The 51,572-nt window shown below is 37.5% G+C and carries 52 protein-coding genes; 47 read left to right on the top strand and 5 right to left on the bottom strand.

Going from position 1 to position 51,572, the window contains the following annotated elements; genetic code table 11:
• The 3 genes from VIL26_04390 to VIL26_04380 form a co-directional block, all read right to left on the bottom strand.
• Positions 1 to 204 (bottom strand): hypothetical protein (locus VIL26_04390; protein ID HEY8390173.1); only part of this gene is annotated, 204 nt, incomplete at its 3' end.
• A gap of 33 nt (positions 205 to 237) precedes the next feature.
• Entirely contained in the window at positions 238 to 441 is a 204-nt protein-coding gene (locus tag VIL26_04385; GenBank protein HEY8390172.1) for a hypothetical protein, read from the bottom strand.
• 147 nt (positions 442 to 588) lie between these two features.
• Positions 589 to 1,017, bottom strand: coding sequence for a hypothetical protein (locus tag VIL26_04380; GenBank protein ID HEY8390171.1), 429 nt, complete (start codon positions 1,015 to 1,017; stop codon positions 589 to 591).
• A 212-nt stretch (positions 1,018 to 1,229) separates the two neighbouring features.
• Between VIL26_04380 and VIL26_04375 the strand changes: the two genes are divergently transcribed.
• On the top strand, positions 1,230 to 1,769 hold the full coding sequence (locus tag VIL26_04375) for a sigma-70 region 4 domain-containing protein (protein ID HEY8390170.1): 540 nt from the start codon (positions 1,230 to 1,232) through the stop codon (positions 1,767 to 1,769).
• A 48-nt stretch (positions 1,770 to 1,817) separates the two neighbouring features.
• On the opposite strand, the gene VIL26_04370 is transcribed toward VIL26_04375, so the two are convergent.
• Complete coding sequence (locus tag VIL26_04370) at positions 1,818 to 2,555, bottom strand: SH3 domain-containing protein (GenBank protein HEY8390169.1); 738 nt, start codon at positions 2,553 to 2,555, stop codon at positions 1,818 to 1,820.
• An 80-nt stretch (positions 2,556 to 2,635) separates the two neighbouring features.
• On the opposite strand from VIL26_04370, the gene VIL26_04365 reads away from it, so the two are divergent.
• From VIL26_04365 to VIL26_04170, 40 genes are all read left to right on the top strand, one after another.
• Complete coding sequence (locus VIL26_04365) at positions 2,636 to 4,072, top strand: phage terminase large subunit (protein HEY8390168.1); 1,437 nt, start codon at positions 2,636 to 2,638, stop codon at positions 4,070 to 4,072.
• The gene (locus VIL26_04360) at positions 4,069 to 4,428 is read left to right on the top strand and encodes a hypothetical protein (GenBank protein HEY8390167.1); all 360 of its coding nucleotides are present in this window, start codon (positions 4,069 to 4,071) and stop codon (positions 4,426 to 4,428) included. The genes VIL26_04365 and VIL26_04360 overlap by 4 nt, the downstream gene beginning before the upstream one ends.
• A 108-nt stretch (positions 4,429 to 4,536) precedes the next feature.
• Positions 4,537 to 6,396 (top strand): hypothetical protein, encoded by a 1,860-nt coding sequence (locus VIL26_04355; protein ID HEY8390166.1) that lies wholly within the window; start codon positions 4,537 to 4,539, stop codon positions 6,394 to 6,396.
• A complete protein-coding gene (locus VIL26_04350) occupies positions 6,389 to 7,045 on the top strand; it encodes a hypothetical protein (GenBank protein ID HEY8390165.1) in 657 nt (218 codons plus the stop codon). The genes VIL26_04355 and VIL26_04350 overlap by 8 nt, the downstream gene beginning before the upstream one ends.
• A complete protein-coding gene (locus VIL26_04345) occupies positions 7,046 to 8,200 on the top strand; it encodes a phage major capsid protein (protein HEY8390164.1) in 1,155 nt (384 codons plus the stop codon).
• Between the two features lie 74 nt (positions 8,201 to 8,274).
• Entirely contained in the window at positions 8,275 to 8,511 is a 237-nt protein-coding gene (locus tag VIL26_04340) for a hypothetical protein (protein ID HEY8390163.1), read from the top strand.
• A gap of 13 nt (positions 8,512 to 8,524) precedes the next feature.
• On the top strand, positions 8,525 to 9,091 hold the full coding sequence (locus tag VIL26_04335) for a hypothetical protein (GenBank protein ID HEY8390162.1): 567 nt from the start codon (positions 8,525 to 8,527) through the stop codon (positions 9,089 to 9,091).
• 1 nt (position 9,092) lies between these two features.
• Positions 9,093 to 10,571, top strand: a complete 1,479-nt coding sequence (locus VIL26_04330) for a hypothetical protein (protein ID HEY8390161.1) — start codon at positions 9,093 to 9,095, stop codon at positions 10,569 to 10,571.
• Between the two features lie 11 nt (positions 10,572 to 10,582).
• Positions 10,583 to 11,569: a hypothetical protein gene (locus tag VIL26_04325; protein HEY8390160.1), complete on the top strand. Its 987-nt coding sequence runs from the start codon at positions 10,583 to 10,585 to the stop codon at positions 11,567 to 11,569.
• Positions 11,570 to 11,582: 13 nt separating this feature from the next.
• Positions 11,583 to 13,463: a hypothetical protein gene (locus VIL26_04320; protein HEY8390159.1), complete on the top strand. Its 1,881-nt coding sequence runs from the start codon at positions 11,583 to 11,585 to the stop codon at positions 13,461 to 13,463.
• A gap of 9 nt (positions 13,464 to 13,472) precedes the next feature.
• Positions 13,473 to 13,718: a hypothetical protein gene (locus VIL26_04315; protein ID HEY8390158.1), complete on the top strand. Its 246-nt coding sequence runs from the start codon at positions 13,473 to 13,475 to the stop codon at positions 13,716 to 13,718.
• Entirely contained in the window at positions 13,715 to 13,882 is a 168-nt protein-coding gene (locus VIL26_04310) for a hypothetical protein (GenBank protein ID HEY8390157.1), read from the top strand. The genes VIL26_04315 and VIL26_04310 overlap by 4 nt, the downstream gene beginning before the upstream one ends.
• Complete coding sequence (locus VIL26_04305) at positions 13,806 to 14,795, top strand: hypothetical protein (GenBank protein ID HEY8390156.1); 990 nt, start codon at positions 13,806 to 13,808, stop codon at positions 14,793 to 14,795. Before VIL26_04310 ends, VIL26_04305 begins: the two co-directional genes overlap by 77 nt.
• Before the next feature lie 4 nt (positions 14,796 to 14,799).
• The gene (locus VIL26_04300) at positions 14,800 to 15,057 is read left to right on the top strand and encodes a BhlA/UviB family holin-like peptide (GenBank protein ID HEY8390155.1); all 258 of its coding nucleotides are present in this window, start codon (positions 14,800 to 14,802) and stop codon (positions 15,055 to 15,057) included.
• Complete coding sequence (locus tag VIL26_04295; protein ID HEY8390154.1) at positions 15,032 to 15,325, top strand: phage holin; 294 nt, start codon at positions 15,032 to 15,034, stop codon at positions 15,323 to 15,325. The genes VIL26_04300 and VIL26_04295 overlap by 26 nt, the downstream gene beginning before the upstream one ends.
• Positions 15,326 to 15,472: 147 nt before the next feature.
• Positions 15,473 to 18,043, top strand: coding sequence for a DNA polymerase I (polA, locus tag VIL26_04290; GenBank protein ID HEY8390153.1), 2,571 nt, complete (start codon positions 15,473 to 15,475; stop codon positions 18,041 to 18,043).
• 32 nt (positions 18,044 to 18,075) lie between these two features.
• Positions 18,076 to 18,678 (top strand): dephospho-CoA kinase, encoded by a 603-nt coding sequence (gene coaE, locus VIL26_04285; protein ID HEY8390152.1) that lies wholly within the window; start codon positions 18,076 to 18,078, stop codon positions 18,676 to 18,678.
• Positions 18,675 to 19,229: a lytic transglycosylase domain-containing protein gene (locus VIL26_04280; protein HEY8390151.1), complete on the top strand. Its 555-nt coding sequence runs from the start codon at positions 18,675 to 18,677 to the stop codon at positions 19,227 to 19,229. The genes coaE and VIL26_04280 overlap by 4 nt, the downstream gene beginning before the upstream one ends.
• A gap of 47 nt (positions 19,230 to 19,276) precedes the next feature.
• The gene (locus VIL26_04275; GenBank protein HEY8390150.1) at positions 19,277 to 21,094 is read left to right on the top strand and encodes a DUF6044 family protein; all 1,818 of its coding nucleotides are present in this window, start codon (positions 19,277 to 19,279) and stop codon (positions 21,092 to 21,094) included.
• A gap of 64 nt (positions 21,095 to 21,158) precedes the next feature.
• Positions 21,159 to 21,713, top strand: coding sequence for a GtrA family protein (locus tag VIL26_04270; protein ID HEY8390149.1), 555 nt, complete (start codon positions 21,159 to 21,161; stop codon positions 21,711 to 21,713).
• A gap of 22 nt (positions 21,714 to 21,735) precedes the next feature.
• Positions 21,736 to 22,665: a glycosyltransferase family 2 protein gene (locus VIL26_04265; GenBank protein HEY8390148.1), complete on the top strand. Its 930-nt coding sequence runs from the start codon at positions 21,736 to 21,738 to the stop codon at positions 22,663 to 22,665.
• Positions 22,666 to 22,870: 205 nt separating this feature from the next.
• Positions 22,871 to 23,908 (top strand): SIS domain-containing protein, encoded by a 1,038-nt coding sequence (locus VIL26_04260; GenBank protein HEY8390147.1) that lies wholly within the window; start codon positions 22,871 to 22,873, stop codon positions 23,906 to 23,908.
• A 16-nt stretch (positions 23,909 to 23,924) separates the two neighbouring features.
• Positions 23,925 to 24,752, top strand: coding sequence for a PIG-L family deacetylase (locus tag VIL26_04255; GenBank protein ID HEY8390146.1), 828 nt, complete (start codon positions 23,925 to 23,927; stop codon positions 24,750 to 24,752).
• 10 nt (positions 24,753 to 24,762) lie between these two features.
• Positions 24,763 to 26,112, top strand: coding sequence for an ROK family protein (locus tag VIL26_04250; GenBank protein HEY8390145.1), 1,350 nt, complete (start codon positions 24,763 to 24,765; stop codon positions 26,110 to 26,112).
• A gap of 1 nt (position 26,113) precedes the next feature.
• Positions 26,114 to 27,235: an ROK family protein gene (locus VIL26_04245; protein ID HEY8390144.1), complete on the top strand. Its 1,122-nt coding sequence runs from the start codon at positions 26,114 to 26,116 to the stop codon at positions 27,233 to 27,235.
• A gap of 117 nt (positions 27,236 to 27,352) precedes the next feature.
• Positions 27,353 to 29,533, top strand: coding sequence for a hypothetical protein (locus VIL26_04240; protein ID HEY8390143.1), 2,181 nt, complete (start codon positions 27,353 to 27,355; stop codon positions 29,531 to 29,533).
• Positions 29,534 to 29,864: 331 nt separating this feature from the next.
• Positions 29,865 to 30,794 carry a zinc ABC transporter substrate-binding protein gene (locus VIL26_04235; protein ID HEY8390142.1) on the top strand — a complete coding sequence of 310 codons (930 nt, stop codon included), beginning with the start codon at positions 29,865 to 29,867 and terminating at the stop codon, positions 30,792 to 30,794.
• Position 30,795: 1 nt separating this feature from the next.
• Positions 30,796 to 31,539, top strand: coding sequence for a metal ABC transporter ATP-binding protein (locus tag VIL26_04230; GenBank protein HEY8390141.1), 744 nt, complete (start codon positions 30,796 to 30,798; stop codon positions 31,537 to 31,539).
• Complete coding sequence (locus VIL26_04225) at positions 31,526 to 32,365, top strand: metal ABC transporter permease (GenBank protein HEY8390140.1); 840 nt, start codon at positions 31,526 to 31,528, stop codon at positions 32,363 to 32,365. The genes VIL26_04230 and VIL26_04225 overlap by 14 nt, the downstream gene beginning before the upstream one ends.
• Positions 32,362 to 32,793, top strand: a complete 432-nt coding sequence (locus VIL26_04220; protein HEY8390139.1) for a Fur family transcriptional regulator — start codon at positions 32,362 to 32,364, stop codon at positions 32,791 to 32,793. The genes VIL26_04225 and VIL26_04220 overlap by 4 nt, the downstream gene beginning before the upstream one ends.
• A gap of 286 nt (positions 32,794 to 33,079) precedes the next feature.
• Entirely contained in the window at positions 33,080 to 34,159 is a 1,080-nt protein-coding gene (gene hrcA / locus VIL26_04215) for a heat-inducible transcriptional repressor HrcA (GenBank protein HEY8390138.1), read from the top strand.
• A gap of 15 nt (positions 34,160 to 34,174) precedes the next feature.
• Positions 34,175 to 34,852 carry a nucleotide exchange factor GrpE gene (locus tag VIL26_04210; GenBank protein ID HEY8390137.1) on the top strand — a complete coding sequence of 226 codons (678 nt, stop codon included), beginning with the start codon at positions 34,175 to 34,177 and terminating at the stop codon, positions 34,850 to 34,852.
• A gap of 45 nt (positions 34,853 to 34,897) precedes the next feature.
• Positions 34,898 to 36,685 carry a molecular chaperone DnaK gene (gene dnaK, locus VIL26_04205; protein HEY8390136.1) on the top strand — a complete coding sequence of 596 codons (1,788 nt, stop codon included), beginning with the start codon at positions 34,898 to 34,900 and terminating at the stop codon, positions 36,683 to 36,685.
• 29 nt (positions 36,686 to 36,714) lie between these two features.
• Positions 36,715 to 37,830, top strand: coding sequence for a molecular chaperone DnaJ (dnaJ, locus tag VIL26_04200; GenBank protein HEY8390135.1), 1,116 nt, complete (start codon positions 36,715 to 36,717; stop codon positions 37,828 to 37,830).
• A 113-nt stretch (positions 37,831 to 37,943) separates the two neighbouring features.
• Positions 37,944 to 38,849, top strand: a complete 906-nt coding sequence (prmA, locus tag VIL26_04195; protein ID HEY8390134.1) for a 50S ribosomal protein L11 methyltransferase — start codon at positions 37,944 to 37,946, stop codon at positions 38,847 to 38,849.
• Between the two features lie 6 nt (positions 38,850 to 38,855).
• Entirely contained in the window at positions 38,856 to 39,590 is a 735-nt protein-coding gene (locus tag VIL26_04190; GenBank protein HEY8390133.1) for an RsmE family RNA methyltransferase, read from the top strand.
• Between the two features lies 1 nt (position 39,591).
• Complete coding sequence (mtaB, locus tag VIL26_04185; GenBank protein HEY8390132.1) at positions 39,592 to 40,830, top strand: tRNA (N(6)-L-threonylcarbamoyladenosine(37)-C(2))-methylthiotransferase MtaB; 1,239 nt, start codon at positions 39,592 to 39,594, stop codon at positions 40,828 to 40,830.
• Positions 40,831 to 40,854: 24 nt separating this feature from the next.
• The gene (locus tag VIL26_04180) at positions 40,855 to 41,199 is read left to right on the top strand and encodes a histidine triad nucleotide-binding protein (protein HEY8390131.1); all 345 of its coding nucleotides are present in this window, start codon (positions 40,855 to 40,857) and stop codon (positions 41,197 to 41,199) included.
• A gap of 147 nt (positions 41,200 to 41,346) precedes the next feature.
• A complete protein-coding gene (gene rpsU, locus VIL26_04175) occupies positions 41,347 to 41,529 on the top strand; it encodes a 30S ribosomal protein S21 (GenBank protein HEY8390130.1) in 183 nt (60 codons plus the stop codon).
• 89 nt (positions 41,530 to 41,618) lie between these two features.
• On the top strand, positions 41,619 to 42,044 hold the full coding sequence (locus VIL26_04170; GenBank protein HEY8390129.1) for a hypothetical protein: 426 nt from the start codon (positions 41,619 to 41,621) through the stop codon (positions 42,042 to 42,044).
• 357 nt (positions 42,045 to 42,401) lie between these two features.
• On the opposite strand, the gene VIL26_04165 is transcribed toward VIL26_04170, so the two are convergent.
• Entirely contained in the window at positions 42,402 to 43,592 is a 1,191-nt protein-coding gene (locus VIL26_04165) for a nucleotidyltransferase (protein ID HEY8390128.1), read from the bottom strand.
• A 215-nt stretch (positions 43,593 to 43,807) separates the two neighbouring features.
• Between VIL26_04165 and pta the strand changes: the two genes are divergently transcribed.
• From pta to VIL26_04135, 6 genes are all read left to right on the top strand, one after another.
• Positions 43,808 to 44,800, top strand: coding sequence for a phosphate acetyltransferase (pta, locus tag VIL26_04160; protein HEY8390127.1), 993 nt, complete (start codon positions 43,808 to 43,810; stop codon positions 44,798 to 44,800).
• A gap of 89 nt (positions 44,801 to 44,889) precedes the next feature.
• Positions 44,890 to 46,092 carry an acetate kinase gene (locus tag VIL26_04155; protein ID HEY8390126.1) on the top strand — a complete coding sequence of 401 codons (1,203 nt, stop codon included), beginning with the start codon at positions 44,890 to 44,892 and terminating at the stop codon, positions 46,090 to 46,092.
• 50 nt (positions 46,093 to 46,142) lie between these two features.
• A complete protein-coding gene (locus VIL26_04150) occupies positions 46,143 to 46,622 on the top strand; it encodes a DUF177 domain-containing protein (protein ID HEY8390125.1) in 480 nt (159 codons plus the stop codon).
• On the top strand, positions 46,622 to 46,813 hold the full coding sequence (gene rpmF, locus VIL26_04145; protein ID HEY8390124.1) for a 50S ribosomal protein L32: 192 nt from the start codon (positions 46,622 to 46,624) through the stop codon (positions 46,811 to 46,813). The genes VIL26_04150 and rpmF overlap by 1 nt, the downstream gene beginning before the upstream one ends.
• 764 nt (positions 46,814 to 47,577) lie before the next feature.
• Positions 47,578 to 50,139, top strand: a complete 2,562-nt coding sequence (locus VIL26_04140) for an alpha-L-arabinofuranosidase C-terminal domain-containing protein (GenBank protein ID HEY8390123.1) — start codon at positions 47,578 to 47,580, stop codon at positions 50,137 to 50,139.
• A gap of 66 nt (positions 50,140 to 50,205) precedes the next feature.
• A partial coding sequence (locus tag VIL26_04135; GenBank protein ID HEY8390122.1) for a hypothetical protein occupies positions 50,206 to 51,572 on the top strand: 1,367 nt, incomplete at its 3' end.

Genomic DNA, 51,572 nt, shown 5'->3' with positions numbered 1-51,572 from the left:
TCTTTTGGTTTTGTTACCGTCTTTATCTTTTTTTGCCAAATATATTCCATCAAAATATTCATACGAAATAGAGCTTATTTCGACGCCCGTTCTAGTCTTGCCATTTTCTGTAATGGAATATGTATAATAATGTGTCGTTTTTGTTGCGGACTTGACCTGTCCGTCTTTAGAAACATAATATCCGTTCGCCTGTGTTAAAATCACGTCTTTTATTGCGATCCATTCTTCCTGAACTGATTAGTCTATGGCTATAGAATCAGTATTAACAGCAGAACGAAATTCTTCTAGTGTTATATCTTCAAACTGTGCCTGAGTTACATCAAAAGATATATCCTTACTAAAATCAATTGTTGATTCTTCCTCTTTTTTGCAGGCAAATAAAAATGTAATCAAAAATAACGCAACAAGAAATAAGGCGAGTAATTTTTTTCTCGTACTCATCATTTTTCTCCTTAATAATTCTATGATAATATGAATATATAAAAATAAAGATAATATGTCAGTATTAAACAAAAAAGTTGTTAAAAAAAATCAAAATAACTCAATAAAAAATCACTCGTTTGTGAGTGATTTTTTTTTGGGAAGAGGTTATAAAAACTTCTTTAGCTGCTGAACATTGTTTTCTTCATGCTTGAGAAGTCTTTGCATCAGTTCTCTTATATCTTCTTCGGCTTCGGTTACTTTTTTTAGATTTTTAATAACTTTAATTATACCCATATTGCTTCCAATAAGCATCATTTCTGCTATCTTTGAATCGGTGTTGTTAAATATGGTTTCCACATTTAGCATAATGCAGGCGGACAGCCTTTTGCAAAAACCTGGCTCTTCTTCTTTAAAGTTGTGTTTGTTGAGAAGTTCTCTCGCTTTTTCTAAGATAGCTTTATATTCTTCAAGCTGGGATTCTAGCACCTTTTTAAATTCTTCACTTTTAACCATACCCACAGCTTGTTTTATGGTATAAACGCCCATAGACGTATTTTTGTAGATATAATTGAGTAAATCAGCTGTTTTATTCATATTTGTACACTCCTTTCATATAAAATTGTTCCCCAAAACTTATTTAAAAATTCATATTTATAATTCATTATGACAAAAACATCAAAAGAAAATTTTATAATAAATGCTTTCAATATAAATATTTTCTATCTCAAAAATACAATTATTTGTCATAATCCACTTGTAAACAAATGTTTAGATATGGTATTTTGGTAGTGAGGCGGAGGTGATATATGAATTACGAATTTATCAATGCTATGCTTCAAGGTTATGAACAACTTCAGATTTTGGCGGACATATCGGATAGAAAGGTAATGGACATCGCCATAAAATCATCAGGAATAGACGGACAACCGCATGAAATTTTTGGCGATATAAAGGCGATTACTGATTTGACCAATTACAAAATCGACCTTATCAATCTCAAGGTTTTGGTTATGGATATGATTAACAGTCTGCCGTATAAATATCGTCAGGTAGCAAGAAAAAGATACATAGAAAGAAAAAAAGTGCATGATATCGCTAAGATGCTTGGGCTAAGCATCCGAAGTATTTTTAGACTATTAGAAGATCTGCCTGAGGTTTGTAATGAGTATTTTATAAAAAACGGATTTGATGATGATTGGTTTTTGAAAACTTATGGAAATCAAAAATGGCTTATGAAATTGTGCGTTCAAAAAACTAAAAACACACAAAAGAAAGAAAAGCCTGACATAAAAATTATACCAAAAGCAGTTTATATGCAAAGACAGGGGATAATGTACGAAAAATAAGCAGCCTTAAGTTTTGGCTGCTTTTTATGACAAAAAACCTATTGAAATTTAGGCTGTTTTTCTAGGCTTGAAAATAAGATAGATTATAAACACTATCGGGATGCAAACAGCTAGAGCAATTATTATTTGAGTCCAGAAGGTGTATTTGTCATTGAGTATCTCGTCTGGATCTTTTTCGTTGCTTACGGGCATGGGAGAGATATCGTTTGGATATATTATTTCGCTGTTTAGCGTTATATAGTCCGAATACACATATCCGTACAAGGTCTGCGTGCCGGTGTTGATTTTGACATAATACCAATATGCCGAACCGCTGTTTAGTTCTTGTCCGGATGTTTTGTTGTAATATTCAACGCTTGTGCCTGAAGGCAAGGTTGTTATAAGGGCAGAGCTTGTGTCAGGCAGTGAACGGACATTGACCGTAATATCACCGTTGATTTTTAGGGACAGATTGGTAGGAAAAACCGAGACGGGCACATAGTTTTTTATATTAATAGCTGAAAATTTGACATAACCGACTACATCAACATACCTAACCTTATAAAAAACATCATCAATTTTTTCCAACACTTCTACAAAATAAGTTTCAGGCAAATAAAAATAGATGTTGTCCAAAGTATCCGAATTGACAGGATTGCGGTAGAGTACAGACTTTGACTCCACGATCAGTCCATAGCCTAAATTTCCGTTTTGCGCATGAGTTTTTTTTGGGTATGTCCAAAAACCGCCGAATACAGATACAATCGACAAAAGCAAAAAAATAAAAAAGCAAAACAACCTCTTCATCAACTAAAATTATACGCCCCGCAAGTTAACTTTTATACTATGATTTTCTGACTTTGTGTCGAATAATGTTAAGTTTGATTATGGATATAAACCAAAAAATTCAAAAATATCTCAAATTAAAAAAAGAACTGGATTTAAGAAGCGTTTCAGATAAATTGTCAAAATACAACACAGGCGAAAAAGTTCACAAAAAACAGCTTATGTTTCATAACGCTTGCGCACGCACGCGCTTTGTCTTTGGAGGAAATCGAAGCGGAAAAACAGAATGCGGGGCGGTGGAAACAGTGTGGACGCTGTTAGGCAATCACCCATATAAACCCAACCGCCCCAATGTAAGCGGCTGGGCGGTTTCGCTGTCTAGTCAGGTATCTCGCGATGTCGCACAAAGAAAGATTTTGGAATATTTGCCTAAGCGGTGCATTGCAGATGTGGTTATGTCGTCAGGTTCTAAAGACAATTATTCTGAGGGCGTGATTGATTATATCTTGGTCAAAAATGTTTTCGGCGGAATATCTAGACTTGGGTTTAAAAGCTGCGATCAGGGCAGAGAAAAATTTCAAGGCACTAGTCTTGATTTTGTATGGATAGACGAAGAGCCGCCAAAAGACATATACGATGAATGCCGCATGAGGCTGCTGGACAAAAAAGGCTATATCTGGGTAACCATGACTCCCTTAAAAGGGCTTAACTGGGTGTATGAACTGATATTCAAAAACCAAAAGAACGATCCAGATTTGTGGCATATTCACATGGAATGGGCGGACAATCCGTACTTAGATAAAGCAGAAATAGAGCGTATGACTAGACTGTTAGACAGCGAAGAACTGGATTCAAGACGGTACGGCAAGTTTTCAGGGTTAGGCGGACTTGTATATAAAGAGTTTGACACCAGTGTGCATGTGATAGAACCGTTCAGCGTGCCTGTTGAATGGTATGACAATATTTCGATAGACCCAGGTCTAAACAATCCGCTTTCGGCGCATTGGTACGCTGTGGACTATGACGGCAATGTATATGTGATAGCCGAGCATTATCAGGCAGGAAAGGATGTAAAGTATCATGCCGACCGAATCAAAAAAATATGCGCGGATCTTGGATGGATTAAAGATAAATCGGGGCATATATCCGCACTGATAGACAGTGCGGCGGCGGCAAAGACATTGGCAGGCACGAAAAGCGTAAGCGAGCTTTTTTATGACGAGGGCATCCATGTCAATCACAAGGTCAACAAAGATGTGTTTTCGGGGATTTCGCGTGTCAAATATTATCTAAAAGGCGAAAACGGCAAGCCCAAGTTATATGTTTTTTCGCATTGCGTCAACATGATCAAGGAGTTTTTGTCTTACCGCTGGGATGCGGGCGATATGCCCAAAAAGGAATTAGACCATGCTATGGACGAACTCAGGTATTACATAATGAGCCGCCCCGAACCGCCTGAAATAAAAACAAACAAGAGCATAATCACCAAAGATAAAGAAAGGCTTATCAAAAGGTTAAGGCAGGGGTACAGAATGTGAAAGATGATTTTTTGAAGGTGATAGCAAAAAAAGCGCAAGGCTACAATGTCAATGAAGTTGTTGAAGAATATGTCATGGACGAGGAAGGGCTAAAACTAACCAAGAAAAAAGTAACCAAAAAGCATATTCCGCCCGACCTTGCGGCAGCAAAACTGCTTATTGATATGGAACAGAATATTAATGAGATGTCAGACCAAGAGTTGGAGAACGAAATCAACAAACTCAAGCACGAAATTATGGAGGAGCTAAATAGTGGAAATAGTCAAGCTGAAATACGTGTCCCGCTGCGAGATGGGAGTTTGCCCCAACAAAGCGGAGTTTGCGATAAGGGCAAAAAGGCTGGGGATAAGAAATGAAATTCATATATGCAGCGCTTGCCTGGATACTTTAACCAAAGAAGGTGCAAAGGTTTTAAAAGCGCATAGCAAAACAAAAAAGAGCCAAGAAAACAAGGTAGAAAAAATATGAAAAAAGAAATACCCAAAAGCAGTCTTTATCTGTTTGGCGGAAAAAGCGTAGAAGAACTAATCCAGGAAATAAGAAGCGATTATCAAAACAGACGCAACCAAAGAAGAAAATATGAGCTTCAATGGCAGCTTAATATGAATTTTGTGCTGGGAAATCAATACTGCGACATAGCCTCAAACGGTGAAATACAGGATTGCGACAAGCAGTTTTTTTGGCAGGAAAGGCAGGTGTATAACCACCTCGCGCCTATACTTGAAACACGACTTGCCAAGCTCAACAGGGTGCGTCCTGTTATGAGCGTTGTGCCTGCTACTGATTCTGATTCGGATATTTATACCGCCAAGGTGTCGTCCATGCTGCTTAATTCTATTTATCATAAAAACGATTTGAGCCGATTGATTTCACAGGCCACGGTATGGAGCGAAACGTGCGGAACTGTTTTTTATAAAATCGGCTGGGATAAAAACGCAGGCAAAATTGCTGGAAAACTTGAAGACGGAACGCCTGTTTATCAGGGCGACATATCTATAACGGTTGTGCCGCCATTTGAAATATATCCCGATTATCTCAATTCGTGCGAAGTCGAGGATTGCCAGAGTCTTATTCACGCAAGAGCATGCGAGGTTGATTATATCAAGGACACATGGGGTATAACCGTTTCGGGCGAAGATGTCAATGTGTTTGGTCTGTATCAGTCAGAAAAAAATATTACTCAAACGCCAAAAAAACATTCGATAGTAATAGAGTTTTATCAAAAGCCGACCAAGCAATTCCCTAAAGGCAGGCTGATTATAATCACTCAAGACAAGCTGTTGCATATCGGAGAACTACCTTATAATGTAGGCGCGGAGAATACGCCTGCGTTCCCTTTTGTAAAACAAACCTGCACCAAGACTGCAGGAAGTTTTTTTGGGATCAGCATAATCGAACGAGCTATACCTGTTCAGCGAAGCTATAATGCAGTAAAAAACAGAAAAGCTGAGTTTTTGAACCGATTAGCGGCGGGCGTGCTGGCGGTAGAAGACGGTGCGGTTGATATAGACGAGCTTACAGAAGACGGTTTGCCGCCCGGCAAAATCGTGGTGTATAGACAAGGTGCCAATCCGCCTGTTTTTATGGATACGGGCAGACTGCCCAGCGAACTAAACGCAGAAGAAGACCGCATAATGTCAGAGTTTATCAGCATAAGCGGCGTGTCCGAGATCATGCGTAACAGCCAGGTGCCTAACAGTGTTTCGTCTGGCGTAGGCTTGCAGCTGCTTATCGAACAGGACGACACAAGGCTTTCTATGAGCGCGGAGTTTATCCGTGATGCGATCAAGTCTATCGCTAAAATGATTTTGCGCATTTACAGGGAATATTCGAACGAAGCGCGCGTGCTAAAAATCGTAGGCGAAAACGGCGACTTGGAGACATATTATTGGAAAAAAAGCGATCTCAATAGCGATGATGTGGTGTTTGCTTCTGAAAACGAACTTAATCAGACTCCAGCCAATAAGCGAAGTTTTGTTTTTGATTTGCTAAAAACGGGGATACTAGCGGACGAAAATGGCAAAATAAGCAATCGCATGCGGCATAAGATTTTGGAGATGCTGGGGCTTGGAATTTACGAAAACGCGCGCGATATAGACGGGTTACATATCAAGCAGGCGCAAAGAGAAAACCTTGCGTTATTGGAGCAAGACCAGGATGCAAGCGAAATAGACAATCATGAACTGCATATCGAAGAGCATATCAAATATATGCTTTCAGACGGTTTTTCTAAAAAAGATAGCATAAAAGAACGGTTTTTAAAACACATAAGACATCACAAAGCGATTATGAGTTTATCTAACAAGGGTGAAATCAATGAATGATATTACTCTTTCTAAGTTCAAGTCAACAGAAGAGCTTTTGAAGGCGTACAACAACCTGCATTCGGCTTATACAAAAAAATGTCAGGAATACGCCGCCTTAAAAAAGCAATTAGAAAACGAAAAACAAGATTTTCAGCAAAAGACACTTGAAACCCAAAACCAAGATCAAATAGTTCAAAATGACCAAGTTGCAGACAACCCGTTGTCGCCCGGACAGGATAACGGCAGCGAGCCTGTAAAACAAGAAGAGCAAGCAAACGACCAAACAGAGCTTGTGATTGACAGGTTTTTTGAACAGTATCCGCAGGCAAAAGAATATGCGCTTGAAATCGGACAGGCGCTTAATACTATGAAGCCTGAGTTTAACGATTTGCTCGCAGCTTTTAATGCGGTGCTTATCTCCAAGGTTCAGCATCCGGCGGATATTTTGAAAGACGAGAAGTTCCTAAATGATTTTGTTTATCAAAACGAAGAAATAAGACAGCATTTTATCAATGATTATTTGTCCAAACTTGTAAGCGTCAATGTTCCAAGAACGATTTGCGGACAGAGTACGGTGATAAGCGTTTTGCCCCCGATTCGTCCCAAAAATCTAAAAGACGCGCAAAGTCTGGCAAAAGAACTTTTATCAAAAAAAGGAGAGTTTTAGATGGTAACATTAACCAATGCCGAAAGCGTATTAAAAACAGTTTATCTTGATGTGGTAAGCAATCAATTAAACACCGAAATAAATCCGTTTTTGGCTAAGATAAAGCAATCGACAGAAGACGTATGGGGAAAAGAAGTGCGAAAACTTGCGCCTTTTGGCATTAACGGCGGCATAGGCGCAGGCACAGAAGATGGAGATTTGCCCTCTGCGTATGGCAATCAATATGTTCAATTTGTAAGCACGCTAAAAAATCTTTACGGTCAAATTGAGATTTCAGACAAGGCAATACGAGCTTCTTCTAGCAGCGTAGGAGCGTTTGTAAATCTTCTTAATGCGGAAATGGAAGGCTTGTTAAAAGCCAGCGCTTTCAACTTAGGGCGAATGCTCTATGGCGACGGAAGCGGGCTTGTAGCGACCGTTACGGACGCAGGAACGGGCACTTGCGCAGTGGATTGTGTGCGAAACCTGATAGAAGGGCTTGCCGTTGACATCTATTCGGGTGAAGAAAAGGTAGCGTCTTCTAAAAGAATTACCGCCATTGACCGCGACACAAAAACCATATATTTTGCGGATAAAACATTGGCGGTTTCGGCGCAGGCTAAGCTGTATGTCCAGGGTTCATATAACAATGAAATCACAGGACTTGGCGCAATCTTTTCAGACAGCAAGACATTATATGGTGTTGACAGAACAGCGCACCGCTGGATGAAACCTTATATAAAAGAAGTCAACGGCGACATCACCGAAATCATTATGCAGCAGGCGATAGACCGTTTGGAAGAAGTCAACGGATCTAAGGTGGATTTTATTGTTTGTTCTGCGGGCGTAAAACGCAATTATCAGGACTATATGCTGTCTTTTAAGCGCAATATTGACGTCATGGACCTTGCCGGCGGATATAAGGCTTTGACCTTTAACGGAATACCGCTTATTTCTGACAGGTTTATAAAAAGCGGCGAAATGTATCTGCTTAACAGTACTGATTTTAAGCTTCATCAGTTATGCGATTGGAAGTGGCTTGAAAATGAGCAGGGCAGAATTTTGAGACAAAACCAAGGCAAACCTACATACGCCGCAACATTGGTAAAATATGCGGAATTTGTATGCGACAGACCCGCAGGACAAGCCAAGCTGACAGGAATAACAGAAAGTTAATGAAAGATAAGCTAAGCCTCTTAAGAAAAATAAGGGGCTTAGCTTTTAAATAGAGAGCCAAAGGGTAAAAGACAATGAAGATTATCATAAAAGATGATTTATATGACATAGCCAGCAGGCTTAAGAGCATTGACAGCGGATATTTTGTTATGTTTGACACAATCTCAAAAAGCTACGAGGTGCATAACAGCAACAACATAGGCAGTACTTTTTGTCTAAATGTTCCCTATAAAGAGCTTGACGCACGCACTATAACCTATGTCCGAAAAACGATGACTTCACGCTTTGATCCCAAAATCATTAATATATAAAGGCGGTTTTTTTATGGTACTAAAAGATATTATTATAGACACTGCGACTATGCTGAAATTAGACGCGGTATTAGCATTGCCTGAAATAGGCGGAGATGCCGAGGACGAGCAGGCGCAAAAGGATTTGGACTTAATAAAAAAATGCATAAATCTAACCTTAAATGAAATAGCAAGCGATTATATACCTCTTAATTATGTCCAAGATGTTTTGGTAGCCGACGGTAAAATTCCATATACGGCCTTAAACAAAACTGCTTTGAAAATTAAGTCAATAAAAGACGACAAGGGCAAGGACTGCTTTTTTAAGGTGTATCCGTCTTATATTTATACAGATTGCGAGGGTAATTGCGAAATTGAATATTGCTATATTCCTGCCCAAGTAGAAGAGCTGGATCAAGTGATAGAAAACGACCCAAAAGTAACTTCCAGATTGATAGCATACGGCGCGGCAAGAGAATATTGTCTTGTTATGTCCATGTATGAAGAAGCGCAGAGCTTTGATTCTAGATACAAACAAACCCTGCAAAATATCGCCAGCCAAAACACCGTACTCAAAATTCCCAAAAGGTTATGGAGATAATATGTTTTATCATCAAAATCTAAAAACGCCCAAAGTGCGCAACACAATAGTAGAGTTTGCAAATTTCAGCGGCGGAATGGTGCGTGATATTGATTCCAACATAATGCCTATAAAGTACGCCTTTAATACATATAACTTTGACATTTCGGACGGTGCGTTAAAGGACGGGCTTGGCATACAGGCGTTGTCGTCAGAACATCTGGAAAAAACAAAAGAATTAGTTTACCCCCAAGGACAGATAAAAGCCGCATGGCAGTATTACCGCTATGACTTTTCGCTGCTTAGACGAGATGACAAGCTGATACTTTATATGTCAGACGGATTTCTTTACTATAACGATATTTTTGGGGCGTCTTGCGAATTTACCAAAATTCCTAACTCATACTTTTCCAGCACGCCCAATTTTCTCAATTACCGCCTTAACAGCGAAGATGTTTTGATTGTCACTTCGCCCACAGACGAAATGCTGGTCTTTAATGGAGTTGACGAGCCATACAGGGTAGAACAAGCTCCCAAGATTGCGTCTATGACCGTTCATTATGAAAGGCTGTTTGCCACATCGACAGGCGAGAGCAATCAGATCTGGTTTTCAAAAGAGCTTGATCCGATTAACTGGGATATAAACCTTGAAAGCGCAGGCTTTATAGAAATGAACGACGAGAGAGGCGCGCTTTTAAAGGTTATGAGTTTTTTGGACTATGTCTATGTTTTTAGAGAGTTTGGCATAACAAGAATAAGCGCGTATGCAGACCAGACGCAGTTTTTTGTTTCGCACCTGTTCACTTCCAGCGGCAGAATATGCAAAAACACCGTTACCTTGTGCGGCGACCATGTGATATTTTTGACTTCAAGCGGACTGTATGCTTTTGACGGATTGCAGACATACCGAATAATGGACGAAATCACCAGAGCGATAAAAGATATAGACAACGCCCACGCAGTCTTTTATAACGGAAAATATTATCTTGCCTGCCGATTTGATTTTTCGGACGGTCAAAAGGTTTTGTGCGAAAACTCAGATCATGTGTGCAATGCGGTTATTGAATACGACACAGCCAAAAAAACATACATAGTTTACAGGGGCATAGATGTCGGTAGTTTTTTGGTTTTAAAAATCGGTTCAAAAGAGCTTTTGACTTTTTGTTCGCACAGTGAACATTCAGGTATTTTGAGCGTTTTGTCTGCATGCGGTCAATATTATGGTCAGGAATTTTTGAAGGTCTGGCAGTCGCCATATACCGATCTGGGGCGCGGAGATTATATAAAAACACTCAAAGCCATATGCCTTGTGAGTCATACGCCTTGCGAAATTGTTATTAATGCAGACGGAAAAGTATATAAGCTCAAAGTCCAGGGCAGCAGGGCGGTAACCAGAATACCGTTCAGGCTAAAATTCAGACTTATAAGTATTTCGTTTTTGGTTTTAAGCTCCAATAGCTACATAACCCGTCCTATGCTTGAACTCAATATCACAAAATAGGGGGTTAAAAAATGGACTTTGGAAAACTGGCATATCTAAATATAGAAGACCTAAACAAACGGCTAAAAAGCATAGAAAACAAAACCAATATAATAATGTCTAATTGGCAGGTAAATAAAACTCTTAATGAAAAAATACAAGATAATTACACCTTTGAGATAAAGTTTTCTTCTGCTAAAAACACTCTGGTTACAATAATAGGCAAACTACGGCTCATAGCAGAACAACAATCAACCATAGATTTTGCCTGCAAGCTGAACGGTTTTATATGCTATGTTGACAGGATTGAACTAAACCTAGGCGAAAGAGAGTATTTTTTCTTTTTTTGCACTCAAGGACAGCTTAGTAACAGCTTGGGGATTGTAATCGATGGGCAGGATTTCAGCGGAAGACTTATTTCTTATGACTTTATAATCTCGGGCGGCAATGTGCGCGGATTTGAAAGTGATGTCAATATCCAGCTTATTAACCGCGAGTCAAAAAACATTGTTGGACTAAAAATTGAAGATAAAATCTGCTGTTATGTTAGCGACACCTGTGAATTTGATTTTTTTAAGGAGCCTTTGGTTTTGGGCGAGGGACAGGATTTTTCGTTGTGCCAAGGTTTTGATGATGACTATAAAACGGCATTAACGTACATAGGGCAGCAAAAAGAACTTAAGTTTGAAGTGCTTGGAAGCCATACCTTAGACATTGACAATGATGTAGATTGTGCGGCGGTTGCGCCGATAGCCATAGGCTATCTTATAGTTTATATTCAAGACTCAAAACCGTTTTACCGCATAGTGTATCCCACCAATCAGGTGTCAGGCAAGACAGAGATTATTTTGCAGTCAGGCGTTTATGAAACTGTTAGAGCGGTGTTTGACGCGCCGTATCCTATGTTTTTGTTCAAAACCATAGACCAAAAAATTTATCTCAAAACCGCCAATTCAATTATGACCAAAGAAAAGATTTCAAGTGTGAATTTATCCACCACGCCATATAATTTGGGGTAAAAAAGGTAACACAATGAAAAATACATATATCATTAAACATCAGGGCAAAACTTACATTTCGCATAACATAATGCTTTCTAACTTCAGAGAAAAAATCAATCAGGGGTATAAGGTTACCGATTATATTGCGTTTGGCAGCGGAACAGGAACGCCCAGCGTGATTAATTACAGTCTGTTTTCGCCCATTTCTGTCAAACCCGCTAAGATAATAGAATACAACGCCGACTGGACGAAGGGCGATTATTATGTTCTTAGAAAGATAGTTTTGGATGAAAATGAATTTGTGGGTCAGGGAATAACCGAACTTGGTTTTTGCGCCGATTTAAACGGTAACTTAATAACCCACAGCATGTTGCCCCAAAAAGTATATAAGGGCAGCGAGCCTATGGAAATAACGGCGTATTTTTATTTTCCGTTTTCAGAAGTGTTTGTTCAAGGCGATAATCCGCTTATAAAAGTGTTTTTGGGGATAGAAGCATTGGATTATGATGCATTTACTTACGGATATTGCGATTATCATAGTATTGAAGACCTGCAAAATATTACAAAGCGTTACCCTTGTATTTTTCCTAATCATAATACCTTTAGGCTGATTTGTCCCCACCAACAGGACGCAAAAAATATAATCATCTTTTATAAAGGCGAGCCTGTAATAATTTCTAGCGCGACATACAGTAAAATCCAAGACGCTGTTTTGACTTGCACATTTGATGATAAGGCAAGAATAGAGATTGTAAATTTTATAAAAAAAGAAATAACATCATTAAAAATTAATGATGTTATGGCACACTTTAGCATGCACGCCAAAATAAAAGCAGTTTCCGCTAAGACGCATACAAGATGTTTGCATTTGGACTTGTCAAAAATTTTTGTTTCAAAAGACCGTCAATTTTTGCTGAGCGTAAAAAACAACGAAATAGAAGTTTTTAAAGACTTTTTAGGCACTCTTAAATTTATCGGAAAAATAACTTTGCCTGCAAGAGTTTCATTATTGGATATGTGCGCAGGCAAGATTGCGGTTGTGTGCAACCAATCAGACACACTGCTAGGGCATGATAAAAAAAGGCTGTATTTTTTTGATGTTTCTAATGGTGGGATTGTTGAAAAGACTTTTCAAAATGACCTAGAGTGCGATATAGAACTGATGTCTTTGGAATACGCAGGCGGCAAAAATATGGTTTTGTATTATTTTAGCCATGGTATTTTAAAAGGACAGACTTTTGGTTATATGGACCAAAGTCCGATATTGACGGATAACTGCACAATAGAAGCCGAAAATACACAGTTTTTGGGTACATCGTACAGACGAAATACACTTTTTGCAACTAACTATAAAAAAGATGATTTAAACGGAACAGTTCATAAGGCGCTTTTGAACGCAGACGCCAATCCGTTGTACAGTCAGATAATATTGACCTTAAAATCAATTTCGCCCGACCGTATGTATTATATCGGAGAGGCTATCGTGGCTTTTTCGGACAAGGACAAAAAAGTCGCGGTGTATTCTTATGTGTCAGAAAAATTGGATATTTTTGACCTTAACAAATATGTGAGCAATATTGACAAGGTGTTTTTGGATACGCGGTACATTATTATAACGGATTCTGCCAATGTTTTTTATCTATATGAAATAGATTATGACTTGTGTGAAATCAGCTTGATAACGCAAGGCAATGCGCCTTTTTTGCTAGAGCAGGCTTTTGTCATGAATGACATTATTGTCTTTAGACAAGGCAATGTCTTAGAGATAGCGCCTGTTATCTATACTGACATAGAAATATTATCAGATCAGAGCGCATATCAGACGGACGCGAGTATAAGATTTTGCAACATATTGCAAGGCAGCCAAACGGGCTACAACAGCTTTTCTGTTTTATTGACTTTTAGCTTTTAGGAGATATAGATGTTTTTTCAAAAATCCATAGCGATAGGCAAGGGCAGGAACATAAGCGGAGTGTATATCAAGGACGGCGGATATATTTTGGTTTACTCTAAGGCGGATAACACCATAAAAGAACGCAAATATGTTTTGGGAAAATCCGCTCCGGAAAACTTTGAAGGCACGCTGATTTCTATGGGCGACATGCTAGCTAAAAACAACGCGTTTACCATAGAGAGCATAAAAGGACGTTTGAGGATGAAGCAATGAAAGACGAATATAAGTTTATACCGCCCAAAGAGATATTCCGCATGGTGCGGCACGACAAAATAATTAACTATTACAAAGGAGTATATAATGGCAATAGATTATTCCAAACTTCTAAAGGATCTGAACATAAAAGCAAATCTGGAGAAAAACAACAAGACGGTTGAAATAAACCCTGTAAACACAATCAAATCTACATCTTCCAGTCTTGAAGAAGGGCTCAAAAATATTGACGAGCAGTATTCTGTGGACAAGCAATTTGAAAATGTGGTTTTGCCTAAAAGCAGCGGCGTGCAAAAGCTGGAATATCAGCCGTTGACTGATGGCGAGATAGAGAACTTGGCAAAAAACTCTTTGGCGGAATATTACAACAAAAGCACAAAGGCGATCATGGAAGAAACGCAAAATCAGAAAAATGATTTAAGCGATTACAAAAAGCAGCTATATGATGCTTTGGCGCAAAAAGAAAGCGTGATTCAAGATACTTACAGTCAGGCAAAATCTTCTGCCGCAGCCGAGGCTCTAAAAAGGGGGTTGGCAAGATCGTCTATCGCGTTGTCGCAGGCGGCGGCGTTTGACCAAGAACAAGCCCAACAAATAGCCCAAGTCCGAAATTCATATATAGAACAGGCGGCTGAAATAGATTATAAGATCGCTGAGCTTGAGACCAAAAAGCAGTCGGCGCTCAATGACCTTGATATCACTTATGCGGCAAAACTTGCGATAGAGATAGACGAACTCAAAAAAGAGCGCAGCGATAAGATAGAAGAAGTCCAAAAGTACAATAACGAGCTTGCCAAGTACGAAGCCGAATACAACATCAACCGCCAAAAAGCAGAGCAGGATTTGACTTTGGGACAATATGAGATTTTGAAAAACAAAACTACGGGCTTAAGCGAAATTGAAAAAGAACTAAACACTCATAAGCAAGAAAAAAAGTTTGAATATATTCTAGATTATCTAAACAGCATGTCCAAAAAAGAAGCGTTAAAGTTGGCAGAAACCAATGACGTAATCAAAAATTCTTTGGACACTTATTATTATCGAAAGCTTTTAAACGCAATAGAAGCAAGGAGCTAAAAATATGTGGGAAGAAGTTTTGAAAATGGCGGCGACCAACGGGCTTTGGGCGGTTTTGTTTTGCGTTTTACTGGTGTATCAGTTAAAAGAAAGCAAAATCCGCGAAAGCAAGTATCAGGCTGCTATCAAGGGTCTTAGCGAAAATCTAGGTATCGTGCGAAAAATACGCGAAGACGTAGCTCAGATTAAGCAGTCTATAGAGAAAAAGCACAATGTTCAAAAAGAGGAGAATAATCATGTCCAACAAGAGTGTGTATCGTAGCTATGGCTTTTGGATGAGTCTAAGCGCCGCGATTCTGCTTGTAGTTAAGACTATTCTAAACAGGCTGGGAATAGAGATAGACCAGCCTTTTATAGAGGAAATAATAAGCGGAGTTTTGGCGGTGCTTGTGATTTTGGGAATAATCGCCAAACCCAAAGATAACCAAAATCAGGAGCAACAAAATCAGCATGAACTCCAAAAAGAAGATGAAATTGAAAATTATCAAGATGATCAGTATTTGATTGATAAAACAGTAGATAAAGAATAATGTTTTTTAATAAAAGCCCTTTTGGAACATCCAAAGGGGCTTTTTCTTCTTTTTTTGGCAAAAAACCTTGTTTTTTTGAAAATATCAGAAAAACACAATGTTACTGTAACAAGCTAATATTTTGTCAATGTATGATATAATAACCATATGGGAAATTTTGACTTTGAAGAAAAATTAGTTTTAATTGACGGCAACAGCCTTATCAACCGTGCATTTTTTGCGTTGCCGCCGCTTACCGATTCACAGGGCAATTATACGCATGCGGTTTATGGCTTTACCACTATGCTGCTAAAAGCCATTAATGAATATAAGCCTAGATATATCGGCGTGTGCTTTGACCTGGCGCATCCGACATTCAGGCATTTAATGTACACCGATTACAAAGCTAACAGAAAAAAGATGCCGCAGGACCTTGCGTCTCAAATGCCCATGCTAAAAGACCTTCTTAAATGCATGAATATAAAAACAGTTGAGCTAAAGGGCTATGAAGCGGACGACCTTATAGGCACAATCTCAAAAAAGTGCGGCGTTGATGTAATCATACTTACAGGCGACAGAGATACTTTACAGTTAATAGACGATAGAACCAAAGTATATCTTACAAAAAAAGGTTTATCCGAAGTCGCCGAAATTGACCTTGTCCGCCTAAAAGAAGAATACGGTCTGACGCCAGAACAAGTGATTGATTTTAAGGCGTTGATGGGAGACGCTTCGGATAATATTCCGGGTGTCAGCGGTATAGGCGAAAAAACTGCGTTAAGACTTATTAATGATTATAAGACATTGGACGGCGTCTATGAACATCTGGACGAGCTTACTGATAAATTAAGAGAAAAGCTGGAAGCAGGCAAGCAGTCGGCATATCTTTCTTATGAGCTTGCCACTATTAACAGAGAAGCTCCTTATGAGTTCGCCTTAAAAGAATTTGAATATGCTTATCCTTTTGCGGCATGCATAAGAGAACAGTTTGAAAAACTGAAGTTTAAGAGCCTGCTAAAAAAAGATATTTTTGAGGACAGCGTAGATACCGAAGTTGCATTAAACACATTCCCCGAAAAAAAGCCGGCTACCTTGGTAGAAATAAAAACCGAGCAGGATATGGCCGCGCTTGATTTAACTAAGGGATTTTCTATCGTTTGGGAAAAGGATATCAATATCGCAGTTAACACATCTGATGAATACAAAATCATTATCGCAGATAACTTGTTGGGCGAAGGAATAGCCTTTGAAACTGCGGTTAAAACACTGAAGCCTTTTTTAGAAAACCCCAATATTATCAAGACATTGTTTGACTACAAGAACATGCGCCATTATCTAAGCAAAATAGGCATTGAGCTAAACGGCGTGTTTGATGTTCAGCTTGCGGGGTATGTAGTTGACGGCGGCATGGGAATTACAATATTCAAAAAATTACTCAACCGCTATGACTGCGACGAAAATGCGCCAGCAGTTTCGCTTAACATAATAAAAGAGAGATTATCGCCTGATTTAACAAGATTTGAGCATCTGTTTTATGATATAGAAATGCCGCTTGCCGATGTCTTGTATGATATGGAATGCGTAGGATTTAAGCTTGACATCGGCGTTTTAAACAAGCTTAACGACAAGTACAATGCGGATTTAAAAGAAATAACCGAAAAAATTTATGAGCTTGCAGGCGAGAGCTTTAATATCAATTCGCCAAAACAATTGGGCGATATTTTGTATAACAAACTTAACCTTTCGCCCACCAAAAACACCAAGACGACCAAAGCGCATTCTACTGATGCCGAAGCCTTGGAAAAACTAAAAGGCAAGCACGAAATTATAGATTATATTTTGAGATACCGTACAATCGCTAAGCTCAACAGCACTTATGTTGAAGGACTCAAAAAAGTAGCTGATGCGGACGGCGTAGTACATACGGTGTTCCGCCAGGCATTGACTTCGACAGGCAGACTGTCCAGCATAGAACCTAACTTGCAAAACATTCCTGTAAGAGATGAAGAAGGCAGGGAAATCAGGCGCGCGTTTGTGGCAAGAGAGGGCTATAAGCTGGTAACCGCGGATTATTCGCAGATCGAACTAAGATTGCTTGCGCATTTTTCGGGCGAACCTAAATTAATACAGGCATACCGCGACAATGCCGATATTCATACCCATACTGCGTCCGAAGTGTTCGGCGTGCCGCCCGAGCAGGTAACCAAGACAATGAGACGAGATGCCAAGGCGGTCAATTTTGGAATAATTTATGGCATCAGCGATTTTGGACTTGCCAAAAATCTTAATATTCCTGTTTCTCAGGCGCATAAATATATAGAAAAATATTTTGCCAATTATCCTAGGGTAAAAGAATATATGAACCAATGCGTTCAGAGCGCAAAAAAAAGCGGCGAAGTGGTACTAGCTAGCGGAAGAGTGAGAAAAATAGCCGAACTTAATTCGCCTAACCGGACAGTAAGAGCGTTTGGCGAAAGAGCGGCTATGAATATGCCCTTGCAGGGAACGGCGGCGGATCTTATAAAAATAGCTATGATTAATGTTGCGCGAGAATTTAAAAGACAAAATCTAAAAAGCCGCTTGATTTTGCAGGTGCATGACGAATTGATAGTGGAGAGCAAGATAGAAGAAGTTGACAAGGTAGTTGAAATTTTAAAATACGAAATGGAAAATGCAATGAAATTTGACGTTCCGCTTTTGGTAGAGGTGGGCATAGGAGATAATTGGTACGAAATATAATTTTATAGACGATTAGTCTAAAAGGGTGGGTTATGTTAAAGATTGCAATTACAGGCGGAATAGCATGTGGAAAAACACTTGCAAGCAATACATTGGCTGATTTAGGCGCTTGTATAATTGACGCCGATATTATTGCGCGTAATATTACCCAAAAAGGCTCAATCGCCGCGCAAAAAATCAGACAGGCTTTTGGCGATGATTTTTTTGATTCAAACGGCGAGCTTATTAGGCGCAAATTTTCGCAATATGTTTTTCAGGATACACAAAGAGTAAAACTTCTTAATTCAATTACTCATCCGTTAATCAGACAAGAAATTCAAAGACAGATAGATGAGCAAAAAAACTGTTCGGTCGTTTTTGTGGTCATACCGCTTTTGGTGGAAAGCGGCATGATAGATATGTTTGACCGCGTATGGGTTATTATCGCCGATATAAATTCACGCATAAAAAGAATGATGCGGCGTGATAATATTAGCATACAGCAGGCATATAATATTTTGAATCATCAGGCAAGCGATGAAGAAAGATTAAAGGTAGCCGATCTGGTGATACATAACAATGGCAGCGAACAGGAATTTGTTGATCAAATAAAGACCGAGTATCGCAAATTAATCCATGAATTGAGTATGCTTTGAAAAAGTTAATTTCAATACGTATTTATGCAATTATTTTTTTGACGGCAGTTACGGCTATGCTGATTGCCGCCAATATTTATGTCATGATTTCTTATCCGCTTAAGTATAAGGATATAATTTATAAACATTGCAAGAATTATAGCCTTGACGAAGCTATGATTTTTTCTATCATAAGAACAGAAAGCACTTTTAATCCTGATGCTGTTAGCAACGCAGGCGCAATAGGGCTTATGCAGCTTATGCCTGCCACTGCGGCTATGGTAGCGCAGGAGTTAAATATTGAAGGCTTTACCACTAATATGTTGTATGATCCCGATGTCAATATAAAAATAGGCGTGCATTTTTTTGACAGTATGCTAAAAAAATTCAAAAACATTTATACCGCGCTTGCAGCATATAACGCAGGCGAGGGCAATGTGTCCTCTTGGCTTAATAACCCAGAATATTCAGATGACGGAGTAACCTTAAAATATATTCCATTTAAAGAAACTCAAGGCTATATTAAGAAAATCAAAAAGAATTACAGAGTATATGAAAATAGATTAAAATAAGATAATTTTATTTGACTTTAAAAATTTTTAACAATAAAATTAATTTAATGAATGATATTGATTCTCAACCAAAAAAGTCTATAGATTTATATCGACTTTTTCTTTTTATTGGATTAGGTCTAATTGTTCTTTATTATATTCCTTACCTAGCAGCGGGGGAAAATTCTCATATTCGTATTTTTGATAATCTGGATTCTGAAATTTTGTTTTATAAGCTCAGCGGAAAATATCTCCTTAGCTTTAACGGCAATATGCCGGAGATTATGGACGGATTGTCAGTAGGTTCTGTTAATGTCTTTTCTCCTATTCAAACGCTGATATATATGGTTCTGCCTACTTTTTGGGCATATATTTTCAATGACTTCTTTGTAAAAATCACAGGTTTTTTGGGATTGTATTTTTTACTTAATCGTATTATTCAAAAGGAGTATTGCTATATCAGCTTTTTTGCAAGTTTGATTTTTGCACTCCTTCCTGTATTTTCTGTATATGGCTTATCTATTTATGGCCAGCCGATTTTGGTTTTGGCAGTATGGAATTTGTACAAAAACCAAAAGAAAGCAATATCATATCTTCTTATAGCGTTTTTTGGAGTATCGTCTTCATTGATCTTGACTGGATATTATCTGCTCGTCTATTTTGGAATTCTTGCTCTTGTAGTTACCATAAAAAAAGGCTTTAAAAACACTTATCATCTTTGGATCGGTCTAGCTTTGTTAACAGGAATATATGTATTGACCAATATCAAGATGATATATATGACATTGTTTGACAACTATGTTTCCATGCGCATCGAACGCATAGAACGTTCGCTTATCTTTATGAACAGGCTTACAAGCACAAACTTCTTTGAAGAAGTGTTTGTCTTGTTTTTTGTAGGACAAGTTCATGCCGCAAGCGGACAAATTTATAGCTTTTTGGTGTTAATACCAATGGCGATAATTGCTATTGTTAAGGATAAAAATAACGAATTAAACCAAACAGACAAAAAATATCTCAAAATAGTTTGGTTGCTGGTTGGATACAACTTTTTGTGCGCAATTATTAACGGATTGTATTATACCAAGCCTGTTACTTTTATAATCGATCATCTTGGAGTTTTGAAAGGTTTTCAATTTCACCGTATGTTTCTAAGCTATGCGGTAACTTGGGCAATAATCTTTGCAATAAGTTTAAAGCTGCTTGTTGATTGGGGAGTATTTGAAAATCTTATAAAAAAGTTAAACGGTCTCAAAAAACCGGCATGCATTGTACTTGGCGTAATTTTGTGTGTTGTAATGTCTTATACCGTTTTGGGCGTATATGAGTTTGCATCTCCTGATGTAGGTTATTATGCCACCATTAATAGTGTTTTTGATAAAGACCGTATTAAAGAAAATTATCCTACTTATAAACAATATGTAGATGAAGAGCTTTTTAAAATAATAAAAGATCATATTGGCAAACCGCAAGACGAATATAAGGTTGTAAGCCTTGGAATTTATCCGGCTATTGCTAGTATGAACGGTTTTTATACCTTGGACGGTTTTTTCCAAAACTATCCTTTGGAGTATAAGCATGAATTTAGAGAGATAATAGCAGGCGAGCTTGAAAAGAGCGAGCATTTAAGACAATATTTTGATTATTGGGGCAATAAGTGCTATATCTTGTCGGCTGAAATACCAAAAATATATACGGTTTCTAAAAATGCAGGCAAGCAAATCAATGATCTTGATATTAATACCCAAAAGCTAAAAGAAATGGGCTGCCAATACATCTTTTCGGCGTTGCCGATCAATAACTTTGATGAGCTTGGTCTAACCTTAGACGGTGTGTTCGAAAGGCAAAACAGTTATTGGAAAATATATCTATACAATATTGATTGATAGTATTGACATTGCGATTATATAATTTATAATGATAAATAGTTAATTAAAGAAGGGGAAAAACTTGAAAAAATCAATTCAAAAATTAACAGAATTGACTAAAAAATATCCGCGCTTATGGGAGATATTTAAGTTTTTGGTTGTGGGCGGATTTGCGACTATAATAGATATGCTTGTAATGGCTTTGGTCATTTATTTTATCAATATGAAAGTCTTTTCATATAACTTTCTTAATGTCATTATTGAAAGCAGCAAAAGAAAAAATGAGATAGCCGCTTACTCATCAATACTAGGAACAGGCATGGGCTTTGTGCTAGGTCTTGTATTTAATTATATAATGAGCGTTAAGTTTGTATTTGAGCAAAAAGAATACGCCAAGACATTTAATGGAGCGATGCTGTTTGCTGTCTTGTCAATAATAGGATTTTTTATACATTTGGCGGGAATGTGGGTATTCTTTGAAAAACTCAAAATCAATTATTGGCTGGTAAAGATAGTTATAACGATTTTTGTGCTAGTATTTAATTATGTTACACGAAAAGTCTTTGTCTTTAGAGATAACCGCAAGACCGCTGATAACGTAAAAGCAGAAACAGCCGAAATTAAAACCAAACATTAAAAAGGGATTTTAGGAGAAAAAAATGAGCGTGCAATATTCTTTAATTATACCTGTATATAACGAAGAAAAAGTTTTGGATGAATGTTATAGTGAGGTAAAAAAGACCGCACAAAAATTTGACGGTGAGTACGAAATAATATTTGTCAATGATGGGAGCAAGGACAAATCTTTAGATATTTTAAAAAGATTTGCTCAAGAAGATAAAACGGTAAAAGTTATATCATTTAGCAGAAACTTTGGACATCAGCCTGCAGTAAGTGCAGGAATGAAAGAAGCTTGCGGACAAGCTCTAATAATTTTGGACGCAGACCTTCAAGATCCTCCCGAAGTTGTACACGAGATGATCAAAAAGTGGAAAGAAGGCTATGATATTGTTTATGGCAAGCGTACAAAAAGAAAAGGCGAAAAGCCGCTAAAAAAACTTACTGCGTTTTTGTATTATAGATTTTTGGCGCGTATTACAGGACTTAATATTCCTAAAGACACAGGGGACTTTAGACTTGTGTCTAGAAAAGCTGCAGATGCAATTATCAGCATGCCTGAAAAAAACAGGTATTTAAGAGGTATGAATTCCTGGGTAGGATTTAAACAAGCTGCAGTTTTATATGAACGCAATCCTAGATTTGCAGGCGAAACCAAATACACTCTTAAAAAAATGGTCAAACTTGCAAGCGACGGCATAATAAGTAATACCAATTATCCTTTGTCATTTATTTTGGGACTTGGAGTATTTTTTGGAGTGCTTTCATTTTTGGGCTATATTGCAGTCCTAACTTTGCAGCTTACCAAAGTGATCTCTAATGTTGTTTATTGGTTGTTCCCGTCTCTTGGACTTGGTTTGTCTATAACTCTTATGGCTTTAGGCATTATAGGAATTTATCTTGGCAGAGTTTATGACGAAGTGAAAAACCGTCCTATTTATATCATTAGTGAAAAAATTAACTTTGATTAAAAACTAGAATTAAAAATGATATTTTAAATGGCTTTTTTGAAATTTCAAAAAGCCATTTTTTAATGTCTTTATTGTCATAGTAGAAAAAAAGATTGATTTTAATATGTGCCGTTATATTGTTACTAAATGCAAATAACTATATTTGACTATAATTATATTTAATGATATAATTATTAAACTAAATTTAATAAATAGGTGAATTATTATGACAATAATGGAAAGTGAAATTTTTCAACAAAGCGATGTTCTAAAAAACTGTTTGAACTATAATAAACAAACTCTAAATGACCTTGTAAAAACACTAAAAGAAAAAAACATAGAAAATGTTGTTGTTGCAGCAAGAGGCAGCAGCGACAACGCTTCCAATTATTTTAAATATGTTTTTGAAAGTCTGGCTGGTCTGCCTGTTGCTTTGGCAGCGCCTAGCATCAACACATTGTATAACACCAAGCTTTCATTAAAACACAGCCTTGTTATTGGCGTATCTCAAAGCGGTGCGGCTGAAGACGTTATGGCGGTTATCAACAACGCTAAAGAATCAGGCGCTGTTACCGTATGCATAACCAACAACCTAGAATCCAAAATGGCTAAGCTTGCTGATTTTCATCTTTATTGCAACGCAGACAAAGAGCGCAGCGTAGCTGCAACCAAGACATTCACTTCACAGATGTATTTGCTGGCTAATTTAGCAGCGTATTATGCAGAAAACGAAGAAGTAAAAGCAGAATTAGAATCTGTTCCTGAAAACTTAAATAAAATCTTTGCGCTCAAAGAAAATATTGCAGTTTTGAGCGAAAAGTATAAGAATATGAGTTCATTAATAGTGCTGGCTAGAGGCACAAACTATGCCATTGCTCAAGAAACAGCACTAAAGATTCAGGAAACCACATATATTAACGCGCGTGCTTATGCCGCCAGCGATTTTCATCATGGACCTTTTGCTATTGTTGACGACAAATCCACAGTGATGTTAATTGCACCCAAAGGTCTGAGCCAAAACGATATGGTTGAGATGAAAGATAAGCTTTTGGGCGTAGATGCAAAGGTTATTGTAATGACCAATGACCAAACTATCGCGCAAGGTGCTACAGACACAATGCTTTTGCCGGTAGAGGGTTCGGACTATGTAATGCCTTTTTATAATGTAGTAGCTTCTCAATTGTGGGCTTGCTATATGAGCGTTGCACGCGGACTTAATCCAGACGCGCCTAGAGGACTTAAGAAAGTTACGATTACAAAATAAATAAGGAGTAATCAAAATGAATAGAGAGCAGGAAATATATAGACCTAACAAGCGCGAAAAGGCTGACAATATCAGATTGTGCATAGCAGCGCATCAGGACGATGTCGAGCTTTTGGCTTATAGCGCAATTTTGGATTGCTACAATAATCCAAACGAAGCATTTTCGGCGGTCGTAACCGCTGACGGAGCAGGCAGCGCAAGAACAGGATTTTACAAAGATTATACGGATGAACAGATGGTTCAGGTACGTATGAAAGAACAAAAGCAAGCTGCCGATGTAGGACAATACCTTGAGCTTCATCTTTTGAAATATACCAGCAAAGCTATAAAAGATCCCAACAACACCGATATTGTCAACGATTATGTAAGAATTTTGACCCAATCCCGTCCTAAAATCGTTTATACTCACAACCTTGCCGATAAGCATCTTACGCATTTGGGAGTTGTTACCAAGGTTATAAAAGCTATAAGAAGTCTAGATAAGAGCATAAGACCTCAAAAGCTGTACGGTGTAGAAGTCTGGAGAGATCTAGACTGGCTAGATGACAGCAAAAAGGTTTTGCTGGGCTGCGATTCTCATCCCAATCTAGAAAGAGCCTTGCTTGGAGTATTTGATTCACAGATAGCAGGCGGCAAGAGATATGACTTAGCAGCAGAAGGCAGAAGACTTGCCAACGCTACATTTTTTGAAAGCCACAGCGTTGACTCTTTTAGCAAACTAAATTTTGCTCTTGACCTTACACCATTGATTGAAGACGACAATATGGATATCACCGAATATATTGCAGGCTTTATTGATGATTTTAAAAACAATGTAATAAGCTCATTAAAAAAGATTATTTAGGACTGAATTTATGAACAATTTGACTTTAATAGATAAAAACTTCAAACCGTTTTGTTTGGTTTATGAAGAATTTAAAAATGATGTAAAAAAGCAGGGCGGTGAGCCTTTTGCTATTTGCATCGAGCGAAACGGCGGATATAGACATACTTATAGACTGGAAATTCTAAAGGGCAAAGAAAACTTTGACCGCAATCTTTTGATAACCGAACGCATATTAAAATGCTTGCTATGGGTTTTTGGCGGATACAAAGTGATCTTAGGCGGAGATAATGAGCTTTGTCAAAAACTTAAAGAAATATATAGTCCTAACGGAAAACGAAGCTTTGACTTTTTCTTTATGTCCAAAATTTATCTAGAGCCGTTTGAAATAATCATTACTGATTATAATAATGTGCCTGATACTTTGGAAGTGGCTACATCCATGCAAAATACCCAAAAAGGCAGCCGCATAGGACTTGACATTGGCGGCAGCTTTTTGAAGAGTTCTGCAATAGTTGACGGCAAACTTGTCTCTAATCACGAAACGCCTTGGCAGCCCAAAGTCAATTCTGATCCAAAATATCATTATGATTTTTTGAAAAAAGTAATAATGACAGAAATGCAGGCACTAAAAAATGTAGATTCTTTGGGCGTAAGCGCAGCAGGCGTATATATCGACAACCAGGTCAGAGTTGCTTCAATATTTATAAGCGTGGATGATGAAAACTTTTCAAAACATATAAAAAATATTTTGATTGATTTGTGCAAAGAGTTGGACATTCCCAGACTCAAGGTCGCTAACGATGGCGATGTTGCAGCGCTTACAGGCGCAAGATACCTAAACCGCGGAAAAATCTTGGCGATCAGTATGGGAACAAGCGAAGCAGGCGGATATATAGACCAAAATTTTGGACTTGCCGGCTGGCTAAATGAGCTTGCGTTTGTGCCTATTGACCTCAATGCTGATGCAGCGATAGACGAGTGGAGCGGAGATATTGGTTGTGGCGTAAAATACCTTTCTCAGGACGGTATGATTAAACTTGCCGAAATGTCCGGTATGGATTTGTCTAGCTTCAAAACACCTACAGACAAACTGACTTATCTTCAAGAGTTACTGGACGCAAAAGACTCAAGGGTTTATAATATACTTAAGGATATAGGCGTTTATCTTGCCTGTGCCCTAAAGACATATTCGGAATTCTACGATATAGATACCGTAATTATTTCAGGTGGGGTAACAAGCGGCGAACGTGGAGAAGTTATCGTCAATAGATGCCGAGAGGTATTAGAAAAAGTATTTGACGATCTAAAACTCACGGTATATATTCCAGACGGAAGTTTGAGAAGAATAGGAAGTTCTATAACAGCCGCATTTTTATAAGATGCATAAAAATCATGGAAAGAATCAGAGCCATATAAGAGAAATCAATCAGCAGCTTGTATTGGAGCTCTTGAAAGAAAAACCGCTGTCTTGTAAAGAGATGGCGGATATTTTACATCTATCAAATACTGCTTTGGCAAAAATAACGCGCGAACTAAAAGACTTTAAATTGATAATAGAAAGTCAGCCGCCCGAAAAAAATGAAATCGGACGAAGACCTATCAGATTAGAAATCAACGCGAAATTGGGGCATATTGCCATAATCGACATGGAGAAATTCTTTTTGAAGGTCTTTGATTTTGCAGGCAAAATGCAGCATGAGCTTACCTTGCCCACCGTTTTGGTTTATGATATAGAACATCTTAACAACTGCATAAAACTTATAAAAGACTTTTTAAAAGAGAAAAAAATAAAAAATCTGTTATCAGTTATCGTTATAACGTCAGGCAGAATTAATACAGACGGATCATTTATTTACGCGCTAAGGTACAAAGACGCTTCCAAGATAAATCTCAAAAAGATGTTTGAGGACAATCTCAATGCTCCCGTAGCTGTAAAAAACGACGTATGTTTGGCTTTGGTAAGCGAGTACCAAAACGCTCAAGCTCAAAAACCCGATTCGGTGGTAATGCTGTATTTGGATAAAGGCGCAGGCTGCGCTTTTGCGTGGGGCGGCAATGTGTATGAAGGAAACCGGGGCTTTGCAGGCGAAATCGGGCTTATAAAAGACAACTTGACAGGCGATATTTTGGATAATCTGATCTCCGTAAGAGCTTTGATAAAACTGTTTGAAGAAGCTGGACATAAATTATCGCTCAATCAGATTTCGCAAGGCTTTAAGACAGGAGAAGAGCAAATCGTAAAAGTCGTGAATAATTTTGCCAAAAGAGTTTCCAAAGCTATAATTGATTTGCTTTTGATTTTGGACACCCAAATAGTTTTGATTAACGGTAGCATACGAAGTCTGGGAGAGGGCTTCTTGGAAATTATAAGACAAGAACTGTCTCAAAACCAATATCTAAAAACACAGGTTTTATACAGCAAGGATGAAAACTGCACGATAAACGGCGCATTTTTATTGGCACAAAATCTTGCCATTTCTAACATAATCAAAAAAGCATAAGTAAAATAACAACATAAAAAATAAGGTGTAATTATATATGACAATAATTACACCTTATATTTTTTTTGTTTTAATGCCAAATTAATATATATTAAATATGTTTTTTTTGGAGAAACGGTGAGAAAGCTGTTATTGTTTTTTTTATTGATTTTGCCTTGTTTTTGCACTAATGTGTGCAAAGATAATCTATTAATAAACGACCAAAACACCAACACCGTAATTCAATCTTTTTTAGTTCCTAATAATTCTAAAGTGAGAGTTAATGACTCCAGACCTGTTTGCTATAATGCTTATGAGCAAGATGGAACATTAATTGAAAGTTTTAACAGTCTTTACACAGCCATTGATTATTTATCCCAAAACCCGCGGGAAAATGCCTATATCACTAAGGCAAGGGGACATGACAGCGACAAAAAGCTGTATCAATACAGCCAGTATGCTGACAGAATCTTTTATTATCAAAACGCGGTAAGTCTTGATTCTGTAGAGGCTCAAGAATTTTGTTTTATTGATGATTTGGCGGGTGCCGACAATATCACAGCAGTTTTTGGCAAAAGTCCTAATTATGTTTTGCAAAGTTCCCAAATAATAGGACCAAATTCCCAAGACCAAAAGTCTAGATTAATTAGTATAATTGATCCATCTATTGACGCTTTTTTGATTTCGCTGCCTTTGCCTAATATATCTGCATTATCGTATAACATTGAACTATCTGCCATGCAGCTTTATCCGTCACAAAATCTGGACCAGCCGGTTTATGCCAAAATAGGCTTTTATGCATTTGGCAGCTTTTTTGGAATAGTTTGCGATACTTTAACAGGAAATTGGTATTTGGCTTTAGACGATTATCTTGATTTTGAAAAATGCGTATTGACTTCTCACTGGAATCAAGAAAAAAGATGTTTTATTCCTGATGAAGATGTGGTTATGACTATAAAATCAAAAAATGATTTTAAATTAGACTCTAGTCAGCAGTTTGGAGCTAGTATGTTTTTAAACTTTTCTTCAGGCAGGAAATATGAGTTTGATTTGGGCCTAGACGATACTAAAGATAATTTAATGAGTTTTTTTGCAGGACTTGATATACAGGCATTAGGCAATGTGCCGGACTATATGAACGGCGCAAAAATGCAAAATCTTAAAATCGTTCAAGACAAAGGCTATCAGATTGAATATAACGCCCAAAATATTCAAGAATTTTATTTTGATAGCAATAACTCCAATATCTTAATATATAATACTGCTGTGGTAAGCAAAGATGATAGCATCCACGAAACTGATATATATAATTTCAGCTATGTTTTTGATGGATTAAGCCCAGCTTATTCAAAACGCATTAATGCTGTTCAAAATATGATTGACAGACTTAAACCCGCAGACGAAATAACCGCCTTGGACGAAGACGCCATTTTTACCGCGCAAAAAGAGTTTTATAAACTTACCGATGGTCAAAAAAAATTGATAGACGACACCAGACTAAACCAAGCTAAAGACGCTTACTGCGAACTATTTGATGGGATTGAAAAAGTCGTAGCGATCGCAAAAACTTTAGAGCTGTTTTTACATGTGGATAAAGAATATGTAATAGACCAAGCTGACAAGGTTTTTGAAGCATGGGATATATATGCCAACAGACTTAACGAAGACCAGCAGCAAAATTTGTCCGAAGTATATCTTACAAGAATTTCATCGTATTATAATCAGGCTTTCGGACTGATACTACAAGCCCAAAATGTAATCATAGCGATAGATTCTCTTAATGACAGAAGCACAAAAAAACAGATTTTAAACGTATATGAAAAATATCTTGCCCTAGACGAAGTACAGATAACCAAAATAATAGGCGAAGAAAAAATCCAAAAGCTGTATAGATATCTTTCTAAAATTGACAATAAAGTAATTTTTGCTGTGAAAAAGATTATCGAAATAGGATATGCAGGACCGTCAGATTATGCGGTGTATTATGGAATGGACAATTATATAAAAATGACCGAAATGATACAAGCCTATAACTCTCTTAGTAAAACACAAGCTAATATGCTGCCGAAAACCTCAAAAAATATATATAAAACAGCTTATGAGTATTTCAGCACTCAAAAAGGCTATATGGAGCAGCTAAAAAATAAAATAGAATTACTTGAAACTCCGGATATAGACAAAGTAAAAGAGCTGATAGAACTATATAACAAAATGGATTTCAGTTCAAAATGGCATTTTAAAAACGATCATATTTTTTGGTTTTCTCAATATTATCATAAACTAGAATTCTTGGCTTTGGAATTTGGATTGACTATATAAGCAATAGATTTTTAAAATCTTTTCTACAAATTTGCAGGCGGATAGATTTTATCCGCCTACAATCTAATGATTTGGAGGAGATAGATGCTAAGAGTAATTACCTTTGCTTATTTTATAGTATGCATAATCTAAAAAACTTGTTCATAATTATTCTTAAAATTTTGTAACTGCATAGAGTGTTTAATATTGGAGTATAATTATTTTATAAAATTTTTTTGTGTTTTTCTTGCAAAAAACTGCTTGACATAAATTTGGTTATACATTAAATTTAATACTTGCAAATGCAACTCATTTGCAATCAAATGTTTTATAAAAAGGTTGATGATTTTTGATGAAAAGATGGTTTTTAGTGTGTTTGTTGATAGTTCCGTTTTTTATGTTTGGCTGTAAAGATAAAGCTGATGACGGAAAAATTAAGGTATATGCAAGTTTTTATACCATGTATGATTTTGCCCAAAAAATTGCTGGCGATGATATCAAGGTGTATAACATCATGCCGCAAGGCGCAGATGCACATGACTATGAACCCTCTACTAAAGATATTATCAATCTTAACAAAGCCGATATTTTTATTTATAACGGGCTTGGCATGGAGCACTGGGTGGATAAAGTGCTCGCTTCTTTAAATAATCCTAATCTAAAAGTGGTAAAAGCATCAGACGGCGTCAGCATTATTGACGGCGGGCATGAAGACGAACACGAAGGCGAAGAAGAGCATAATAAAGCAGATCCGCATATTTGGCTGTCGCCCAAAAATGCAAAAATAATCTTATCAAATATAAAAGATGCGTTTGTCGAAATTGATCCGGATAACGCGCAAATTTATCAAAGCAATTATGAAAGATATGCCCAAGAATGCGACAACCTTGACAATGAGTTTAGAACTCAGTTACAGGGTTTTGAAAAAAGAGATATAATCGTTTCTCATCAGGCTTTTTCGTATCTGTGTCAAGAATACAATCTCAATCAGATTGCGCTGCTAGGACTTCATTCAGAATCGTCAAACCCTAAAAAATTGGCAGAAATCATACAAGAAATAAAAACCAAAAACATCAAAGTTGTTTTTTATGAGCCTGCCTCGGGAAAAGAACTTTTTAGCAATCTTAATAAAGAAGACGGTGTCAAAGTGGAATTGGTACCTCTCAATCCATTGGAAAGCCTTACAAGCAGCGAGATAAAAAACAACGCAGATTATTTTTCTGTAATGCGCGCCAATCTGTTTGCAATAAAAAACGCATTAACTTTACAAAACGGAATTTAAAATGGAACAAACAGTAATACAAGTTAATAATTTGAATTTTTCTTACGGCACTCAAAGAGTGCTAAAAAACTTAGACTTTTACGCCAATCGCGGAGAATTTGTGGGGGTTATAGGCTCCAACGGTTCTGGCAAAAGTACCTTTGTCAAGCTGCTGCTTGACGAACTCAAAAGCGATTCGGGTGAAATATATCTTTTTGGACAAGACATAAAAAAGTTCAAAGACTTCAAACGCATAGGCTATGTTGCCCAAAACAGCATATCGCTTGGCAATAACTTTCCTGCGACTGTGTTGGAAATCGTAAAACTTGGGCTATACAGCAAATACGGTTTTTTGAAATTTGGAAAAAACGCTAAGCAAAAAGCAATGCAGGCGTTAGAACTGGTCGGCATGCAAAACTATGCCAACAGGCTTATCACTAACCTGTCAGGCGGACAAAAACAGCGTGTAATGCTGGCAAAGGCATTGGCAGGCGATTGCGACCTGCTTATATTGGACGAGCCTACTACGGGTATAGACAGAGCCACTTCATCTGAAATATATGAAATTTTAAAACAAAAATGCAAAGAGCAAAACATCACAGTGCTTATGGTAACGCATGATAGTGAACGCGCCTCAAAATACTGTTCGCGCATTTTGTGTCTAGGCAAAGGTAATTTTTTAGAACTAACCAAAGAACAGCTGGAATTAGAACTAAAGTATCATCACAAACACGCAGACAACGGAGAAGACGATGGAAATATTTGAATATGTATTTATGCAAAAAGCCTTTTTGGTGGGCATTTTGATAGCGTTGATTATTCCCTGCATAGGAATTACCATTGTACTAAAACGCCTATCTATGATAGGAGATGCGCTTTCTCATACTTCGCTTGCAGGCGTTGCGGCAGGCTTTGTGTTTAATGTCAGTCCGGTTTTAGGAGCGATTTTAGCGTGTGTTATTGCGGCCCTTAGCATTGAGGCGATCCGAAAAAAACTGCCCAAATATTCCGAAATATCCATTGTTATCATTATGTCCTTAGGCATAGGACTTGCAGGTGTGTTATCCGACCATGTCAAGACAGCTACTAATTTTGACAGCTTTTTGTTCGGAAGCATTATATCTATTACAGATCTAGAAGTTTATATAATCACAGCACTGTCGGCTTTGGTTTTGCTGACATTTGTAATTTTGTACAGAGAGCTGTTTTATATAGCTTTTGACGAAAAGAGTGCAAGACTGTCAGGTGTAAAAGTAAAGACAGTCAACTTTATATTCACAATTTTGACCGCTATTACAGTTTCGGTTGCGTCCAGAACGGTAGGAGCGCTGATCGTTTCTTCAATTATAGTAGTGCCTGTTGCTTGTTCTATGCAGGTCAGCAAAAGCTATTTTACAACAGTAATCTTTTCTGTTTTGTTCGCGCTTTCGTTTACCATAATCGGTTTGTTTGTTTCGTTTTATCAAGGGCTAAAACCTGGTTCTGTGATAGTGCTTAGCGGAGTGGCATGCTTTTTGGCTATTCTTTTAATAAAAGCGGTTATCAAAAAACTTCGTATGATAAAACTAAAAAGACAGGAAAAAACATTATGACAAAAATCAAAAATGAGCTTATTAATTATGGTCTGAAACCTACCAAGCACCGTATGGAAATTATGAACTTGCTTTCTGATTTGCACGAGCCGGTATCCGCTGAGGAAATATATAACAATCTCATTAAAAAAGATGTAAGCATCAATCTTTCTACTGTTTATAGGACATTGGAAACATTGGAAGACAAAAATATAATCCGCACTGTTATACTCAACGGCACCGATAAGACTTTGTTTGAACTTAACGGCCACGAGCATAAGCACTATTTTGTATGCATCACATGCAAAAAAATGCTGCCCATAATGCATTGTCCGCTTGAAGCTTATGAACAGCGGTTGACCAATGAAAAAGGTTTTGAAGTTACAGGACACAGACTTGAGATTTTCGGCTATTGCAACAAATGCAGGCAAAATCTACATAAGGACTAAAAAGCCTATTTTTATCTATTTAAAACATCAATAGATTTTATGAAACATTATTTTCTTTTTATCTTCTATTTTTGCTTTAATTTAAAACTCTTTTTTTAAGACATCAAGTATTTTCAAATATTTTCAATATGTACAAAATATTATCAACTTTGTCAAAAATTTGTTGACAAAGCATATCTATAATGCTAATATTGTTTTAGCACTCAAGAGGATAGACTGCTATTGCTCTTAATAAAAAACTGCTAAAGAGCGTATAATATAAAATACATTAATTAGTGGATAAAAAATGCCCAAATTATCTGAAAGAAAAGCAAAAATATTAAAATCAATAGTAGAAGATTATATCAATCAAGCTGAGCCTATCAGCAGTGCGGATATTCAATCAAGGCACTTGCCTGAATTTAGCTCGGCTACTATAAGAAACGAGCTTGCGGCATTAGAAGAAATGGGTTATCTTTATCAGCCGCACACTTCAGCAGGTAGAGTACCTACCAAAGAAGCATATAAGTTGTATGTTGAGCAGCTCATGCCCAAGAGAAAGTTATCCCATGCCGAGCTTAAGCTTATAAAAAGTCAATTCAATCAGCAGATGATTCAGATAAAAGATGTCTTGAAAAAAACAGCTCAAGTCATCTCAGAAGTTACTAATTATACGTCATTGGCATTTGTCAATGATATTTCAGAAGCAATTATAGAAAATATTAAGATCGTCAAACTGACCGCTAAGACCGCATTGGTTATAGTTGTTACCGATTTGGGTGTTTTGAAAGACGCCGTTGTCAATATGGAAGAAGAAATGGACGACAGCTATTTTGACGCTGTATCCAAATTATCAATGCAGGCTTTTGGTGGAAAGAAAATAGCGCAGGTTATGAAGCCCAATCAGGCTATCAAGCAGACTATTAGGGGCTATCAAAAAATATTTGATGCTATTTTGGATATTATTAAGAAATACTATGAGCAGGCAGGTACAGAGGACTTTGTCTTAGAAGGAGCTTCTAAGCTGTTAGAATACCCCGAATACAGCAATATAGCCAAGGCAAAATCTATAATCGCTATGCTGGAAGCAAAAGAACAGCTATTGCCCGCGCTTAAAACCACAGACAATGTTGAATTAAATATAAGAATAGGCAAAGACGAGTGCGATTCTTTGTCGGACTGTACTATAATTACCGCAAGTTACATGCTTAATGGAAAGAGTATTGGTCAAGCAGGTGTAATCGGACCTATCAGAATGGATTATTCAAAAGTAGTTTCTGTACTTGACTATATAGGAAAGACTTTGAGCGAAACTATGAACAATAACATCAATATTTCGATAGGAAACAACGATGACGAAAAAGATAAAAATAATGAGCTTGAATAATTTTGGAGGATATTAATGTCTAATAACAACGACGTAAAACAACAAGGCACACCCGAAGAACAAAACTGCACAGCAGAAAACAAATGCTGCTGCGATGAGCAAGATGCAAATTGTAATTGCGATACACAAGAAACAGCCCAAAATGCTGATATTAACAATCAACAAGATACAGTTGAAATGACCCAAGAACAGATAGAAGCATTAAAGGCGTTCAACGAACATCTTCAAGGGCTTAATAATCAGATAGAAGAAGCTAAACAATTAGCAACTCAAGAAAAGGCTAGAGCAGACGAACTTGCAAGACGAGTTATAAGCCTTCAATCTGATTTTGATAACTACAGAAGAAGAAATGCCGACAGCATAAAGTCCGCAAGAACAGAGGGCAATGCCGAAGTCTTGATTGAAGTGATTAAGATTTTGGATATCATTGAACAAGCGCAAAAGATGATAAAAGACAGCACAACAATTGACGGAATAAAAATGATTTATCGTCAGATAGAAAATATGCTTGGTAATTTTGGCGTACAAGAAATCGAAGCATTAGGAATGGATTTTGATCCCAATATTCACAACGCTGTAGAAAAAGTTAAACAAGAAGGCGTTGAATCAGGCAAAATAATAGAAGTTGTAAACAAAGGATATCGTTTGGGCGAAAAGATACTGCGCTATAGCAGCGTTAAAGTAGCCGAATAACATATAAATTTAGAAATCGCATTAAAAGGAGATAAAAAAATAATTATGGGCAAAGTAATAGGAATTGACTTAGGAACAACAAACTCATGCGTTGCCGTAATGGAAGGCGGAGAACCTACCGTTATACCTAATTCAGAAGGTATGAGAACAACTCCTTCTGTAGTTGGTTTTTCGAAAGATGGAGAGAGGCTTGTTGGACAAATAGCAAAAAGACAAGCGATAGCTAACCCTGAAAGAACTGTAATCTCAATCAAGAGAGATATGGGCAGTGAAAGAAAGGTTAAAATTGACGATAAAAACTACACACCTCAAGAAATATCTGCAATGATTTTGCAAAAGTTAAAGGCAGATGCAGAGAACTATCTTGGAACAAAAATAACTCAAGCTGTTATAACTGTTCCTGCGTATTTCTCTGACTCACAAAGACAGGCTACCAAAGACGCAGGCAGAATCGCAGGACTTGAAGTATTGAGAATAATCAACGAGCCTACAGCGGCTGCGCTTGCTTACGGACTTGACAAGGGCACCAACAAAAACGCCAAGATTTTGGTTTATGACTTGGGCGGCGGTACATTCGACGTGTCCATACTAGAAATCGGCGATGGCGTATTTGAAGTTTTGGCAACCGCAGGTGACAACAGACTAGGCGGCGATGACTATGATAACGAAATTATAAAATGGATAGTTGACACATTCAAAAAAGAAAACGGCATTGATTTGAGCAAAGACCGTATGGTTATGCAAAGACTAAAAGATGCAGCCGAAAAAGCTAAGATTGAATTGTCAAGTGTTCTAAAGACCAACATCAGCTTGCCTTTTATAACAGCTGATAGCAGCGGTCCTAAACACATTGATTATGAGCTGACAAGAGCTAAGTTTGAACAGATGACTGCACACTTGACTCAAAAAACTCTAGAAGCTATGAAACGTGCACTTTCTGATTCCAAACTTTCTATTAATGATATAGATAAGGTTATATTGGTCGGCGGTTCAACACGTATTCCTGCAGTAGTAGAAACAGTCAAGAACTTTACAGGCAAAGAACCCTTCAAGGGCATTAACCCTGATGAATGCGTTGCTATAGGTGCTGCTATTCAAGCAGGTGTTTTGGTCGGCGAAGTTAAAGACGTTTTGTTGCTTGACGTAACACCGTTGTCATTGGGTATCGAAACAATGGGCGGTATTTTCACCAAGCTAATCGAAAGAAACACAACCATTCCTACCAAGAAATCCCAGATATTCTCTACCGCAACCGACAACCAGCCTTCAGTAGATATTCACATTTTGCAGGGCGAAAGAGAACTTGCGGCTTATAACAAGACTTTGGGAAGATTTGAATTGACAGGTATTCCTCCTGCACCTAGAGGCGTTCCTCAGATTGAAGTTACATTTGATATCGATGCCAACGGTATAGTTCACGTAACAGCTAAGGATAAAGGCACAGGAAAAGAGCAGTCTATTTCAATAACCGCTTCTTCCAACTTGTCTGAAGAAGAAATCAACAAAGCTATTGAAGATGCTAAGAAATACGAAGCAGAAGACAAGGAAAGAAAAGAGCTTGTTGAACTCAAAAACCAGGCTGATACTATCGTGTTCGGCATTGAAAAGTTTATCAATGAAAACGGCGATAAGGTTAGCGAAGACGAAAAAGACAGACTCAAAAAAGCAGCTGACAGCCTAAAAGATGCAGTTAAGAGTGACAACAAAGACACTATTAAGGATGCTTTGAATGAAACTCAAAAGGTAACTAGCGAGATTTTCACAAAGTTCTATCAGCAGAATCAGCAACAACAGGCTGGTCCTCAAGACGGCGTAAATCCTGATATCCATTAATCAATAAGCAAAAAAGAGTATAACCATAGATGGCAAAATCATATTACGAAATACTCGGAGTGGAAAAAAACGCTTCGGACAGTGATATAAAATCTGCTTACAGAAAGCTTGCCAAGCAATACCATCCAGACTTGAATCCGGATAATGCTGAGGCCGCTGAAAAGTTTAAGGAGATCAATGAAGCGTATGAAACGCTCAGCGATCCCAAAAAGCGCGCCAATTATGACCGGTTTGGTACGGCTGACCCTGGCTCAGGCGGCATGGGCGGCTTTGACTTTGGAAACTTTGGAAGTTTTGGCGGCTTTTCAAGCGGTGGCGGCGGTTTCTTTGAAGATATAATCAATATGTTTTCGGGCGGGGATTCCGAAGGACGCGTAAAAGTGCGTCCTTCAGATATTTCGCTTGGAATCACTTTGACATTTGAAGAAGCGTATTTTGGCGTAAGCAAAGACATTACGATTTCAAGAGTTGAACATTGCGATGCTTGTAAGGGTACGGGTGCCAAAAACGGTACCGAATATACAACATGTCCCAACTGTAAAGGTACAGGACGCGTTCAATACGCCCAAAACACATTGTTTGGACGCGTAATCAATACCCAAACATGTTCGACATGCGGCGGCACTGGCAAAAAAATCAAGCAGACATGTTCTGAATGTCATGGAAAAGGCACAGTTAAGAAAAACCGCACAATCAAAATCAATATACCCGCAGGCATTGACAACGGTCAAATAATGACTGTACAGGGCGAAGGCAACGGTATAGCCGAGTCCACCCAAAGGGGCAATCTTGTTATTGCTGTTACGGTATTGCCGCATAAGCTGTTTGTTAGAAAGGGCAATGACCTTTATGCAGACATTCCGATAACATTTACACAGGCAATTTTGGGCGATAAGATCAAGATTAACACTTTGAAAGGTTCTGTTACATTGACTGTACCTGAAGGAACTCAAACTGATACCGTGTTCAAAATGCGCGGCGAGGGCATGAAATTGTTAAGGCGAGATTCGTACGGGGATTTGTACCTAAAGGTGATCGTCGAATTGCCCAAGAGCCTAAAAGGCGACCAAAAGGAACTTATCAAAGAACTGCATAAGAGCATAAGCGGTAATCAGTACGAGAAAGCAAAAGAATACATGAAATAAAAGTTAAAACAAACCGCAATCTAGCATTGACAAAAAAAATCGCATCAAAACTGATTGCGGTTTTTTTATTTTATGTTAATATAACTTTGGAAATAAATTAAAAGAGATTGATTATGCAATACAAAGAACTTACTATTACTTGTTCACATAAGTATTCAGACATTGTGTCGGCTATTTTGTCTGACGGAGCATATGAAGGCGTAGCCGTATGGGATAAACAGGATTATATAGAACTCCAAGAAGCCGGAATGTGGGATTATTCTGATATTGATATCCGGAACGCACCCAAAGAGGTGTATGTAAGAGCGTATTTTTATCCAGACAGCGATTTGAGCGCTTTTTTGGATGAACTTGATTATCTGAAAACTATAAATGACGATTTTGACTATAAAGCAGAAATAGAACTAAAAGACGATATAACGTATCGTGATGAATGGAAAAAATACTTTTTGCCTATTGAGCTAGAAAAGATAGCCATAGTACCCGAATGGATTAAGGACTTTCATACAGACAAGCCCATAGTGTTTATCAATCCGTCAATGGCTTTCGGAACAGGTACGCACCAGACTACAAGAATGTGTCTTGAAGCAATGCAAAATGTGGATTTAGACTCAAAAACTGTTTTGGATGTGGGCTGCGGAAGCGGAATTTTGGGAATAGCCGCCCTAAAACTTGGCGCAAAATATGCAGTGCTTATAGACACAGATGAAAGCGCGGTTAAGGTTACAAAAGATAACCTTGCCTTAAACAATATCTCAGCATACCAAGCGGATGCAATATGGGGAACGCTGGAAAAGGCAAAAGATAAGGCGGATATAATATTGGCCAATATCACCGCAGGCATATTGGTAAGTTTGAAAGATTTGTTTTATCAATATCTTAACGAAAACGGCATATTGATTTTGAGCGGAATAATAGACAGCTATACCAAAGACATAGAAAACGCATTCCAAAACTTTTCACTTATATCTCATGTTTCTATGGATTGCTGGCATTGTTATATGTACAAAAAAGGATAATTCTTTATGGCAAAACGGTTTTTTACATCTTATACACCTGATGACATTATTTATCTAAAAGATGAAGAATATCATCATCTTGTCAATGTAATGCGCGCTCAAATAGGCGAGCAGATAACCGTTTGCTTTAATGACGGAATAGATAATATTTGCGAGATAATAAGTCTGAACAAAAATCATGCGCAGTTGAAGGTTTTGGAACGAAAAAATAACACAGCCGAAGCAAGCATATCAGTAACGCTTTTTCAGGCAGTTCCAAAAGGCGACAAGCTTGAGTTGATTTGTCAAAAAAGCACCGAGCTTGGCGTAAAAAAAATCGTACCGTTTTTGTCCAGCTTTACCCAAGTAAAAGCAGTCAGCGTAAAAACGGACAGACTCAAAAAAATCGCAATTGAAGCGGCAAAACAATGCGGCAGAGCGGTTACGCCCGAAATTGAAGAAGTCAAGACATTTCCCCAAGTAGTCGAGATGCTGAAAGATTATGATTATGTCCTGATGCCCTACGAATTGGAAACAGGCACGGATATAAAAACAGCATTAAATAAGACCACAGACAAAAAAAATATAGCAATTATCATAGGTTCTGAAGGCGGATTTTGCGAGTCTGAAGTAAATCAGACAAAATCTTTGGGTGCTGATATTGTAACTTTGGGAAAAAGAATTTTGCGTGCCGAAACAGCGGCGATCAGCGTAATGTCAATAATAATGTATCATTTTGAACAGATGAAGGCAGGAGAATAATTTGAAAGCAGTAGTTCATACATTAGGATGTAAAACCAATCAATACGAATCAGGCGCTGTCTTGAAAAAACTCATAGAACACGGTTATGAAGTGACAGAGAATTTTGAAGACAATGCCGATCTATATATAATCAATACATGCGCGGTTACAGCCGAAGCGGAAAGAAAATCTAGGCAGGCCGCAAGACATGCCAACACATTGTCGCCTAACGCGGACATTATTATCATGGGCTGTGCCGCCCAAAACGCAGCCAAGAGTTTTTTGGATTTGCCCAATGTGGTGGCGGCAGGCGGAATAAGCGGCAAGGTTAATATAATTGAGCGTTATCTTAACGGCGAAAGAAAATTTTTTGATGTCAGCGTAAGCAAAAACTACGAAGACCAATCTCCGATCAGAAGCCGAACAAGAAGCTATATAAAAGCCCAAGACGGCTGCGATAAATTTTGCTCTTATTGCATAGTGCCTTATTTGAGAGGAAGAAGCCGTTCTAGAAGCATTGATTCTATTTTGAAAGAAATTCAGGAATGCCAGTCAAAAGAAATTGTTCTTGGCGGAATAGACTTGTCGGATTATAAGTACGAAGGGCTTACATTTGTGGATCTGGTCAGACGCGTAGGCAAGACAGGCGCAAGAGTGCGTATTAGTTCTCTGGGTGTAAAAGCGGTAACGACTGAGTTGCTGGAAGCAATGAAAGAAGGCAATTATTGCCCGCATTTTCATCTGTCTATCCAAAGCGGCAGCAACGAGGTTTTGAAGAATATGAACAGGCAGTATAATTCTCAAGACATTATAGATGCCTGCAAGTTGATTAAGCAATATTATCCTAGAGCCGCAATAACTTCGGATATAATAGCGGGCTTTCCCATGGAAACGGATGAAAACCACCGTCAGACTTTGGATACATTAGAAAAAGCGGGTTTGACATATATGCATATTTTCCCGTATTCGGTGCGCGCAGGCACACGCGCCGCCAAGATGCCACAAGTTGAAAAGACGGTAAAAAGAGCAAGAGTGCATGACCTTGAGATTTTGCGTGAAAAGCTGTTTGACGCGTTTTTAAAAAGCGAATACGGAAAAACAGGCGAGGTCATAACCGAACAGGAAGAAAACGGATATATTACTGGACACACTGAAAATTATATTAAGGTTTATCTGCCCCTAGATACCCAAAAAGACAGCCTGCTAAAAGTTAAAATCGGTCAAAGAATGCGTGACGGTGTACAAGGAATTCTGATATAATAATCTCAAAAAAGGAGATAAGCTATGGATTGTATTTTTTGTAAGATAATAAAAGGCGAGATTCCGTCCAAAAAACATTATGAAGACGACAAAATGATAATTTTTGAAGATATTTCGCCTAAAGCAAAACTTCATTATCTAGCCGTACCCAAACATCATTATGCATTGATAGATGAAATGAACAGTCAGGACAAGGAAGATATAGGCTATATCTTAAGTAAGATCGCAGAACTCAAAAACACTCTTGGATTGTCTGACGGTTATAGACTTATAATCAATCAGGGCGAGAGTGCAGGTCAAACTGTGCATCATCTTCATATTCATATTATGGGCGGTCAAAGTTTGGGCTGGCCTGACTTTAGAGAATAATTGAGCAAAAAATATAAGCTATTAAAATATAAAGTAATTAATTGACTATTTTTTTCAGATAGTATAAAATAATAATACACTTCAATAACCTAAGAATGTTTGTGGTTTTGAAGAATCTGTCCGGTTTGCGGGAAGGAGGTCGAGAACATGTCAACTGTCAAGGTAAATGAAAAAGAGTCTATTGATGACGCTATCAAACGCTGGAAAAGAAAATGTCAAAAAGACAATATTATGGGCGACCTTCGTAAAAAGGAACACTATGAAAAACCCAGTGTTCGCCGCAAGAAAAAAATGGAAGCCGCAAAAAAGCGTAAACCCAATAAAAACTAATTAAAAGTTGAATCTTGTTTACAAAAGACCAAAGTCTAGAAATAGAGTTTGGTCTTTTTTTTATAATTAAAAAAGGCGGTTGGAAAGTTATGAGAAGTAAAAGAGAAAAAGGCGAACTCAGAAAATTGGCTATGGGAGCGAAAGCTCGCCTTAAGAGCGGCTACTGGACTGCCGTAAAACAAGAAAGAGAAAACGCAAGAGAGCAGGCTATCACTTCGGGCAAAAATGCTCAATCTATTGACGAGTACTACAAGACCAAGCACACACGCGAAATTAAGGCGACAATTAACAGCGTCAACAATTCGGACGAGCTTATGTACAAAAAAGTGTGCGAGATTTTGGATAAAAACGAAGACATTATTAATCCAGTCAACTATCTTATAGATCACGAAAAATACGACCAAATGGATTTTGTATCCAAGCAAAGATATCTGCTTATGCTTATGTCCAAATATAGCGAACTAAAAGAACGCTATTATAAAGAAAAGCAGTTTTTAAATAGAATAAGCAATTAGGATTGTCTGTAGGATGTAATCATCAAAAGGCGCAAATTCGTACAGTGACGTTAAATGCTGATAGCGTTGACTATCAAAGTTTTTTTAATGAATTTGATAATGTCGAATTGTAATTAACCAAAGTACGAATTCAATAAAATTTAGCGGAACTTATATGAATTAGACTTGGTCAGTATTTCTAATAATAAAGACGGACTTTTATTGGTTATTGTGCTGATACCAATGAATTTTATTTAAGTGTTATAGCTTGAAGATGGAAAAATAGATAATTGTTTTGGTGTTCATTTTTTAACGGAAGATGGTAAAAAATCTAATTAATAAAAAATCTGTTGAAAAATTCAACAGATTTTAATTTGCCTAATACACTATCATTCCTTGTCCCAAAAACATTCCCTTTTTTCTTTTGGTTATCTGGCAGTATAAGTCATCGGCCAAGATATTGACATTAAGCATTTCTAGGGTAAAAGGATCGCTTATTTTTTCTATATCTTTTTTTCTAGTGATTGTGTTAGCCGGCAGTCTTGAAAGCAGTTCTTTTTTGTCCTTTTTTATGCCAAGCACATTGATATACGGGGGGCATTTTTTTGCGTTGTTAATCAAATCTTTGGTTATTTTTAACGCAGGATAAAGCAGCATTCTTTTTAGTCTGGCGAGAGTATATCTTTTGGTCTTGATATTGGCCGCCAAATCTTCAAGCGTATGATATTTTTGAACTTTGTCTTTAATGCGGTTTTCTATGCCTTCGGTAAAATCGAAGATACTCTTGAGCTGTTTGGGCGAAGACGAAATAATATCAAAAATACAGATATCGGACAACGCCTGCAGCATAGCGGAAAAGTCATAATAATTATCTTTATATAGTGTCTTTAAATCGTCAGGCACAGAGCTTATACTGTCCCAAGAACCGTTTTTTACGGCTGTACGTATCGCGGTAGCCGAATCAAAAACGCCCTTTAATTGAGTTTCATTATAACCGCTTCCCAGCCTTTTTAGAGTGGCGGGAGCGACCATGCTGTTATATCTTATCAGCGCTTTTATATATTCTATCGCAAGGATATTGTTTGGTTCGCTTATAAGCGATTCAAAGTCTTGACCGAATACTTCTCTTGCTGCAGTAGATCTAGCTTTTGGATAACTTGCGCCTTTGTCTAGACTTTCTTTTACTGCTTTTTTGTATTCCGGGCTCTCTGTTTTTAGATTCATTGCCGCGTCTATTAATTCTGATAATTTTCCACTTTCGCTTCCAAAAGACAGCACGCGCATATCTTTTATGGAATTGATTATTCTGACAGCTCCGTCGGCAAAGATGTCTGCGCCCGAAACAGCAAATATAGTAGGCAGTTCGATAACCATGTCGGCTCCGACTGTAAGTGCTGCAAGCGTTCTTGTGTATTTGTCCAAGATAGCTGGTTCGCCGCGCTGAACAAAATTGCCGCTCATAACGCATATCAGGTTATCGCAAGCTAGAGCTTCTTTTGTGTAGCGTATATGTTCTATGTGCCCATTATGAAGTGGATTGTATTCACAAATAATAGCCGCAAGTTTCATCAAGTTTTCTGCCTGTCTAGTTTTTTTTCAACAAAGGTGCATTATAAAATTACCGTCTTTTACAGATGATAATTTAATAATATTACCATTTTTTTATGATTTTTTATTGTCAAAATTTCAAACTTATTGTCGTTATAACCGCCTTTTGTGTTTACAGAAAATGGTTATAAGAGTATAATATTTAGGTAAAATTATTATAACATTGGAGTGTTAGGATGTCTAGACTGTTAGATGAAATTCGCGAAAGAGCGAAAAAGGCGAACAAAAAGATTATACTAGCTGAAGGCGAAGAACCTAGAATTATTGAAGCTGCTAAGATAATAGCAAAAGAAAAAATTGCCAGAGTTGTTTTGACCGGCGACTATGACGAAATAAAAAAGAAAGGCGGAGATTTGACCGGAATCGAAATAATCGATCCCAAAACAGATCCCAACCGTGAAAAGTACACTAATCTTTTATACGAATTAAGAAAAAACAAGGGAATGACACTTGAAAAAGCGCAAGAACTGGTTTTGGATCCTTTGTATTATTCGGTTTTGGCTGTAAAAGCTGATGATGCTGACGGTATGGTAGCAGGCGCTATTCACGCAACAGGCGATACTTTAAGACCTGCATTGCAGATAATAAAAGCAGCTCCTGGAATCAATACAATATCCAGCTTTTTCTTGATGGTAATAGAAGGTTCAAAATACGGATACAACGGAGCATTTTTATTTGCTGACTGCGGACTCAACCCCAATCCTGATGCGGATCAATTGGCAGAGATTGCAGTAACCAGCGCAAAGAGTGCTGCAGTACTTACAGGCATGGATCCTCATGTGGCTATGCTTTCATTCTCAACCAAGGGCAGCGCTAAGCACGAGCTTGTTGACAAGGTGGTTTTGGCTACACAAAAAGCAAAAGAACTTGATCCTAATCTAAAAGTTGATGGAGAATTGCAGGGCGATGCCGCTTTGGTAGAAAGCGTTGCAAAATTAAAGAGCCCCGACAGCCCTGTAGCAGGCAAAGCAAATGTGCTTATATTCCCTGATCTTAATGCAGGCAATATTTCATATAAGCTGGTACAAAGACTTGCAGGTGCAGAGGCGATAGGACCTATATGCCAAGGCTTCAACAAACCTGTAAACGACTTGTCAAGAGGCTGTACTGCAGAAGATGTAGTAAGCGCAGTAGCAATAACAGCAGTTCAGGCAACACTTAACAATTAACAATAAAAAACAAAGGCGTTTTTTAACAAAAAACGCCTCTAATTTTTTGAGTTTTTAAAAAAATATAAAAACGGAGAAAATAATACAAGATGAACATTTTGGTAGTTAATGCAGGCAGCAGTTCGCTAAAATATCAGCTTATTGATATGAATACCGAAGGAGTTATTGCCAAGGGTACATGTGAAAGAATAGGACTTAACGGCTCAATTTTAAAAGCGACAGGAAAAGACGGCACTGACTTTTCTATTCAAAAGCCTATGCCCAATCATATTGTAGCAGTTAAGCTTATGCTTGATGCTTTGGTAGACCCTCAATATGGTGTTATAAAAGATGTTAAAGAAATAGATGCAGTAGGTCACAGAGTAGTGCATAGCGGAGAGGACTTCAACAGTTCGGTTTTGATAGACGAAAAAGTACTTGAAACCTGCCGCAAGAACAGCGATCTTGCGCCTTTGCATGTTCCCGCCAACATTATGGGAATAGAAGCTTGCCGTGAGGTTATGCCTACTACGCCTATGGCGGCGGTATTTGATACAGCATTTCATTCTACAATGCCGCCTTATGCTTATATGTATGCAATACCTTACGAAGCATATAAGGATTGGAAGATAAGAAAATACGGCTTCCACGGAACATCGCACAAATATGTTTCTCAAGTAGCCGCAGAATATTTGAAAAAAGATATAAAAGATCTAAAGATTATAACCTGCCACTTGGGCAACGGTGCATCAGTTACCGCAGTCCAAAACGGAAAGTCTGTTGATACTTCTATGGGCTTTACGCCTTTGGAAGGACTTGCTATGGGAACACGCTGCGGAGATATCGATCCTGCAGTTATCGAATATATAATAGGTAAAACAGACTGGACCGTATATGAAGTGCTTAATTATCTCAACAAACAAAGCGGTGTTTGGGGATTGAGCGGAGTAAGCAGCGACTTTAGAGATTTGACCAAAGCGATGTACGAAGGCAACAAAAGAGCCGAGCTTGCAATAGATGTATTTAGCTACAGAGTAAAAAAATATATAGGAGCTTATGCTGCTGCAATGGGCGGTGTGGATGTGATTGTGTTTACCGCAGGAATAGGCGAGCATACGCCTGAAGTAAGAGAGCGTGTAGTTAAGGGACTGGAATTCTTAGGCATAGATTTTGACAACGAACTCAATTACAATGTCGTACGCGGAAAACTAACCGAACTAAGCAAACCGTCATCCAAGATAAAAGTATTGCTTGTTCCTACCAATGAAGAATTAGTTATCGCTAGAGAAACTAAGGCTTTAATAGAAAAATAATTGACAATTTTGGTTTGATTTAATATAATAAGCTAGCCGTGAGGTAAAATATGATTATAAATATTCCTGCCAACTCAAAAGACCAGATTTCTTTTGCTTTTGAGGAAAAGGCGGAACCGTTTCTTCCCGATTATGTCCATCCTGATCGTCCGATAAAGATAACCGGCGAACTTGATAGGATAAGCGGGGGCTGGAGAGCATCAGGCATTATAGAATACGGCTTTGAATACAAATGCGACCTTTGTGCAAAAGATTGTGAGTATTCAAATAGTATTGATTTTGATGAAGCTTTTTTAGTTGACAATAACGAGGATCAATACCATTTTGATGGAAACAAGATTGATTTGACTCAGTTGGTGATTGATGCTTTGATGTTAAGTTTGCCGTCTAGACTTTTGTGCAAACCGGATTGCAAAGGATTGTGTCCCGTTTGCGGAACGGATAGAAATTATAATCAATGCGACTGCAAGATTGACGAAGTCAGAAATAATCCATTCGATATATTAAAGGACATTGGAGGTGAAAAGTAATGGCAGTACCCAAGAGAAAAACATCAAAACAAAGAGCTAATACCAGATTTGCTAACTGGAAGGCGGAGGTGCCTAATTTGAACGAATGCCCTCAATGTCACGAATTCAAACTTGCACACCGCGTATGTAAGGCTTGCGGATATTATGACGGACAAAAGGTTGTAGAAGTTAACAAGGCTAAAGAGAAGTAAAATCTTTAGTAGTTTTGATAGTTTTATATTATTTAAAAAAGACTTGCTGTCATGCAAGTCTTTTTTTATTATCTTTTTTAGGTACACAGAACCAGAGTTTAAACACGAAAGGGATTTTGAAAATGACGAAGTGATGATAGAAAAAGACGAAAGACGGCAGTCCCATATATGAAAGAAACCGTTTTGTTCGCCCGCTGGATAAAAATTGAGTAAATAATTTGATAGATGAATAAGAAATATCTGCTTGGATCTCCAAGCGGATATTTTTATAAAAAATTTTATGATGTTTTTTAAGAATTTATTTTAGATTTTTTTTACAACATATTCGCTGGTGATTTTAGATTGCCATTTATAAACTGCTTCAAATATAAAATCAAAAAAGCGAGAACATGAAGATTTTTTGATTTTTATGTCTTTTAATAAATCTTGAATTAGTTTAGTAAAATTTAAAAATATATCTTAAATGCATTATAAAAGTTTAACTGTAAATATAATAGTATAAATATAATTAAACGAATACATAATTTTATAGTCATTCTTATGGTAAAATCACTAATATAATTTTTTATTTTGATAAAAATACTAAACTATTTGATAAAACATTTAAAAATTTAAAAAATTTATCAAATGCTATTGACAAGTATATTAGGATATGATATTATAATTTTGCAAAAGCTTTAGAAAATACTAAAATATAACAGCTTTATATAAAACAAATAATTTATTTTAATTACGACTAAAACATTTTCTTGAGGGTGGATTTGATGAAAAAATGTTTTTTGATGATAGTTTTATGTTTTGCGGTATTTTCGTTTTCGTTTTCATTTTTAATCAATAATAAAGTTTACGCTAGTTCTGCTGATTTAGTGGTGGATCTTAATCAGCGGGAGGGTGCAAGCGGTACAGGCATTCACGATGTAAGTTCAACCTTGTACGGCATTTTCTTTGAAGACATTAATCACGGTGCTGACGGCGGCATGAGCGCCGAGATGATTAATAATCAATCTTTTGAGTATAAGTATATTAATTTTGCAAAGAACCAGCTTGTAGATGATAATCAGAAATTCTGGTATATAGAAAATCCAAAGTATGCCACTAAGACATTATCTATTAGCGGCGGAATGTCCACCAACAATCCCAGTTATCTAAAAATTGAGACAAAAACAAAGGGCTATAAAATATATAATGTCGGCTTTATTGGCGATGATTTTGACGGAAACAACAATATCAATGATGACGATTACGCTATATGCATAGATGCCCAAAGAGAATATGAGTTTTATTTTTATGCGCGTCAGGATGCAAATGCCTACATAGGAGATATTGTTGTTTATGTTCAGACCAAAGACGGCGAGATAATCACGACCTTGGCCAAATTTTCTTTTAATAATTCAAGTTCAAAACAATGGACAAAATATACTGCACGCATTAAGGGGCTAAAATCCTTAGCGGGTGCGCTTTATGTGGATTTTCAGGGCAAAGGAACAATCAATGTTGATTTCTTTAGCCTTATGCCTGTTAATGCTTATGGAATGAATGATCCCAGATGGACAGGTGGCAAAATTAAGCAAGAAATAATTGATATCTTTGCACAGATGAAACCCAAATTTTTGCGCTTTCCAGGAGGATGTGTTGCTGAAGGTACGGTATCATGGGAAAATGTTTACAACTGGAAACATACTGTAGGAAAACTCACTGACCGTATTGGAACGCCTAATCTATGGGAATATTGGCAAAGTTATAATATTGGATTTTATGAATATTTCCTGTTGTGCGAAGACCTTAATATGAAGGCAATGCCCGTAGTATCTGCTGGACTTATTTGTCAGGCAAGAATGGGCGAAACCGGCGCTTTGATTTACAAATATGATGACCCTGAGTTTAAAACAGAAGTAGTCGATCAGACTTTGCATTTGATTTATTTTGCCAAGGGCAGTGTAAATTCTAATGATCCTGCTGAAAAGTATTGGGCTCAAGTGCGTACAGATATGGGACATCCGGAGCCTTTTGAGTTGGATTATATATCTTTGGGTAATGAAAACTGGGGAAGCGTATATTGGGATAACTTCGCGGCAGCAAAACGCGAGCTTGAAAATTATGCTTACGACTATTATAAAAACAATCCCACCGATATGCTCAAAAAATGGGGAATAACCTTAGTAACCACTTCGGGTACAGATGTTTGGGGGTCAAATTATTATAACGCATGGCGCATAATCAACGGCAGCAGCCCGCAAGAAGTTACCGAGTTTGGACTTTATAAAGACCTTATAGTAGACGAACATTATTATAACAGTCCAAGCTGGTATATCAGCAATAAAAACAGGTATGACACTTACAGCAGAGACGGTGCTAAGGTCTTCGTAGGTGAGTATTCAGCCAATAGCGGCGGTGCAAGAGTCAATACTTTGGAAGGCGCTTTGGCGGAAGCCGCATTTATGACAGGATTGGAAAAAAACAGCGACATAGTGGTTATGGCAAGTTATGCTCCGTTTTTTGGAAAAGAAGGCAATTATAACTGGGCTACAAACGCGATCTGGCTTAATAATAGAAACATTGTATTGACTCCAAATTATTTTGTCCAGCAGATGTTCAGCGAATATGTAGGCGACAAATATATTCCTGCACAGCTTAATTTATCCAATGTCGCCCAAAGCATCACTCAAGACACTAAGAATAAGCAGATCATTATCAAACTTGTCAATTATGGAAATGCTGAGCATACAGTCAATATAGATTTTAGTTCTGTTTCTGATATAAGAGGCTATTATTTTGGCAAGACCATGCAAAATGACAATAACAAAGCGGTAAACAAGCTTGCAGACGCATACGAAGGCGAGGCTCAATATACCGTAATGCCTCAAAGTATAGATAAAACGCAATTTTCTAATAAAAAAGCAACCATAAATTTAAAGAAATATTCAGTTTCTGTTTTGGTTTTCCCTTATGGCAATGAAGGTACTGACAGCACATTAAGCAGTCTGAAAATTCTAGGCAAGTCCTATGATGTGTCAAGCGGAACTGATTTTACTGTCAATCTTAAAGACGGCGCAAGCATTCCTAGAGTTTTTGCTTTGCCAACAGACCAAAGGGCCAAAGTAGAAATCGATTATGCCGATTCAGTTAATGACACAACCAAGATTACAGTTACGGCAGAAGATGGCACTACTACTGTATATACCATAAATTATCGCGTAAATGGTAAATCAAAAAATCAAAATAATTTGGCAATTATTATTGGGCTTAGTGTGGGTTGCGGTGTTTTGGTAGCAGGTGGTGCAGTCGTTACTTTGCTTGTATTAAAAAAGAAAAAGAAAATTATTTAGCTTTTGTTCATTGCTCTTTTTTCATGGGAGTAATGAGAAATAAAAAATAGAAAAAAGGAGTTTATGATGAGTAAGTTCAAAAAGTTTTGCCTTAGTTTGTTATCACTTTTAAGTGCTTTATGTCTTACTGTGGGAATTGGCTTACGTTTCGTTGTGGCTGATGATGACCCCGATATAGGCTATAATGATAAGTTCATTGTCCGCTATACTTTAGATGAAATTGTTACAGAAAAGGTGGATGAAACGACAACAAAATACTTTTTAGCTATCGATAAAGACGGCAATCCAATTGATGAGAAAAAAGCCGTAACGACAGCAAGTGTTGCATTTGATGCGATGGAAGGAAAAGGCGCAGGTAATTTTACAAGCGGAAGTATGACAATTCCTGCATTTTTAGATTCTGAGGCAACAGGCTTCTCAGTAAGTGGCTGGATGATTAACCAAGATAGCGACTGGAATACAATCTTTAGATATGGAACTCTTTATGCAGCAGGAACAAGTGAAATATCACTTCCTAATCTAACTTATAGATTTGAAGGCGAATTTGCTAACATCTATCCTGGTGCTGATAATAAGCTTAACGGTCATGAATGGGACAGCTTTAAGAATACTACAGATCCGATAACATCAAATAATCTTAATGAATACATGTACGTTACAATTAGCGTTGATGCTGCTAAGGGTATTACATATTATAAAGATGGCGTAAAAGCAATCCATTATCCTCTTACAACAGCATTGAATAATCCAGCTTATACCATTAATGATATAGTTACTACATGTATTCAAGCAGCCAAGACACAAGGTTTGGTGTTTGGCGACGGCAATATAGCTCGTTTTGATGACCTTAGAATAAGTGAACTTTTGACAGATGAAGAAGTTGCAGAACAATACAGCAACAGCGCATCGCTTAATATTTCCAAGATTTTTGCAGACGACGCTGTATTTAAAGAATATACCTACGATCAGGTTTCAGCTGGTATTCCTTACGAAAATGCTGAATATGTGATTTATTACATTAAGGATTTTGAGGATCCGGATGGAGACCAAAACGATAATTTTGAACCTAGTATAACATTTGAAGCTGCAACCTTGAGTTCTGTAAATACAGATACCAGTTATGGTTCTATAACCCCCATAGCTTCTAGCGATTACACCGTAGAAGTTGTAGAGGAATCAGAACATGTTACAGCCAATGATCAGACTACATATTATAAAGTTTTCAAGTTATCAAAAGGCGATATATCCAAGCTGATTAAAATAAACTTTGTAAAAAACGAATCAGAAGATCAAGCAAGAAAATATTTGAGCACTTTGAAAGTTGATGGAGTATTGATTGATGGATTTAGCTGTATGGTTAATGACTATACATATTCTTTGGAACCTACAGTAACCCAAATTCCTGTCGTAACCTATACTGCAATGATTCCTGA

The sequence above is a fragment of the Clostridia bacterium genome (genome assembly GCA_036562685.1).
Classification (GTDB): Bacteria; Bacillota; Clostridia; order Christensenellales; family DUVY01; genus DUVY01.
The sequence above is the reverse complement of the archived record's forward strand: the minus strand, read 5'-3'. Positions and strand labels throughout refer to the sequence as shown.

Bases quoted from the DNA above. Each gene is read 5' to 3' on its own strand.
- VIL26_04385 (HEY8390172.1), bottom strand. From the start codon at position 441: ATGAGTACGAGAAAAAAATTACTCGCCTTATTTCTTGTTGCGTTATTT.
- VIL26_04380 (HEY8390171.1), bottom strand. From the start codon at position 1,017: ATGAATAAAACAGCTGATTTACTCAATTATATCTACAAAAATACGTCT.
- VIL26_04375 (HEY8390170.1), top strand. From the start codon at position 1,230: ATGAATTACGAATTTATCAATGCTATGCTTCAAGGTTATGAACAACTT.
- VIL26_04370 (HEY8390169.1), bottom strand. From the start codon at position 2,555: ATGAAGAGGTTGTTTTGCTTTTTTATTTTTTTGCTTTTGTCGATTGTA.
- VIL26_04365 (HEY8390168.1), top strand. From the start codon at position 2,636: ATGGATATAAACCAAAAAATTCAAAAATATCTCAAATTAAAAAAAGAA.
- VIL26_04355 (HEY8390166.1), top strand. From the start codon at position 4,537: ATGAAAAAAGAAATACCCAAAAGCAGTCTTTATCTGTTTGGCGGAAAA.
- VIL26_04350 (HEY8390165.1), top strand. From the start codon at position 6,389: ATGAATGATATTACTCTTTCTAAGTTCAAGTCAACAGAAGAGCTTTTG.
- VIL26_04345 (HEY8390164.1), top strand. From the start codon at position 7,046: ATGGTAACATTAACCAATGCCGAAAGCGTATTAAAAACAGTTTATCTT.
- VIL26_04340 (HEY8390163.1), top strand. From the start codon at position 8,275: ATGAAGATTATCATAAAAGATGATTTATATGACATAGCCAGCAGGCTT.
- VIL26_04335 (HEY8390162.1), top strand. From the start codon at position 8,525: ATGGTACTAAAAGATATTATTATAGACACTGCGACTATGCTGAAATTA.
- VIL26_04330 (HEY8390161.1), top strand. From the start codon at position 9,093: ATGTTTTATCATCAAAATCTAAAAACGCCCAAAGTGCGCAACACAATA.
- VIL26_04325 (HEY8390160.1), top strand. From the start codon at position 10,583: ATGGACTTTGGAAAACTGGCATATCTAAATATAGAAGACCTAAACAAA.
- VIL26_04320 (HEY8390159.1), top strand. From the start codon at position 11,583: ATGAAAAATACATATATCATTAAACATCAGGGCAAAACTTACATTTCG.
- VIL26_04315 (HEY8390158.1), top strand. From the start codon at position 13,473: ATGTTTTTTCAAAAATCCATAGCGATAGGCAAGGGCAGGAACATAAGC.
- VIL26_04310 (HEY8390157.1), top strand. From the start codon at position 13,715: ATGAAAGACGAATATAAGTTTATACCGCCCAAAGAGATATTCCGCATG.
- VIL26_04305 (HEY8390156.1), top strand. From the start codon at position 13,806: ATGGCAATAGATTATTCCAAACTTCTAAAGGATCTGAACATAAAAGCA.
- VIL26_04300 (HEY8390155.1), top strand. From the start codon at position 14,800: ATGTGGGAAGAAGTTTTGAAAATGGCGGCGACCAACGGGCTTTGGGCG.
- VIL26_04295 (HEY8390154.1), top strand. From the start codon at position 15,032: ATGTCCAACAAGAGTGTGTATCGTAGCTATGGCTTTTGGATGAGTCTA.
- polA (HEY8390153.1), top strand. From the start codon at position 15,473: ATGGGAAATTTTGACTTTGAAGAAAAATTAGTTTTAATTGACGGCAAC.
- coaE (HEY8390152.1), top strand. From the start codon at position 18,076: ATGTTAAAGATTGCAATTACAGGCGGAATAGCATGTGGAAAAACACTT.
- VIL26_04275 (HEY8390150.1), top strand. From the start codon at position 19,277: ATGAATGATATTGATTCTCAACCAAAAAAGTCTATAGATTTATATCGA.
- VIL26_04265 (HEY8390148.1), top strand. From the start codon at position 21,736: ATGAGCGTGCAATATTCTTTAATTATACCTGTATATAACGAAGAAAAA.
- VIL26_04260 (HEY8390147.1), top strand. From the start codon at position 22,871: ATGACAATAATGGAAAGTGAAATTTTTCAACAAAGCGATGTTCTAAAA.
- VIL26_04255 (HEY8390146.1), top strand. From the start codon at position 23,925: ATGAATAGAGAGCAGGAAATATATAGACCTAACAAGCGCGAAAAGGCT.
- VIL26_04250 (HEY8390145.1), top strand. From the start codon at position 24,763: ATGAACAATTTGACTTTAATAGATAAAAACTTCAAACCGTTTTGTTTG.
- VIL26_04245 (HEY8390144.1), top strand. From the start codon at position 26,114: ATGCATAAAAATCATGGAAAGAATCAGAGCCATATAAGAGAAATCAAT.
- VIL26_04235 (HEY8390142.1), top strand. From the start codon at position 29,865: ATGAAAAGATGGTTTTTAGTGTGTTTGTTGATAGTTCCGTTTTTTATG.
- VIL26_04230 (HEY8390141.1), top strand. From the start codon at position 30,796: ATGGAACAAACAGTAATACAAGTTAATAATTTGAATTTTTCTTACGGC.
- VIL26_04225 (HEY8390140.1), top strand. From the start codon at position 31,526: ATGGAAATATTTGAATATGTATTTATGCAAAAAGCCTTTTTGGTGGGC.
- VIL26_04220 (HEY8390139.1), top strand. From the start codon at position 32,362: ATGACAAAAATCAAAAATGAGCTTATTAATTATGGTCTGAAACCTACC.
- hrcA (HEY8390138.1), top strand. From the start codon at position 33,080: ATGCCCAAATTATCTGAAAGAAAAGCAAAAATATTAAAATCAATAGTA.
- VIL26_04210 (HEY8390137.1), top strand. From the start codon at position 34,175: ATGTCTAATAACAACGACGTAAAACAACAAGGCACACCCGAAGAACAA.
- dnaK (HEY8390136.1), top strand. From the start codon at position 34,898: ATGGGCAAAGTAATAGGAATTGACTTAGGAACAACAAACTCATGCGTT.
- dnaJ (HEY8390135.1), top strand. From the start codon at position 36,715: ATGGCAAAATCATATTACGAAATACTCGGAGTGGAAAAAAACGCTTCG.
- prmA (HEY8390134.1), top strand. From the start codon at position 37,944: ATGCAATACAAAGAACTTACTATTACTTGTTCACATAAGTATTCAGAC.
- VIL26_04190 (HEY8390133.1), top strand. From the start codon at position 38,856: ATGGCAAAACGGTTTTTTACATCTTATACACCTGATGACATTATTTAT.
- VIL26_04180 (HEY8390131.1), top strand. From the start codon at position 40,855: ATGGATTGTATTTTTTGTAAGATAATAAAAGGCGAGATTCCGTCCAAA.
- rpsU (HEY8390130.1), top strand. From the start codon at position 41,347: ATGTCAACTGTCAAGGTAAATGAAAAAGAGTCTATTGATGACGCTATC.
- VIL26_04170 (HEY8390129.1), top strand. From the start codon at position 41,619: ATGAGAAGTAAAAGAGAAAAAGGCGAACTCAGAAAATTGGCTATGGGA.
- VIL26_04165 (HEY8390128.1), bottom strand. From the start codon at position 43,592: ATGAAACTTGCGGCTATTATTTGTGAATACAATCCACTTCATAATGGG.
- pta (HEY8390127.1), top strand. From the start codon at position 43,808: ATGTCTAGACTGTTAGATGAAATTCGCGAAAGAGCGAAAAAGGCGAAC.
- VIL26_04155 (HEY8390126.1), top strand. From the start codon at position 44,890: ATGAACATTTTGGTAGTTAATGCAGGCAGCAGTTCGCTAAAATATCAG.
- VIL26_04150 (HEY8390125.1), top strand. From the start codon at position 46,143: ATGATTATAAATATTCCTGCCAACTCAAAAGACCAGATTTCTTTTGCT.
- rpmF (HEY8390124.1), top strand. From the start codon at position 46,622: ATGGCAGTACCCAAGAGAAAAACATCAAAACAAAGAGCTAATACCAGA.
- VIL26_04140 (HEY8390123.1), top strand. From the start codon at position 47,578: ATGAAAAAATGTTTTTTGATGATAGTTTTATGTTTTGCGGTATTTTCG.